This is a genomic window from Kitasatospora sp. NPDC048715, assembly GCF_043198905.1.
GTDB lineage: Bacteria > Actinomycetota > Actinomycetes > Streptomycetales > Streptomycetaceae > Kitasatospora > Kitasatospora lactacystinica.
The window spans coordinates 285011-337914 of record NZ_JBICVH010000005.1 but is presented as its reverse complement, the minus strand read 5'-3'; the positions used below and the strand labels follow the sequence as shown (position 1 = coordinate 337914).

The window sequence follows — 52904 nt, the reverse complement described above, 5'->3', positions numbered from 1 at the left end:
CGGCTGACCGGAACCCGGCCGCTCCCGGCGCGACCACCCGCCCGCCGCTTTCGGAGGCCCCCGACGCCCGTGGTCGGGCGGGCGACCCCGGGTCGGGCCTAGGACTCCAGCCCGTTACGCCGCCCCGGCGTCCCGCCTACGGTCCTTTCCCGTGGACACGACAGGGATTCTGGACGAAGCGCTCCAACGACTGCACACCTGCGGGCCCGAGCGGCTCGGACGGCTCACCAACCACGCGCCGATGGCCGTCGAGGCCCTCACCGCCCGCGGACAGGCTCGGTCGGTGCACCGCTGGCTCGACCTCTACGCGCGCAAGCTGGAGGACCTCCCGCCCCGCGTCGAGCCGGTGACGGTCGCCAACTGGCGCACGGCGCTGGGCGACCCGAGGCGTGCGGCCGACTGGATCGGCCACTTCGAGCGGGAGGTCGCCGAGCGTCCCTGGCGCGAGGTGCTGGCCCGGTGGTGGCCGCGGCTGCTGCCCGGCCTGTACGGCGGGTCGACGCACCCGGTGATCCGGGTGGGCCATGCGGTGCGCACGCTGCTGGCCGGCGAGGCCACCGGGCCGCGCCTGGCGGAACTCGCCCACGGCCTGGGCTACTGGGCGGCCCGCCACCGAACCGTCGCGGTGCCCGACCGCCTGCCGGGCGCCGCCTCCGCGGCCGCCGCCCTCGACGCGGTGCCGGCCGTCGACGTCCGGGACGGGGGCTTCCCGGCGAGGCTCGGCCGCGTCACGGCCCTGCCGGTGTGGGCCGCGGCCGAGGCACCGTACCCGGGGGAGGTGCCCGGCCGCCTCGCCGAACTGGTACGGGCGGCGACCCACCGCTACGCCACCCACGGCCACGGCGAGGAGACGATGCTCGTCCACGCGGCCACGGCCCCCAACGCCGTGCTGCGCACGCTGCCCGCGCTCCCGCGGGCACTGTGGCCGGCGAGCCTGCGGGCGGCCTGGACGGCCTCGGCGGCGGTGACGGCGATGTACGCGCCCGCCGCGCCGGCCGGGTACGTCCCGCCCGGCGCGTTCACCCCCGAGGAGGTCTTCGAGCGGGCGCTGGCGCACGGCGACGAGCACGTCATCAAGCTGACGGACACGGCCCTGGACGTCGGCGACGCACCGGCCCTGACGGCTGCCCTGCGCGCCATGGAGCTGAGCGCCCCGCTGGGATGAGGCGTACGGCGCGGGGCCGCCGGAACCGCCCGCCGGAATCGCCCGCCGGGACCGTCGTCGGAATCGACGGCGTGAACGTGTACATGAGGGGCGGCAACTCCCCGACGGCGCCTGCCGCATGCCTTCCGAACGCCGACCCCGACGCCCGCGCGACCGTCGCGCACAGACCGGCACCTCACCGCCTCCACCGCGAAGGAGTCCTGACCATGCGGAAGTTCATCCTCGATCTGGTCGAGCGCACCGTCGCCACGTACGCCGCGGCGTTCCTCGGCCTGCTGCTGGCCGACAGGTTCGACCTCACGTCGATCAGCTCACTCAAGGCGGCGGCGGTCGCGGCGCTGCCGGCCGCACTGACCGTGCTCAAGGGGGCGGTGGCGACCCGCGTCGGCGACTCGACCTCGGCCGCCCTGCTGGGCCGCCCCCGCGAGTAGCCGGACCGGCCGGCGAGGGGCGGGACGCGCCACCGGGCGCCCCGCCCCTCGCGCCGGGCCTGCCCGGTGCCGGTCGGCTGACAGCGCGGACGGTGAGCTGCCGGTGGGATGCGAGTGGCCCGAGGGAGCGTGGGAACCGGGCGGGACCGGCTGCGATGCGCGGGTCCGCCCGTACCGCCGGACCACCGCGCCGAGTTCCAGGAGCCCGCCATGCCCTCCCAACCCCAGCCCCAGCACCGGCCCCAGCCCCAGCGCAGGCCCAGGCCCGGCCCCGGCCCCAGGCCCGGCGCCAGGATTCGCCGTGGGACGTCCACCGGCTGCCCCGCGCCGAGGGGAGGAACGTCCTGGTCACCGGCGGCAACGCGGGCATCGGGTACTTCGTCGCCGAGCAGCTCGCCGCCGCCGGGGCCACGGTCGTCCTCGGCAGCCGCGACCGGGCGAGGGCCGAAGCGGCGATCGCCTCCATCGGCTCGCGCGTCCCCGGGGCCAGGGTGGAGCACCTGCCCCTGGACCTGGCCGACCTCGCCTCGCTCGGCCCGTCCGTGGACGCGCTCGGGCTGGACCGGCTCGACGCGGTCGTCCACAACGCCGGCGTGGCGCTCGACCACCCGCCGCGCCGCGAGACCGTCGGCGGCCACGAGCTGATGTTCGCCACCAACCACCTCGGGCACTTCGCGCTGACCCACCACCTGGCACCCCTGCTCGCGGCCGCCCCCGGGAGCCGGATCGTCACCACCGGCAGCTTCGCCGCCAAGTCCGAACGCCTGGACCTCGACGACCTCCAGAGCACGCGCGACTACCGGCCCAAGCGCTCCTACGCGCGCTCCAAGCTGGCCCAGATGCTCTTCGCCCTCGAACTCGACCGCCGCCTGCGCGCCGCCCGCAGCACGACGCTGAGCGTGCTCGTCCACCCCGGCGGCGCGCTCGACTCCCTCACCCCCTCGCGCCCGCCCGTCCACGTCCGCACCACCGGCGAGCGGCTGCGCCACCTGCCGCTCGGGCTCGTCGTCCAGGGCAAGGACGCCGCCGCGTGGCCCGCCGTCCGGGCCGTGCTCGACCCGGCCGTGCGCGGCGGTCAGCTGTGGAGCCCCCGGGCGTTCGGGCTGCGCGGCACGCCCAGGACCGAGCCGCTCTGGAACCACCTGGCCGACACCGCGACCGCCGCGCGGCTGTGGGCGGCCAGCTGCGAGCTGACCGGTCACGACCCGACGCCCGCCCCATGGAGTGCCGCCCACTGAGTGCCGCACGCGGCAAGCCGCCCCGGCCGCCGCCGGAACGCAGAGAGACCGCTCGGGCCACCAGGGCCGGGCGGTCTCTGCTGTTCGGGCGGACCCATGCGCCAACACGGCCCGCTGCCGATGTTCCCGAGTTGTTGGAGTGCACAGCGCCCCGGGTTCCGGACCCGCGGGTCCGGGTGACGCCGCTGCAAATCGTCACATCCAGCCAGGACGGCTCACAAGGGCATGCTGCACAAAGGCGCATCAAAATCCGGTTTCAGTTCGTTGAACTGTGCGTTTCTGATAGGGCGTTCACGAGATTGCGGCCAGGGGCCGGGACCGTGGCGCATCAATCTTCGCGATGTTCACCGAACCGATTGGGATTCACCCGTACGCCTGACAGAGTGTGTGCCCACCGGGCACACAGTGCGACGCCAACCGCACAAGTGCCCGCCAGTTGGAGTGGACAGTGATATGGAGGACTCCTCGATGGCGAGGAAGCGGAACAAGCGCGCCCACACCCCTACCCACTGCGCGGCGGCGGAACCGGTACCGCCGCGCCCGCGCCCGTACCGGCCGCTCGCGGCCGGTGAAGCGGCCGTGGTCGTCGTCGTGGTCGTCCTGACGGTCGCGCTGGCCGCCGCCCTGGTGGCGACGGGCATGTCGGCCGGGGTCGCGCTCGAACTGGCCACGGGCGGATGCCTGTTGGCCGCGAGGCTCCGACGGGAGCGGGCCTAGGAAGAGCGCCTGCCCGAGATGGGACGCCGAGAGAATCCGATCGGGGCGACCGAGCCGGCGCTGGGCCGGCTGGCCGTCTGGCTGCGGGAGCAGCGCGAGCAGGCCGGGTTGACGTACCGTCAGCTCGCCGCTCGGACCAACTACCACCCCACCACCCTGCAACGGGCCGCCGGCGGGCGCTCCGTACCGAGCTGGAAGGTCGTCGAGGCCGTCGTGCGCGAATGCGGCGGCGACCTCAAGACGGCCCGGCGCAAGTGGGTCCAGGCCAACTACTGGGCCCACGTGCCGCGCCCCTCGGGCAGCCGGCGGCTGCGCGCACCCCGGCGGGTCGACCCCCAACAGGTCGACTCCTTCGCGGACCTGCGCCGGGCGATGCACGAGATGCGCCGCAAGGCCGACTGGCCGTCCCTGCGGGAACTGGACCGCCGGGCCCGCGACCGGGGCGGACGCCTGCCCTCCAGCACGCTGGCCCTGGTCCTCAAGGGCGAGGCCCCGCTGCGCAAACCCGTCTTCCTCGCGTACATGGAGGTCTGCGGGGTCAAGGAGGCCCGCCGCGCCCTGTGGGCGGCGGCCTGGGACCGGACGAACAACGCCCGCACCCCGCTGCCGGTCAACTCGCGCACGTACCACAGCGAGTTCGTCCGGGCCATGCAGTCCTCCAGCGCCGGCACCCCGACGGACATCCTGTTCCGCCTGTGGGCGACCCTGCGCACCAGCCTCGCCGCCGAACGGGGCGAGGGCCCCGGCCACCCCGCGGCGGCGGGCCGCGAAGGCACCGACGACAACCCGTCGGTGCTCGTGTGACCCGGTCCGCGGCCGGGACGCGCCACCCGCGCCCCGGCCGCGGACCGGGCACCCGCCGCGGACCAGCACCCACCCGCGCCACCTCGGGACACCACCATGCCGACACCACGACGCCGTTCGGCAGCCCCCGGGCCCGCCCTGGGCCTGTGGGCGCTGCACGACCTGCACCTGCGCCACTACCTCGACTACGCCGAACTGCTCCTGCCGCCCGCCGACGCGCCCCTGGCCGTCCGCGCCGCCTTCGAGGAGCTCGGCGGCCACTGGCTCGACGCCCTGTCCACCGCCAGCCCGGCCGCCTGCGCCTGGCAGGCGGTGCGCCGCCGGGTCTGCACCCTGGCCGGCCCCCGGCCGCTGGGCCCGGTCGCCCACCTCACCGCCGCCCAGCAGGACGTCCTGCTGCTGCACCTGGTCCTCGACCTGTCCGCCGCCGAGATCGCCGCCCTCACCGGCACCGAACCCGCCGCCGTCCACGTCCAGCTCCGCTCCCTGGCCGCCGCCCGCCGCTGACCGGGCCGGTCCCGGCCGCCGCTTGCCGAGAGCCCGTCAGGGGCCGGGGCGCCGTGCGGGTCACGGGGCCGGCGGGTAGCCGCGGGCGTGCACGAGGTCGCGGGTGAGGCGGGTGAAGGCGCGGGCGGCGGCGCTGCGGTAGGCGCCCTCGCGGTGCAGGAGGGTGACGGTGCGGGTGGGCAGGGGAGGGTCGAGGGGGACGGGGGCGAGGTGGGGGTGGTCGTGGGCGAGGGCGTCGGGCAGGACGGTGGCCAGGTCGGTGCGCCGGACGATCTCGGTGAGGGCCTGGACGGAGTTGGCCTCGACCGTGATCCGCGGGGCGGCCCGGTGGCGGGCGAAGTAGCCGTCGATGTGCGCCCGGGTGGCGAAGTCGCCGCTGAGCAGGGCGAGTTGTTCGCCCTTGAGGGCGTGGACCGGTAGCGGGTCGGGCAGCGTCCGGGCGCGCGAGGTGCCGGTGACGAGGCTGAGGGTCTCGGTGAACAGCGCGGTGGCGGCGATGCCGGGCGGGTGGGTTCCGGCGAAGGCGATGCCGAGGTCCAGGTCGTCGGCGAGCAGCGCGGCCTCGATGCGGTCCTGGGTGGTCTCCGTCAGGGTGAGGCCGACGCCGGGGTGGCGGGCGTGGAGCTCGGCGGTGAGCGGGCCGACCAGGTAGGCGGTGAAGGTGGGGGTGACACCCAGGCGCAGGTGGCCGCGGGAGAGGTCCTGGACGTCGTGGACGGCGCGTTCGGCGGCGGCCAGGTCGCGCAGCGCGCGCCGGGCGTGGTCGGTGTAGACGGCGCCGGCGTCGGTGAGCCGCACGGTGCGGCCGGTGCGGTCCAGCAGCTGCACGCCCAGGGTCTTCTCCAGCTGCCTGATCTGCTGGGAGAGCGTGGGCTGGGAGATGTGCAGCTCCTCGGCGGCGCGGGTGAAGTTGCCGTGTTCGGCGACGGCGAGCAGATAGCGCAGGTGACGCAGTTCGGGAGCGGCCATGGAACAGACTATAGACGCGACCAATGGCTTCCATGCCCGACAGCTCTTGGACGCTATAGGCACAGGTCATGCATGGTGGATCTCACCGGCCCACCGGGGCCGGCCACCACCCGAAGGGAGTGACCAGTGCAGGACCTCACCGACGGCGTCGCCCGTTTCCAGCGGGACGTCTTCCCGGCCAAGGCGGAGCTCTTCGCCCACCTGGCCACGCACCACACCCCGGACACCCTGTTCATCGGCTGCTCCGACGCCCGCGTCGTCCCCGAGCTGATCACCGGCACCGAGCCGGGCGACCTGTTCGTCATCCGCACCGCCGGCAACCTGGTGCCCGCCCACACACCCGAGGCCGACGGCGTCGCGGCCAGCATCGAGTACGCCGTCGCCGCACTCGGCGTGCGGGACATCGTCGTCTGCGGCCACTCCGCCTGCGGCGCGATGACCGCCCTCGCCGAGGGCCACGACCTCAGCGGCGCCCCCGCGGTCGCCACCTGGCTGCGCCACGCCGACGCCTCCGTGGCCCGCACCTCCGCCGACGGCGACGTCCCCGCCCTGGTCCGCCAGAACGTGCTCGCCCAGCTGGCGAACCTGGCCACCCACCCCTCGGTCGCCCGCGCCCTCGCCGGGGGCGGGGTCGCCCTGCACGGCTGGGTCTACGACATCCCCACCGGCCGCGTCGAGGTCCTCACCGCCGGCGCCCCCGTGCTCGCCGCCTGATCCCCCCACCCCCCGTACCCCCTCGCGTCGCCCCCGTCCCGGGATGACGCGGACCCCTCGCAAGAGAAGGACAACCGCCATGGTGCACGCCCAGTTCAACCAGAGCGCCCGCGAGGCGCTGGCCGACGCCGCCGTCGAGGCCAAGATCCGCAAGGACCTCTCCTGGAAGCGGATCGCCGAGGCCTCCGGCCTGTCGGTGGCCTTCACCACCGCCGCCGTCCTCGGCCAGCACCCGCTGCCGGAGGAGTCCGCGAAGGCCGTGGCCGAACTGCTCGGCCTGGACGAGGACGCGGCGCTGCTGCTGCAGACCGTCCCGCTCCGCGGCTCGATGCCCAACCGCGTCCCCACCGACCCGACCATGTACCGCTTCTACGAGATGCTCCAGGTCTACGGCACGACCCTCAAGGCCCTGGTGCACGAGGAGTTCGGCGACGGCATCATCTCCGCGATCAACTTCAGGCTCGACGTGCGGAAGGTCGCCGACCCCGAGGGCGGCGAGCGCGCGATCATCACCCTGGACGGCAAGTACCTGCCGACCAAGCCCTTCTGACCGGCCCTTGCGGCCAAGCCCCCGCCGATCGGGGGGCGGGCCGGGACCCCCGGCCCGCCCCTTGCCCTCCGTCCCTTCCCCCGGCCCCTTCCCCCCGCTCCCGCCCCGGAGGCCCTGATGGACTTCGTCCAGCGCACCATCGACATCGCCCGCCAGAACGTCACCGAGGGCGGCCGCCCGTTCGCGACCGTCATCGTCAAGGACGGCGAGATCCTCGCGGAGAGCCCCAACAGGGTCGCCCAGACCGGCGACCCCACCGCCCACGCGGAGATCCTCGCCATCCGCGAGGCCTGCACCAGGCTCGGCACCGAGCACCTGACCGGCACCACCGTCTACGTGCTCGCCCACCCCTGCCCGATGTGCCTGGGCTCGCTCTACTACTGCTCGCCCGACGAGGTCGTCTTCCTCACCACCCGCGACGCCTACGAGCCCCACTACGTCGACGACCGCAAGTACTTCGAACTGGGCACCTTCTACGACGAGTTCGCCAAGCCGTGGCAGGAGCGCAGGCTGCCGATGCGCCACGAACCGCGCGAGGACGCCGTCGAGGTGTACCGCCTCTGGCAGGAGCGCAACGGCGGCGAGCGCCGCGTGGCGGGCGCCCCGCGCCCCCAGGGCCCCGAGCGGGACTAGCATCGAGCCGTGATCGTATGGCTCAACGGCACCCACGGCGCGGGCAAGACGACGACCGGCGCACTCCTGCCGCCACTGATTCCGGATGCGCGGGTGTTCGACGCCGAGAAGGTCGGCGAGACCCTCATGGACATCACGCCGGGGCTGCCCCGGACGGACAACTTCCAGCACTGGCCGCCGTGGCGGCAGCTCGTGGTCGAGACCGCCCACCGGGTACTCGACTACACCGGCGGCACCCTGGTGATGCCCATGACCGTCCTGGTCGAGCGGTACTGGCGGGAGATCAGTGCGGGCCTCGCCCGACACGCCATCCCGGTACGGCACTTCGTCCTCCACGCCGACCAGGAGACCCTCCGCGGACGGATCGAGGGGGACACCGTCCTCGGCCCCTCCTCCTTCCGCCTCAGGCACCTCGAACCCTACGCCGAGGCGGCCCGCACCTGGCTGCACGCCGAGGCCGAGGTCCTCGACACCACCCACCTCACGCCCGCCCAGGCCGCCCGACGGATCGCGGCGGCCGTCACGGGCCGGGGCCCCGCCCGCCCCGCCGTTGAGCCGGGGGCCGGGTCGGGGCCGTAGACGTGGAAGGGGCGCCCTCTGCCGGAGCGGGCGCCGCGGCGTCAGGAGGCAGGCGTGCTCAGGTTCCACGGAGCATGGCGGATCACCGTCGTCGGCAGGAGCGCCGACTTCGACCAGCGGGCCGTCGTGCGCGGCGCGTACGGGCTGCGGGTGCTGCCCGGGCGGGTCGGCGCCACCATCGAGGTGGACGAGGAGAGCTGGACGCTGTCCCTGGAACACCACCTGTGGGGCCGCAGCTGGCAGCCCAACCTGCGCACCACCCCCGGACCGGTCACCGAACACGGCGGCCTGCGCAGCCAGTTGCTCACCAGCAACGACTGCCACTGGCCGGGCAAGCCGCTCGACTACGTCAACTTCGTGCTGCGCCTGGACCAGGCCGTCACTCCGGCCGTCACCCAGGCCGTCACCCGGACCGCCGCGCCGGTGCGCGCCGCCCGTCCGCTGGAGGCGCCGATCGCCGCGCCCGTCCAGGCCGTCCGCACCTCCTCCTCGGGCTGGCCCGAGGTCGGGCCCGCGACCGGGCCCGAGCGCGAACGCGAATGCGAACGCACCGCCCCTGAGCGCGGCACCGCCCCCGCGGCGCCGTCGGTGTCGCCGCGGGAGAGCGGGCGGCCCGCCTGGTAGCCCGACGGCGCGAGCGGGGGATACCCCCAGGTCAAGGTGGCCCGCTGGCCGGGTGTTCCGGCGGGCCGGCGCCGGGTTGGCTGGAGCCGTCAGCACCAGCCGAACCGAAAGGCCGTCACCCGTGCCCTTCCGTACGACCGTCCGCACCACCGCCCGCATCACCGCCCGGGCCGCCGCCGTCACCGCCCTGGCCGCCGCGCTCGGCGCCACCGCCATGAGCACGAGCGCCTCGGCCATCGTCAACGGCCGCGACTCCACCGAGCGCTACCCCTTCATGGCCACCCTCCCGCTGAGCGCCGAGCAACTGGCCGACGGAGCCTGCGGCGCCACCCTGATCGACCGCCAGTGGGTGCTGACCGCCGCCCACTGCGTGGTCGGCACCGAGGACACCGGCGTCACCCTCAAGGGCACCGTGCGCATCGGCAGCGCCCACCGCGACAGCGGCGGCACCGTGCGCAAGGTCGACCGCGTCGTCGTCCACCCCGGCTTCGAGTTCGGCGACGGCGCCACCCGCCCCAACCGGAACGACCTGGCCCTGGTCCGCCTGGACCGCCCCGCCCCCCAGCAGCCCGTCCGCGTCGCCGAACACCCCGGCAGCCCCGGCACCCCCACCCGGCTGCTCGGCTTCGGCACCGTCGTCGACACCACCGACTACCAGCGGATGGTCTTCCCCGACCGCCTCCAGGAACTGCCCACCCGCATCGGCGCCACCACCGACTGCGCCCCCGGCTGGGCCGACCCCACCCGCCTGTGCACGCTCAGCCAGGTGCCCCGGGCCATGGCCTGCTTCGGAGACTCCGGCGGCCCCCAGATCCAGCGCGGCCGCGGCGGCCGCTGGGAACTCGTCGGCACCACCTCCGGCCCCGGCGCCCCCGGCGTGCCCTGCGCGGGCGGCCCCGGCCTGTACACCGACGTGCCCGCCTACGCCCCCTGGATCAGCGGCACCCTCGCCGCCGGCTGACGCCCCGACCCCACCGCGCGGCTAAAGTCCCAGGTGAGAACCGTCGCGCCCGAGGAGAGCCCGCCATGCCGACCGACCCCGCCGCCACCGCGATCCCCGCCCCCGCCGCCGCGCGCCCCGCGCGCCTCGGCCTGGGCACGGCGGCCGTCGGCCGGCCCGGCTACATCAACCTCGGGCGCGACGCCGACCTGCCCGCCGAACGCACCGTCGACGCCCTGCGCGAACGCACCCACACCCTGCTCGACGCCGCGTACGCCGCCGGCGTGCGCTACCTCGACACCGCCCGCTCCTACGGCCGCGCCGAGGAGTTCCTCGGCCAGTGGCTCGCCGAACACCCCGAGGCCGCGGCCGAGGTGACGGTCGGCAGCAAATGGGGCTACACCTACACCGCCGACTGGCAGACCGACGGAGTCGCCGCGCACGAGGTCAAGGAGCACTCCACCGCCGTCTACGACCGCCAGATCCACGAGACCCGCACCCTGCTCGGCGACCACCTCGACGTCTACCTCGTCCACTCCGTCACCCCCGACAGCCCCGCCCTCACCGACCCCGCCCTGCACCGGCGCCTCGCCGGCCTCGCCGCCGAAGGCGTCCGGGTGGGCCTGTCCACCAGCGGCCCCGCCCAGGCCGACACCATCCGCCGCGCCCTCGCCGTCACCACGGACGGCCGACCGCTGTTCACCGCCGTCCAGGCCACCTGGAACCTGCTGGAGACCTCCGCCGCCCCCGCCCTCGCCGAAGCCCACGCGGCCGGATGGCTCGTCGTCGTCAAGGAGGGCATGGCCAACGGCCGCCTCGCCGGCCGCAACGCCACCGGCCCCGACACCGCCCCGCTGCGCACCCTCGCCGACCGCACCGCCGCCACCCCCGACGCCCTCGCCCTCGCCGCGGCCACCGCCCAGCCCTGGGCCGACATCGTCCTCTCCGGCGCCGCCACCCCCGGCCAGCTCGCCTCCAACCTCGCCGCCACCGGCCTCCGCCCGACCCCCGAGGACCTCGCCGCCCTCGGCGCCATGGCCGAGCCGGCCGGGGCGTACTGGCGTACGCGGGCGGGGCTGCCCTGGTCCTGAGGTGTCGTGGACGGGGGGCGCCGGCCGGGGGCGCCGCGCGAGAAGTCGGCGGGGGCCGACTTCTCGCGCCCCGCCCGTTGTCGGTGCCCGCCCCTACGGTGAGCCGCATGACCGAGCACCTGGACCTCGTCGCCGCCCTCGCCGCCCTGCCCGTCGACCTGCCCGTCGACCTGCCGCCCGGCCGTACGGTCACCGCGGACGACGGGCCCCAGCCGCTGCTGTGGATCAGCGACGCCCCCGCCCCCGCCGGGCTCTGGCGCCAACTGCACCGCGCCCACCCGCAGACCGGGCTGTGGCCGCTGCTGCTCACCCCGCTGGACCCCGCCGGCCCCGACTACCGGCCCTGGCTGTCCGGCGAGCTGTACCCGGTCGACGCCGCCGTACCCGACCTCTACGACCCGGCCGCCCTGCTGGCCACCTGGTGGAAGCAGGTCGACGGGGACGAGGACGGGGAGGTGAGCGAGGACGCCGGGATCCTGGACGAAACCCTCGCCCCCTACGGCCGCACCTGGCCCGGCCCCGCCCCCGCCACCACCGTCCCCGACGGCGCCGCCGGCACCGAGGCCCGGGAACTGGCCGAGGTGCTGCGGTCCGTCAAGGACGCCCGCCTCGGCCTGGTGCGGGCCGACAGCGGCGCCCAGGCCCTCGCGGTGTGCGGCTGGAGCGGCCCCACCAACCACGACGACATCGCCAGGATCGCCACCGTGCTCGCCGACTGGGAACGCCGCTTCGGCGCCCAGGTCGTCGAAGTCGGCTTCGACACCCTGGAGCTGAGCGTCCCCGTGCCGCCCGCCACGCTCGCCGAGGCGCTCCCGCTGGCCGCCGAGCACACCGCCTTCTGCCCCGACCTGGTCTTCCAGGGCTCCGGCAGCCTCACCGCGTACGCCGAGGGACTGGTCGGCGCCCACCAGTGGTCCTTCTGGTGGGACTGACCTGACCTGACCTGATCCGGGGGCCGGGGGACGGGCGCAGGGGTCGCTTGGGCACGACGGACCCGGGCGGGCCGACCCGGGCGCGCCGACCCGCCCGGCGCCCGCAGGCCACCCGTGTGGCATGCTGCGCCGGGCCGCGAACCGGGCCCGAGCACCGCCCACCGCACGGACACCCGTCCCGGCCCCCGAGGAGCACCCCCTGAACACCGCCTGCGCCGAAGCCCTGTCCGCAGGCCTGCTGATACTCGTCCTGGTCTGCGCCGTCGCCCGCCCCTGGGGCTGGCCGGAGGCCGCCGCCGCGGTGCCGGCCGCCGCCCTGCTGGTGGCGACCGGCGCCGTCCCGCTGGAGCACGCCACGGCCGAGGCCGCCCGCCTCGGACCAGTGATCGGCTTCCTGGCCGCCGTCCTGGTCCTGGCCAAACTCTGCGACGACGAGGGGCTGTTCCGCGCCTGCGGGGCCTGGATGGCACGCAGCGCCGCCGGCCGCCCGCGCCGACTGCTGGTCCAGGTGTTCACCGTCGCCTCCCTGGTCACCGCGGTGCTCAGCCTGGACGCCACCGTCGTACTCCTCACCCCCGTCGTCCTCGCCACCACCGCCCGCCTGGGCACCCGGCCCGGGCCGCACCTGTACGCCTGCGCCCACCTGTCGAACACGGCCTCGCTGCTGCTGCCGGTCTCCAACCTGACCAACCTGCTCGCCTTCACCGCCAGCGGCCTGAGCTTCGGCCGCTTCGCCGCCCTGATGACACTGCCGTGGCTGGCGGCGGTCGGCGTCGAGTACCTGGTGCTGCGCCGCTTCTTCGCCGCCGACCTGGACGCCGCCCCCACCGCGGCGCCCGAGACCGGACCGGCCCCCGCCATGCCGCTGTTCGCCCTGGCCACCGTCGGCTGCACGCTCGCCGGGTTCGTCCTCGCCTCCGCACTCGACATCGACCCGGCCTGGGCGGCGGCCGCCGGCGCCACCGTCCTGGCCGCGCGCGCCCTGGCCCGCGGCCACGCCACCCCCGCGACGGTGGTGCGCTCGGCCGCCCTGCCGTTCCTGGCGTTCGTCCTCGCCCTGGGCATCGTGGTGCGCGCGGTCGTCGACAACGGCCTGGCCGCCGGCCTGGCCCACCTCGTCCCCGACGGCACCGCCCTGCCCGCCCTGCTCGCCACCGCCGCCCTGGCCGCCGGCCTCGCCAACGTCATCAACAACCTGCCCGCCACCCTCGCCCTGGTGCCGCTGGCCGCCCCGGCCGGGCCCGGCGCCGTCCTCGCGGTCCTGCTCGGGGTGAACATCGGCCCCAACCTCAGCTACGCCGGCTCGCTGGCCACCCTGCTGTGGCGCGGCATCGTCCGCGACCGCGGAGTACCGGTGGAACTGCGCGAGTTCACCCGCCTGGGCCTGCTCGCCGTCCCCGCCACCCTCACCGCCGCCGTCCTGGCCCTGTGGGCCTCGCTGCGCCTGATCGGGCCCTGAGCGGCGCGGGAATCCGGCAGGCCCGACTTCCCGCGCCGGCCGCCGGGGCGAATCTCCGGTGCGCCCGGGCCGTGCTCCCCGGTACCGTCCACGCGTGACCCGTAGAACCCCGCCGCGCCCCCTGAACGTCGAAGAGCTGTTTCCCGAGGTGGCCCCGTTCCGCCGGGAGGCCGTGAGGCTGCATCCACGTCGGGGCGAGCCGACGTGCCGCGACAGCTCGGTGGGCGGCCCGCTGCTCTGGCCGGCGTCGGAGCCGTGGCCGGAGTGCCCGGAGCACCCCGGGTCGCCGATGGTCGCGGTCGTCCAGATCCACCGCCGGGACGTGCTGGACCTCGTGCCCTTCCCGGAGGAACGGGACCTGCTCCAGGTGCTCTGGTGCCCGCTGCGCCACGACGGCCAGTGGGTCGTGCCGCAGGTCTGCTGGCGGTCCGTGCGGGAGGTCGGGGAGGTGCGGCCCGCGCCGCCGGTGCCGGCGGACGCCGCGTACGGGCAGGTGCCGCGGCCGTGCGTCGTCCATCCGGAGCGGGTGACGGAGTACCCGAGTTGGGACCTGCCGTACGAGATCTGGGACGCCCTGGAGGACCGCTTCGAGCAGGTGGAGAGAGGGACGGGCTGGGACTACCAGTTCCACCTGTCCACCGCGCCGGGCGTCAAGCTGGGTGGGTTCCCCGGCTGGAGCCAGTACCCGCAGTGGCCGGTGTGCCCGGCCTGCCGGACGACGATGGACCATCTGCTGACCGTGAGGAGCACCGAGGAGCACGACTGCAGGCAGGCGTGGACTCCGGTCGAGGACCGCGACGTCCGGTGGGAGGGAACGGACCTGAGTCTCGGAGACCTGGGCGGTGTGTACCTGTTCGAGTGTCGCGCGTGCCCCGGGCGCCCGTTCGCCCATCGCTTCGACGCCTGACCCCCGCGGCCGGTGGTGCCGGAGAGAGGCCGGGGGATTCCTGTGCGCGGGGGGCTTACCCGGCCGGTCAGTACTCGGAGCTGGGCGCGGCCGTGACCGGGCCGAGGTCCGGTCGGGCGCGCAACTCCAGTGCGGTGCCGTGGCGTTCGAGTTCCAGGACGACCAGTTCGTTGGCGCCGGGCCGCCACAGCGGGGCGGGGGCGTAGAGAGTGCGCTGGGGGCCGGCGGCGCAGTGGCGGCCGAGCAGGAAGCCGTTGAGCCACAGCAGTCCGCGGCCCCAGTCGGGCAGGGCGAGGAACGCGTCGGCGGGGGAGGGGAGTTCGGCGGTGAAGCGGTGGAAGGCCGGCTCGCCGTCGCCCGGCTCGCCGTCGCGGGCCTCGACGTCGTCCGTGAAGCGCAGTGCGGACAGATCGGTCAGCGGCAGCGGCCGGATCTGCCAGTCGAAGAGCCGCTGGTGGCCGTGCGAGACGCCGCGGGTGATGCCCTTGCGGTCGTCCATCTGCGGGCCGTAGTTCACCCGCCCCAGCGCCTCGACCAGGATGTCCAGCACCACCCCGTCGGGCCCGGTGGCCAGCGGCAGGGTCGCGCCGGGGGAGTTGCGCTCCAGCACCCCGAGCGGGCGCCCGTCCGCGAACACCTGCGCCCGGTCGGCCAACCCGTCGATGCGCAGCGGCAGTTCGGGGCGCGGGCCCGGTACGCGGGTGCGGTAGTGGATCAGGCCGCGGTCCTGTCCGAGCCGCTCCATCGGCAGCGGCGCCGCATGCCGACGCGGCCGCGACAGCGCGTCCAGGGCCTGCGCCAGGGGCGTGCGCCCGTCGGCCCGCTCCAGGCGCTGCGGCGCCACCCGCGGCGGGGGGTCGGGCAGTTCGCCGTCCGGCAGGGGCAGGTGGCGGCCGATGACCTCGCGCAGGGCGTGGAACTTCTCGGTCAGCTCGCCGGCCTCGCCGATCGGCGCGTCGTAGTCGTAGCTGGTGACGGTCGGCTCGTAGCCGGCGTCCAGCGGGTGGGTGCCGGAGTGGTTGGCGCCGGACCACAGGCCGAAGCTGGTGCCGCCGTGCGCCATGTAGAGGCTGACGGAGGCGCCGGTGGCCAGCAGTTCGTCCAGCGAGGCGGCGGTCTCCTTCGGGTCGCGGACGTGGTGCGGCAGGCCCCACTGGTCGAACCAGCCGATCCAGAACTCCATGGCGGTCAGCGGGCCTTCGCCCTGGTGGCGGCGGAGCACCGCGAGGCGCTCGGGGGCACGCGAACCGAAGGTGGCGGTGGCGAGGAGGCCCGGGACCGTGCCGCCCTGCTGCATGGTGTCGTGGGCGCCGTCGGTGGTGAACAGCAGGCAGTCCACCCCGCGCCGCACCAGGCCGTCGCGCAGGTGGGCGAGGTAGGCGGCGTCGTCGCCGTAGCTGCCGTACTCGTTCTCCACCTGCATCGCCACCACCGGCCCGCCCCGGCTCGCCAGCAGCGGCAGCAGCTCGGGCACCAGCGCGTCGAACCAGCCGTCCACCTCGGCCAGGTACGCCGGGTCCGCGCAGCGCAGCCGCAGCCCGTCCACCGCCAGCAGCCGGGCCGGCAGCCCGCCGAACTCCCACTCCGCACAGATGTACGGGCCCGGGCGCAGGATCACGTCCAGCCCCAGGCCGGCGGCCAGGCGCACGAAGCGCGCCACGTCCCGCCAGCCGGTGAAGTCCACCGTGCCGTCGGGCAGTTCGTGGAAGTTCCACGGGACGTAGGTGTCCACGGTGTTCACGCCCAGCGCCCGCACCCGCCGCAGCCGGTCCTCCCACAGCTCGGGGTGCACCCGGAAGTAGTGCACCGCCCCGGCCACCACCCGGTGCGGCACCCCGTCCCGCACGAACCCGTCCGCGTCGTACCCGAGCATGCGCGCACCCGCCTTCCCGCAGGAGACCCCGGGACCTCGCGGCCCCCGGCACCGCCGAGCCTAGCGAGGAACGGGCCGCGCGGGCCGCCGCCGCTCAGGTGTCGTAGCAGCCGTCCCACGGGGCGAAGAAGCCCAGGCCGTCCGGGTAGAGCTCCAGGTGCACGCGGTCCTCCTCGTCCTCCTCGTCCTCGTCCACCTCCAGGACCAGGCCGAACAGGGCGCCCTCGAAGCGGACCTCGAAGGGGGCGATGGCGATGTCCTGGTAGTGCCGCCCCGGCAGGGCGTCCAGCCACTGCTCCAGCAGCAGCGCGGCCGCGTCGACCGCCTGCCGCTCGCCGTCCGCCGTCGTGCCGGTGGACTCGATGCGCGAGCCCAGGTGGCGGCCGGCCTCGTCGAACCGGTGCAGCACGGCGTGCCAGCGCTTCACGGCCTGCCAGTCGTCGCCGCTCCAGCCCTCGGGGAACGCCGCGACGACGGTCGCGTAGAACTGGCCGCCCTCGCACCGCCCGATGGTGTCCGTGCGGTAGTCGGGCTCGTGGCGGATCGGTATGACCTCGGGAACGTTCATGCCCCGCACCTTAGGCCCCACCTGCGACAACGCCGCCCGGCGGGGGCGCCGGTTGGGCCCGGGATAGCCTGCGCCCGTGAAGGTCTATCCCCTCTGGCACATCAGCCACCGGAACGAAGCCGGGCCCAACGACGAGACGATTCACCTCGACGACGGGGACGTGTTCATCGACGAGCAGGACGGCGACGACGTCAAGCTGCTCGGCATCTACTCCTCCGAGGCCGTGGCCGAGGAGCGGATGCGCCGCGCGCGTCTTCTACCGGGCTTCGCCGACGAGCCGGACTGCTTCCAGATCGGAGAGTACGACATCGATGAGGACCACTGGACCGAGGGTTTCGTCCGCGTGCCGGTCTAGGTCTTCGGGGTGGCGGGCGTTCGCGTTGCGCCAGCGCAGGTAGGCGTGCAGAGCGCGGGTCCGGACCGTGCGGTTCGGATGGTTCGAGTCGGCGAGCGTGAACTGCCGCAGCTGCCCCGGCGCACGATCCGTTGCAACTGCTGGCCCGCCTGGTCGGTCAGCCTCCTGACCTTGACCGGCTCCGCCACCACGCCCCCAACCCGTTGGATGTCCGTCTCATCCAACCGGTTCCGGTCCCACCGCCGCCAACCCGGTGAACGTTCTCGGTCAGAGCACTGGCTACAACGGGAGCACCATGCCCTCCTCGGCCGCGATCACCTCGCCCGAGAACCGGCTCCGGGCCTCGGCGGTCGAATGCGTGCGGTCGCTGCCGGGCCAGAAGTGGGTGAGGAGCAGGCGCTCGGCCCCGGAACGGGTCGCCCACGTCCCGGCCTCCGCGGCGCTCATCAGGTGGGGGTCGCCGCCGTCGGCGGACGGGCCCTGCAGGGTGGCTCCGGCGATGAACAGATCCGCTCCCGCGGCCAGCCGGGCCAGGGCGGGGTCCGCTCCCGCGTCGCCGCTGTAGGCGAGGGTCAGACCCGGCGCGGTCAACCGCACCCCTGCGTGCGGGACGTGATGCGGCAGCAGCGCGGCATCGAGCCGGAACGGCCCCACCCGGTGGCTCGAAGGAAGCGCGTGCACGTCGAAGACGTCGAGCAGGTCCTCGGTCGGTTCCATCGCCTGCACCCGGCCGATCACCCCGGGGGTGCAGTACAGGGGCAGGCGGGCGCCCCGCTCCTGCGCGAAGTAGCGTGCGCGGCACAGGGGACTGAGGTCGGCGCAATGGTCGGGGTGCTCATGAGTGATCACCACGGCGTCGACGTGCCCGGCGGCACAGTGCTCCAACAACCGCGGGAACGTCGCGTAGCCGAGGTCCAGCACCAGCCGGAACCCGTCGTACTCCAGCAGGAACCCGCTGGCGCTCCGCCCGGCCTCGGGCCAGGCGCCGCACGTCCCCAGTACCGTCAGTCTGCGCACCGGCCGATGCTCTCACGGGTGGTTCCACCGGCCGAACTCGAACGGTCCCGGCCCCGGACCCGGCTCCGGCCCGGGCGCGCCCCGCCGCTGCGCCGCCGCGCCGCCCGCGCGGTGATCCGCGGAAGGGCCCTGCCAGACTGCGGACATGAACGGAAAGTCGCTCGACGACGGGCTCGCCGCGAACCGCGCCCTCTGGGACGCCCGGGCCGTGGCGCACGGGACGACCCCCGACGACGCGTTCTACGACGTCGATGCGTTCCTGGCCGGGCGGCAGACGCTCCACGGGATCGAACGGGAGCTGGCCGGTGAGGTGGCCGGTCGGGACGTGCTGCATCTGCAGTGCCACTTCGGCATGGACACCCTGAGCTGGGCCCGTCTGGGAGCCCGGGTGACCGGGGTCGACTTCTCGCCGGCGGCGATCGCCCGGGCGCGTGAACTGGCCGGGCGCGCAGCTCTGGTGGCCGATTTCATCGAGGCGGACACGCAGAACCTGCCGTCCCGCCTGGCGGACGGGTTCGACCTCGTGATCGCCACCTACGGGGTGCTGTGCTGGATCGGTGACCTCGACGCGTGGATGCGCGGTGCGGCGATGGCACTGCGGCCCGGTGGCAGGCTGGTGCTGGTCGACCTGCATCCGGCGTTCCAGACCCTGGCGAGCTACGAGCCGTTCGTGGCCGACTGGCCCTACGGCGGCGGGGAGCCCCGGTGCGAGGCCGTGACGGGTACGTACGCCGACCCGGACCTGCCGATGGCCGCGCAGGAAGTGGTGCAGTACCCGCATTCGGTGGGCGAGATCGTGACGGCGGCCGCCGGAGCGGGACTGATCGTGGACCGGCTCGCCGAACACACCGAGGCCGCGTTCGACGCACGCCGCATCCTGCCCCAGGGGCCCGACGGCATCTACCGGTTCCCGTTCGGCGACTCCTACCTCCCGGTTCTCTACTCGCTGCGGGCGGTGTCACCCCCGGACCCCCGTCGGACGGCCGGGTGACCGGGGTGCCCCGGGTGCCCCGGGTGGACCGAGCGGGCCGAGCGGGCCGGGGCGGGTTCGGCGACGACCCGGAGGTGTTCGCCGCAGGCGCGACGAACGGGCCGCCGCGGACGGCGAGTTCGCCTCCCCGTTCGCCCCGTACGCCCCGTTCGAGCCGTTCCCGAGGCCCGGCGGGCCGCTGATCCGGGGAGCCGCCGAGCGCGGTGACTCCCGCGCAGGCCGGTTGCCCGTGCGGTGCTACGGCTGCGCGCGCTCGCGCCACCAGGCGACCGTCGCCCGCAGTTGCTCCTCCAGCGGCGTGGCCCGCACCGCGAACGCGGCCTCGTACGCGGAGCTGTCCACCACGAACGGCCGGTCGAACTGGTAGCGCACCTCCCGCAGTTCGCGCAGCAGCGGGGAGAACAGCCCCGCCACGGCCAGTGCGGCCGCGGGCAGGCGGCGCACCGCGACCGGCCCGCCGCCGGCCTCGGCGGCCAGCCGGTCGACCATCGCGCGCACCGGCAGGGGAGGGGCGGTGGGCACGTGCCAGGCCCGGCCCCAGGCCCGCTCCTCGCTGGCGATCTCGGCCATCGCCCGGGCCACGTCCGGCAGGTAGGTCCAGCTGTGCGCGGTGTCCGGGTCGCCGAGGGCGGCGATCGGGCGGCCCTTCAGCAGACCGGGCATCACCCGCGCCGCCAGGTGGCCGCCGTCGGTGACCCCGGGGCCGAAGAAGTCCGAGGCCCGCACCTCCACCGCCCGGATCCGCCCGGCCTCGTGCAGCGCCCGCGCCTGCTCCCAGGCCGCCGCCCGTACCCGCCCCTTGGGGCCGGTCGCGGCGAGCGGCAGGTCCTCGGTCATCGGGCCGGCCACCGGCCCGTACCCGTACAGGTTGCCGAGCATGACCAGCACCGCGCCGCTGTCCTCGGCCGCCGCGCACAGCGAGGCGGTCAGCGCCGGCCACAGCCGCGCCCACTGCGGCAGCGGCGGCGCCGCGCAGCCGTGGACGGCGGCGGCACCGCGGGCGGCCGGTGCCAGCTGTGCGGGGTCGCTCGCGTCCAGGGCGAGGTGTTCGACGCCGGGGACGGCCGGCCCGGCGGGGCGCCCGGTGCGGGTGGCGACCCGGACCTCGTGGCCCTGTTCGGCCAGCAGGCGGGCGGTGGCGGCCCCGGCGGGCCCGTGTCCGACGACCAGGTGGAAGCTCATCCGCCAGAGCCTAGCGGCGGCCTCCGACCGGCAGGGGGCGCGGTGCGGGCCGGTGCGGCCCGGTGGCCGGAAGGGGAGGTCGGACAGATCGGGGCAGGTCAGGGCAGGTCGGGGCGGGTCGAGGGTCGGCACTTATCCGGTATGCCGATCGTAAAAGTGGATCTATGCTGTGGGTCGTTCATGATCCCTTCACACGAAGCAGGTTTGCTCTCGATGAAGCTGCCCCGGGTGTCCGCAGTCGTCGCCGCCGCGGTCCTGGCCCCCGCTGTCCTCTTCCCGTCCACGGCCTCCGCCTCCGACGCCCCGAAGCCGATCGGCCTCTCCGGTCCCGACACCGGCTCGGACTCCGCCAAGGACACCGCCCCCGAGGACGGCACCCCCGGGGCCGGCAGCGGACAGGAGCAGCGCGACCGCGCCGAGGTCCAGCGCATCCTCGCCGACCCGGCGAGCGGCTTCGGCGTGCGCGAGGCGGCCGAGAAGGCCCTCAAGGGCGGCGCCGCCGAGCTGCGGCACTTCCTGGAGGTCGAGCTCGCCGAGCAGCGACAGATCGACGACCAGGTCAAGGTCTCCCAGATCTACGCCGTTGGCGGCCCGGCCGTGCAGAAGGCCGCCAGGGCCGCCCTCCGCGGCACCTACCAGGACATCCTCGACTTCCTGAAGACCGGCCAGTACGTCGCCCGCGCCGAGGACGAGGACCGCGCCAAGGTCGAGGCCCTCCTCGCCGACCCCAAGACCGGCCGCGGCGTGCGCGAAGGCGCCGAGAAGGCCCTCAAGGGCGGCGCCGCCGAGCTGCGCGACTTCCTGACCACCAAGCTGGGCAGGCTGCGCGCCGACGACAACCGGGTCAAGCTCAGCCAGCTCATGAGCCAGGGCGGCAGGGCCGTGCGCGAGGCCGCCGGCAAGGCGCTGGACGCCGGCACCGACGAGGCCGTCGAGGCCTTCCTCAACGAGGGCTTCGCCAAGGCCCAGTTCGAGGACGACCGGGTCGAGGTGCTGCGCATCATCGCCGACAAGGAGACCGGCCCGGCCACCGCCGCGGCCGCCCAGAAGGCCATGGACGGCAACGCCGAGGCCGTGCGGCGCTTCCTGACCGTCGAGCTGCCCGTCCTGCGCGAGAGCGACAACCGGGTGAAGGTCTCCCAGATCATCGAGACCGGCGGCCCCGTGGTGAAGAAGGCCGCCCTGGCCGCCTCCGAGGGCAGCTACGCGGACATCCTGGCCTTCCTCAAGGAGGGCTGGGCCAAGGCCAGGGCCGAGGACGAGGCCGCGGCGGCCAAGCCCGGCACGGGCAACGGCACGGGTACGGGCACCGACGGGTCCGGGCAGCAGCCGCAGACCGTCCAGCCCGCCGGCCTCACCCAGACCACCACCACTGGCACCGGCACTGGCACCGGCACTGGCACCGGCACCGGCGCCGGTACGGGCACGGGCACCACGACCGGTACCCGTACGGGCACCGGCGCCACGACCGGCACCGGCGCGCTCGCCGCCACCGGCACCGACGGGCTCGGCTGGGAGGCCGGCGGCGCCGCCGCGGCCCTCGCCGCGGGCGCGGCGCTGGTCGTGGCCGCCCGCCGCCGCTCCACCGAGAGCTGACACCCCCTCGCGTCCCCGGCCGCCGCACACCCCCGGCGGCCGGGGACGCGCCACGTCCCGAGCGGCCCGCCGCGCCGCCCGCCCCGGCCGGCGGCTCAGCAGCCGTCCCCGCCGTCCCCGCCGTCCCCGCCGTCCGCGCCGCCGTTCCCCACCCGGCGGGGCCGCTGGCGCTGGTAGCTGCGCACCGCCTTCCCGGCGCCGAGGGTGAGGGCCGCGACCACCCGGGTCCAGCGCGGCCCGCCGCGGTCGGCCCACACCACGCAGCCGCACCCCGCGACGACCAGGACCAGCACTCCCACCAGAACCGCACCGACCATCACGACCACCCGCCTTTCGCCCGACGTCCTGTTACGTCTGACGTCCGGATCGTCCCACCCGGTTCGGCCGTGCGGGCGGAGGCTGTGCCAGGATGCGGTAGCCGAACGGCCCAGGTCACCGCACCGGGCCGCACGGGCCCCACCCGCCAGCCGTACCCGAGGAGTCACCCAGTGGCCACTGCCCGGTTCGCCACCCTGCACACCACGGCGGGCCCGATCCGCCTGGAGCTGTTCCCGTTCCACGCGCCGAAGACGGTCCGCAACTTCGCCGAACTGGCCGAGGGCACCCGGGAGTACACCGACCCGCGCACCGGCGGGCCGGGCCAGGGACCGTACTACGACGGCACGCTCTTCCACCGGGTGATCGCGGGCTTCATGATCCAGGGCGGCGACCCGACCGGCACCGGCGCCGGCGGCCCGGGCTACTCCTTCGCGGACGAGTTCCACCCGGAGCTGTTCTTCACCAAGCCGTACCTGCTGGCGATGGCCAACGCCGGCCCGGGCACCAACGGCTCGCAGTTCTTCATCACGGTGGGCACCCCCGCCCACCTCAACCGCAAGCACACCATCTTCGGCCAGGTCGCCGACGCCGCCTCCAAGGCCGTGGTCGACGCCATCGCCACCACCCCCACCGAGGCCGACCGCCCGGTCGAGGACGTGGTGATCACCTCCGTCGAGATCGAGCACTCCTGACCCGGTGACCGCCGAGCAGCAGGCCTTCCCGCCCCGCCCGGTCCGCGGCGTACGGGCCCGTTACGTCCACCAGACGAGCTGCCCGGGCGACGTCGCGATCGTCACCGTGGACTTCGAGCCCTGGGAGGAGGGCCTGCGCGTCGAGTCCGCCCCGGGCGCCACCGTCCGGGGCGACCCGGAGCCCGGGGACCTGGAGCGCTTCCACGCCGCCCTGGCCGAGGGCGTGCATGCGGAGCTGTCCGAGCAACTGCCCGGCACCCCGCTGGCGTTGGCGCTGGTGGTGCACCACACCGTGGTGCACCTGGTCGACTCGCGCGAGTACTCCTTCCGCACCGCCGGCCGCCTGGCGGCGCGCGAGGCGCTGGTCCGCCTGGCCGGCAAGGCGGCTGCGGTGGGCTGACGTCGCGTCAGAAATCGCTGAATGGTGGGGAGTTCACCGCGCATGGCCCTGCCCGACCGGTCGGGCAGGGCCATGCGCGGCGAACGGGCCGGCGGTCGGCCGGGGGATCAGGATCCCGGCGGGACCGTGCTCCACTGCTGGGAGCGCGCCCCGTCGTACATCCGCAGGGCGACGGCGCTGCCGAGCCTGGTGCCGCCGGTGAGGGCGAGGTCGGGGTGGGTGGCGGGGGAGATCCTGACCTTGCCCTGCCCCACGTTCCGCACGGTCCACTGCTGGTTCATGTCGTTCTGGTCGCAGGGCCGGAGCGTGACGGAGCCGCGGGAGCCGTTCGGCGCGGTCAGGCAGGTGCCTGTCGCCTTGTTCTTGATGAGCTGTTTCCCGGCGACGGTGCTCAGGCTCCACTGCTGGCGGTCGTTGTTGCGCTCGGGGGCGGCCACGACGACCCGGCCGCCGCGGCCGGCCTCCAGGTTCCTGGCCGTGGTGTCGCCCCGCGGCCAGACCCGGAGCTGGTTCCAGGTGTCGGTCTGCTTGGACGGCTGCGTCGCCTGCGGCGCGGCCTGGGAGCCGGCCGTTCCGGTGGCCGCCGTCGCCAGGCCGGGCGTGCCGCCCAGCAGCACGGCGGTGATGGCCGCGGTCGCGATGCGCTTGGCAGGAGACATGGTTGTCACTCTCATGTGTTTTCCCTTGTGGGGTGTCCGAGAGGTGTGCGGGTTCCTCGGCGGGTGACGTCGGAGGCCCTGCGGGTCACGGGGCCGTGGGGCGCGCCGGGAGTGGGGTGAGGGGTCGGACCACTCGCCGCCCGGCCGCCGGGGCCCGGTGGGCACGGAGGTGCTTCGTGTCCACCCGACCAGGCTAGCCAGAGGTCGGTCCGTCCGCAGCTCCGAGGGAACACGCAGGTCACGGGCGTGCCGCGGGCGTCGAAGGGCCTGCCGGGGGCGGGGGCCGCCCGGGACGGGGCCGCTACTTCACGGAGCGCATGGACCACTGCTGGTTGTCCTGCGCCGCGTAGGTCCGCAGGAGGGCTTTGTTGCTGCCGGCCTGGGTGCCCCCGGTGAGGGCGAGGCGGGGGTGGGCCTTCGGTGAGATCGCCACCTGGCCGGACGTCACGTAGTGCACGTCCCACCGCTGGTTCGGGTTGTTCTTGTCGCAGGTCTGGACGGTGACGGCGTCCAGGGTGTCGTCCGGCGCGGTCAGGCACGTGCCCGTCGCCCTGTTCTCGATGAGCGGCAGCCCGCCGATGTTGCTCAGGTTCCACTGCTGGCGTGCGCTCTCGGGGTCGACGACGGCCACGACGGCCCTGCCGGCGCTGTCGACGTCCAGGTTCCTGGCCGGGAGGTCGAGCGGGTAGATCTTGAACTGGTGCCATTCGCCGGTCGGCTGGGAGGGGAGCGCGGTCGGCGGAGCGGCGGCCGTGGCGAGGCCGGGGGTGGCGCCCAGCAGGACGGCGGTGACGGCCGCGGTCGCGATGCGCTTGGCAGGAGACATGGTTGTCACTCTCATGCGGGTTGTCCCTTGTGAGGTGGTCCGAGAGGTGCGCGGGCTCTTCCGCGGATGACGCCGGAAACCCTGTGGGTCCTTGTGGGTCCTTGTGGGTCTCTGTGGGTCGCACCGGCTGCTGGGCCTCCGGGGGCCGGTGGGTACGGCGATGCTTCGCACCCACCCGACGACCAGGCTAGCCAGAGGTCCGTCCGCCCGCAGCTTCGGGTGAATGCGCAGGTCACGGCCGTGCGGGCGGGGTGGGCCGGGGCACTGTACGGCGGGTTGCGCGGCGGCGCACGTCCGGACGGCCCTGCCGACCGGCCGGAAACGCGGGGCCGCCGCCCGGCGCGGTGCGCGGGCGGCGGCCGTGGAGCGGGCGCGGTGTCAGGAGCAGCTGCTGAACGTCGCGCTGGTGTTGGCGATGTAGAGGGTGGCGCCGGCGGTGGGGTCGGAGCTGAGCGGGACGGTGACGGTGTCCTCGGCGGTCCACGGGATGCCGTGGGCGTCGAAGGTCCAGGTGCCGGTGACCTTGCGGGCGATCTTGGCGAGCGTCACCCAGCCGTACTGCTGGGTCGGGACGGTGACGGTCACGCTGTTGTTGACGCTCCGCGACCCGTGCCATTCGTTGCTGTACTTCAGCGAGGAGCTGATCGTCCCGGTCAGGACGTTGCCGGGGGTGCCGGCGGACATCTGGGTGCCCATGTCGGCGCCGATGGTGTTGGACCAGCCGCTGTCGTCGGTGACCGCGAAGGACTGCTGGACGGCGCTGCTGGTGTTGTTGAACCAGACCGCGGAGGCGCAGGTGCGCGGCAGCGGCGCGGCCGGGGCCTCGCTCTTCGTGGCCCAGGAGCAGCTGGAGGGGTCCTTCTGGCACTGCTTGGCGCCGTGGTCGACGGCCAGGTTGCGGGCGGCCTGGGCGAAGCCGGTGGACCACTGCTGGTTGACGGTGCCGTTGCAGCTGTACTGGTCGGTCCAGGCGTCGTCGTAGTTGCCGCCGAGCAGCAGGTCCAGGCAGGTGTTGTCACCGGCGTGGCGGATCATGAACGAGTCCGCGCCGCCGGCCGCCGCGGGCTGGAAGTACCAGCGCTGGCTGGCCTGCCCGGCGCAGCTCTGCTGGCGCAGCGCCGGGGTGAAGAAGGCCAGGTCGATGCACTTGCCGGTGTCGTTGTTGACGATGGTGAAGGAGGAGTCGGACGGGTCGACGTTCAGCCGCCAGGACTGGTGGTAGCCGGGGGCGGAGTTGGTGACGATGTAGGCGCCGTCGCCCATGTTGCCGTTCTGGACGTCGAGTTGGCGCCCGTTGCTGAGCGACTTGATGGTCAGGCACTGCTGCGGCGAGGCGCAGGCGGCGAGCGGGGCCGGCGCGGCCTCCGGGGTGGCCGCGGCGGCGCGGGCGGGCGCGGCGGTCAGGCCCAGGGCGGCGCAACAGGTCACCAGGAGGGCCGCGAACAGGCGCAGCCAGTGCGCCGTACGGCCGGGGGTCGTGGTGGGCAAGGGGTTTCCTTTCGTCGGGGGAGAGGTGCGGGGCCAGGGCTCAGGGCGCGGCGGCGAAGGCCGCCTCCAGGCGCGGGACGTAGTCCGCGAGGTCCTGCGCCCAGCAGCCCGGGGTGTGGCCGCCGTGGCAGTCGGCGCCCCAGCCGGTGCCGTCGCCGTAGCCGACGTAGCGGTACGGCAGGCCGAGCGCGTCCAGGCGCTGCTTGAGGCGCTTGGCGGTGCCCTCGGCCCAGAACTCCATGTCGGCGGGGTTGTTGTTGCCGTTGCCGGTGTAGACGGTGATGCCGGTGTGCTCCAGCAGGCCCGCGCGCGCGACGGGGTCGGCGGCGTTCCAGCGCCAGTCGGCGTTGAACACCGGGTACGGGGTGCCGAAGACGGCGTCGCTGGAGACGGTGGGGCCGAAGTCCAGGCCGCAGGGGTGGCCGTCGCTGGGGCCGCAGAGCACGGTGCCGGCGTTGGTGAGGGTGGCGACCACGGCGCCGCGGATGATCATCTCGTCGGTGGAGAGGTCGTTGGCGCCGGACATGGTGAGGACCTGGCCGAACAGGTCGGGGCGGTCCTGGGCGTAGTGCAGGGCGCCGAAGCCGCCCATGGACAGCCCGCCGACGGCCCGGTGGGCGCGGTCGGTGCGGGTGCGCAGGTTGGCGTCGACGAACGGCAGGACCTGGGTGAGGTGGAAGGTCTCCCAGTTCTGGGCGCCGGCGGCGGTGTTCTGGTCGAGCCAGTCGGTGTACCAGCCGCGCAGGCCGCCGTCCGGGATGACGGTGATCATCGACTGGGCGGCGGTCAGCGCGGGGTAGGCCAGGGCCGGGTCGCTCGGGTTGTCCGAGGCGCCGTGCAGGAAGTACAGCACCGGGTAGCGCTTGTCCGGCCGCTGCGCGTAGTCGGCGGGCAGCAGGATGCGGATGGTGTGCGGCCCGGCGACCTTCGCCGTGGTGACGGTGACGACGAAGTTGGTGGCGGTGCCGGTGGCGGCGCCGACCTGGGTCAGCCCGAAGCCGTCGGTCAGCGGCGGCGGCGCGTCGGCGTCGGCCCGTACGGCGGCCTCGGCGCGTACGGCGGCCGCTGCGGGGGCTGCGGGCGCCGCGGGTGCGGAGGCGGCGGAGGCCGCGGGCGTCGCGGCGAGCGGGAGCAGGCAGGCGGCCAGGGCGGCGAGTGCCGCGCGGGCGCGCCGGAGCCGGGCAGGGGGCATGGGCGTCCTCGACCTTCAGCGACCTTTGGCGGTCTTCGGTGATCCTCGGCGATCTGACTGATCGCCGACAACTCTTGCCAGTGGCCCCACCCCGACGCCAGGGCCCCCGGCGGCGCACCTGGGCCACTGGCGCATGTGCGCCGCAGGGGTGGGTAGGCTCCCCCGAGCCTGCCCTGGACATGACATGGTGGCGGGACACGATGACTGGGGGGCGTCGTGCACGACGTGCTGGAACCGGACTCCGAACGCGGCCGCGTCTACCACGGCCTGGTCGGCCGGCCACGGGCCCGCGTGCCCGAACTCGCCCGCGAGAGCGGCCTGGACGAGGACGCCGTCCTCGCCGTCCTGCGCGACCTCGCAGACGAGGGCGTCGCGGTGGCCTTCGACACCACCGACAGCGCCGACGACCGCGACCACGCCTGGGAGGCGCTGCCACCCGCCCGGGTGGTGGAAGCCGTGCTGCAGCACGACGCGCTGCGCCAGGCCACCGCCCGCCGGGCCGGCGCCGAACTGGAACGGCTCTACCGCTTCGCGCGGCGCGACACCGGCAGCTACGGCGCCCTGGAGGTGGTCGAGGACCCCGCCGAGGTGCTGGCCGCCAGCCGCCGCCTCCAACTCGCGGCCCGCCACCAGCTACGGGTCATCGACGTGCCGCCGTACTCCGGCAGCCCCGCCCACTACCTCGACCAGGAGGTGCTGCAGCGGCGCCGGATGGCGGCGGGCGTCAACTACCGCGTGATCTATCAGGGTTGCGCGTTCCAGGATCCGGTGGTCGGGCCCAACATGGCGCGGATGATCGAGGCGGGTGAGCAGGCCCGCACCCTGGACGAGCCGCCGCTCAAACTCGCCATCGGTGACGACGACCTGGCCATCGTCACCCTGCCCGCCGACGACGGGCCGGGGGTGGTGTCGCTGCTGATCCGGCCCTCCGGACTGCTGAACGCGCTCACGGCGGTGTTCGAGACGCTGTGGCGCCTGGCGGTGCCCGCGTCGATGGCCGAGGTCGACCTGCGGGTCGACGAACGCGACCGGCGGATCCTCACGTTGATGGCGGGAGGGGCGACGGACGACGCCATCGCCCGCCGGCTGGGGCTGGGGCGGCGCACCGTGGTGCGCCGGGTGTCCACCCTGCTGGCGCATCTGGGCGCCACCACCCGGTTCCAGGCCGGGGTGCAGGCGGCCCGGCGGGGGTGGCTCTGACCGGGGCGGCGGCGAAGTGCTGCTCGGCGCGGTTCGGCGCGAGAAGTCGGACCGGCCGACTTCTCGCGCGGGGGTGGGTGGCGCACCTGCTCGTCGGCCTCACCGCCCTTGAACAGTCGACTTTTCGTGCGGGGGCGGTTGGTGCGGCGGGGGTGGTGGTGATCGGGGCGGCGGTTCCGAGCGGGGTGCCTTGGGTGTGGTTTGGCGTGGGAAGTCGGGCCGGCCGACGTTTCGCATGGGGGCGGGTGGTGAGGTGGGGAGTTGTTGTGACCCGGGGGCCGACTCGGGGCGCGGCGCCTTGGTGTGGTTCGGCGTGAGAAGTCGGGTCGGCCGACTTCTCACGCGGGGGAGTGGCTACGGCCGCCGTCGGGGCGCAGCGGCCCGGCGATGCGGTGGAGTCCGGGCCGGGACGGCTACCGGGCCGTGTCCGCCGCCCAGCTGATGCGGATCTCGCGGTCGCCGAGGGGGAGAGTGAGGACAGGGGCGTCGGCGAGGTCGCGGACGATGTCGCGCCGGGCGCAGGGGCCGGTGAGGCGGCGCTCCAGTACGTAGTGCTCGAAGCGGGACATGGGGAGGTGGCAAACCGAGGCCCAGATCCGTTCGAGGGCGTCGTCGCTGAGGGTGTGGACGGCGGGCGGGCGGTGGCCCGGGACCTCCACGCGGATGTCGTGATCGGCCCTCACGCGGCCACCTCGCACCAGACGATCTTGCCGATCGGTTGACGCGGGGAGCAACCCGTCTCCTTGGCCAGGGACTTGACGAGGTGCAGGCCGCGCCCGGCCTCGCCGTCGAGGGTGAGGGCACGCAGGACGGGCTCGCGGTCCTGCCGGGCGTCGTGCACCTCGATGCGCAGGAAGGTGGGGTCGGGGGTGAAGTCCGGGTCGAAGTCGAGGTCGAGGGAGAGGTAGATGCGGTGCCCCGGCGGCGTGCCGTGCAGGAGGGCGTTGGTCACGAGCTCCGAGACGATCAGAAGCCCCGAGTCGAGGAACTGGTTCCCGTTCGGGACGGAGGCGAGGAACGAGGCGAGAAGGGAACGCCCCTCGGAGGGGGCGCGGCGGCTGCGCGGCAGCCAGGTGGTGGAGGAGTGGGAGGACATGGCGAAGTTACCTTCCAGGAGCGAAGTTTGAAGCCATGCGGGGCCGGGCGGAGGCATGGGGATGCCCGGCAGTAGACCACTCGTGGTCACTCAGACGACCCGAAGGACTACTCCCTGTAGATTGCCCTAGCAGAGGCAATTGCATGCAACTGCTTCGCCCGTGCAATTGCATGATCATGGGGCGTGACTGAGCCCTCGGGAGGGGTGGCAAACTATGCAAGGAAGCGAACAGCCAGGGAGTGTGACGCATGGGCAGTCCGACCGTGCTGCGACGTAGGCTCGGCGGCGAGCTTGGCAACTTGCGCGCATCGCGCGAACTGAACGCCAAGGACGTGGCAGCCGCGCTGGGTTGGTCCGCTTCGAAGCTGAGCCGGATCGAGAGCGGCCTGGTTCCACTTCAGGAACGCGACGCTGCCAAGCTCCTGGCGCATTACGGCATCACTTCACCCGACGAGGTGAAGCACTTCCTCGGGTTGACGCGCCAGAGCCGTCAGCAGGGGTGGTGGCATGCGTACGGCGATGCTCTGCCGGACTGGTTCCGCGCCTACGTGGGCTTCGAGTCGGACGCGGCAAGGATCGCAACCTACGAGTGCGAGTTGGTCCCAGGTCTCCTGCAGACCGAGTCGTATGCGCGACACGTGATCCGGTCCATGAATCCAACCGAATCAGCCGAAGAAGTCGAGCGACGAGTCGCACTGCGGATGGAGCGCCAGCTGATTCTTGATCGCCATCAACCGCCACAGCTCTGGGCGATCATTGGAGAGGCGGTCATAAGGCGGCCGGTCGGCGGCAGTCAGACCATGGCCGAGCAGTTGCATCACCTCGCCGCGATGGCGGATGGGCGGCCCAACATAACAATCCAGGTCCTGCCGTTCTCTGCCGGCGCACACGCGGCCATGGGCGCCTCGTTCTCCGTCCTCTCCTTCGACGACATCCCTGGCAGCGTGACCTACTCCGAGACCACCACCAGCAGCATCTACTCGGAGCGACCGCAGGAAATCGCTCGTCACGAGGATGCATTCCACCGCCTCATGGCGTCGTCGGTCCAGCCGGAGAAGTCCATCGCATGGTTGAAGAAGGTCGCAGAGGAGTACTCCCCGTGAAGCGGGATTCTCGCGCCGTCAAGTGGCGCAAAAGCACGTACAGCAACGGCCAGGGCAACTGCATTGAGATAGCCGATGGCCTCGCCAGTATCGTCCCCGTCCGCGACAGCAAGGATCTCCACGGACCGGTCCTGAGCTTCACCCCTGAGGCATGGCGATCTTTCGTTGCCGGCATTCAGGCGGGCGACTTTTCGGGCACCAGCTGACCCAGTACCGTGGGCTGCCCCGCACCGCGCGGGGCAGCCCACTACCGGCTGAGGGCTTCGGGAGGTCACCCGCATGGCAGCTGACCTGACATGGCGCAAGAGCAGCTACAGCGGCGGCGAAGGCGGCGATTGCATCGAGGTTGCCCAGGTACTCAGCATTACCTGGCGCAAGTCGAGCGCCAGCAACCCGAACGACAACTGTGTCGAAGTGGCCGAGGGCATCACCGGCATCGTTCCGGTCCGGGACAGCAAGGATCCTCACGGCCCGGCTCTCCTTTTCACTTCCGAGGCTTGGCGGTCCTTCGTCGAGGGTGTCCAGGCCGGTGACTTCCCGGCCGGCTCCTGAGGCGCTTCCCGCCGGGCGGCCCCGCGTGCTTCGCGGGGCCGCCCGGCCTTTCCGGTGTGGAGCGGCTCGGCCTCGCGACGGGGGTGAGCAAAAGCCCGGGCCCCCACGTCTGCGCGCGACTACTGTGCTGCCGGGTAGATCATCCCGGCCGATGGGGGACCGATTCGTGCTGACCAATGCGCACCCGCCGTAGGTACCTCCGGAGAGTCCGGAGGGCCCCACGGAGGCTCTTGATGTCCCGAACCGTCCGCACGACTCCCAGGCAACTCCGCGTCGAGGAGGGCGCATTGGAGTCCATGTCCCTGTACGACCTCCGCTACGCCCACGCCGAACTGGGCCGGGCCGCCCGCGAAGGCCGTCGCCCTGTCCCGAAGAAGACGCGGCATCGGATCACCTTCCGGCTGTCGACGGCGCTCGACTGCAGGACGGGCTCGTTCTCCGTCGAGATCGCCACGGCCGAAAGCCGGGCCCGGCTCCGGGGCCGACTCGACGCCCAGCGGATCCGCGGGCTGCACCGCGCCGGGCACGACACCGACGGTGCGGACATCCCTCCGGTCCACCACCGCCACGATGCGCTCTGGCATGCCTGGTAGGGGTGAAGTGTTCAGGCATGACGCGCACTTGCGAACGCAGAGAGCTGCTTCCGCGGCGGGTCGGCAAGAAGGCTTGTGCTTCCCTGTCCTCATGCGTGTTCGCTATCGGGCCGTTCACGGAACTGTGGCCGGAACCGACATGAGCGATCGACCCCACGGGGCCGTCCGGCGCAGGAGCACCCACACAATGGCCACGGCCACTGCGTCGTGGCGGCCGATGGCGTCACGGGCATGGTTCGGGTCCGGGACAGCAGGGATCCTCACGGTCCGGCTCTCGCCTTCACTGCCGAGGCACGGCGGTCCTTCGTCATCGGCATCAGGGCGGGCGACTTTCCGGACCGTTCCCGAAGAGCTCTCGGGCGGCCCCGCGGAGTGCGCGGGGCCGCCCGGTGCTGTGCTGTGTGCTGCGGTTCGCAACCTCGGTGATGCCGTGGGCCTGTCCTCGCTCCCGCCGCCCTCACGGCCCCCCTTGTGCGCAGGAAGTCGGACCCGCCGACTTCCTGCGCGACGTCGAGACCGGCGAAGGAACAGGTGGGGCACGGTCCAGGACTCTCGAACGAGGCCCGTGCGAACTCGGGATCTTCCTGACGCCCGCCCCGGCGGCACCTGGGGCAAGAGCGGCTCCCGCGCACCCGCGGGCACCTCAGCGGGCGAGCGATTCGTTCAAGACTCCGCCCCAACCACCCGCCCACACTGGCCCCATGACACCGAGCGACACCTTCACCCCCGCCGCCGGACGCTTCGCCCTCGGCCTCTACGACCCCATCGTCTCGCTCACCCGCGAACGCCTGTGGCGCAGCCTGCTGGCCATGCACGCCGCCCCCCGCCCCGGTGACGTCATCGTCGACGTCGGCTGCGGCACCGGCTCCTTCGCCGTCCTCCTCCACCGCGCCGAGCCGCGGGCCACCGTCATCGGCGTCGACCCCGACCCCGCCGTGCTGCGCCTGGCCCGCCGCAAGGCCGCCGCGGCCGGCGCCGACCCCGACTTCCGCACCGGCATGGGCGACGCGGTGGCCGAGGTCGTCGGCGACGAAGCGGCCGACACCGTCGTCTCCAGCCTCGTGCTCCACCAGTGCCCCGTCCCGATGAAGCGGGCGATCCTCGCCGCCATGCACCGCACCCTGCGCCCCGGCGGCAAGTTGGTGATCGCCGACTACGGGCGGCAGCGCACAGCGGCCATGCGCCTGGCCTTCCGGATCGTCCAGTTCGCCGACGGGAAGCAGGACACCCAGCCCAACGCCGACGGCATCCTGCCCCGCCTCATCGCCGAGGCGGGCTTCGAGGGCGTGCGCGAGACGGACACCGTCGCGACGGTGACCGGCTCGATGTCCCTCTACACCGCGCGCCGCCCCGGCTGAGCGGCCGCACCCCCGGCCGTATCCCCGGCCCCGCCCTCCGCCCCGCGCAGCGCGGGCAGCACCTGCGAGGGCGTCAGCCCGGTCAACTCCCGCATCCACCGCGTGAAATGGGCCTGGTCGGCGAACCCGCCCGCGAACGCCGCCTGCGCCGGCGAGCACCCCTCGCCGAGTGCCAGCGCCGCCCGGGACAGCCGCTGCCAGCTGCGCCAGCGCGCCAGCGGCACCCCCAACTGCCGCCGCGCCAGGGCCCGCAGGCGCTGCGGGGACAGCCCGACGCGCGCGGCGAGGCTCTCCAACGGCTGCTGGCCGTCGGCCAGCGCCGCCATGGCCGCACGCAGCCGCGGATCCAGGCCGGTGGCGGGCAGCCCGCCGTCCGGCCGTACCTCCCGCTCGGTCAGGCCGTGCCACTGCGGGGCGACGGTGACCCCCTGCCCGCAGCCCGTGCGCAGCCGGTCGGCGAAGGCGCAGTGCGGGTCGACGTAGAAGGTCAGCACCTCCCGCGTCGGGGCCATCCGGTGGCGCACCATCGGCGGCACCACGAGCGCGGGACCGCGGTGGCGCCGCCCGGTGTCGTCCTCGATGGCCACCGTGCGGGCGGCGCCCGCGACGGCGACCTGGAAGGTGGTGTGCCGGTGGAAGGCGCTGTCGGCCAGCGGCCCCTGGTACAGCGCGTACCCGGGGCCGACGGCGAACCGCGGGCCGGTCCCGCTGCCGCTGCTCACCGGTCCGCCTCCCGGACCTGAGCGGCCAGGCGGACGGCGGCGTACGGTACGGCGGCCAGGCCGAGCAGGGCCAGCACGATCCAGAACGGGACCGCCGCCGGACTCGGGCGGCCGGTGACCATCCGCCCGCCGTCCTCCAGCCAGACCCGGACCTCATGGCCGTCCGGATAGGGCTCGTCGACCGGGCGCTCCTCGCTGAACTCCTGTCCGTCCACGCTCCAACGGTAGGTGCAGCCGTACGTCTTCGAGCCCAGACCGCCGCCCTCCACCGGCCGCTGGCCGGTCGCCCGGCAGTGCGTCACCGCCGCCGCGACGCTGCGCGGCTCGTGCGCCCGCACCTGGACGGTGTGGACGGCCTGGGCCGTCGCGAACGCCGCCCCCCAGACGGCCGCGAGCAGCACCACCGCCCACGCGCGGACCGCCGCGTCACCACCGCTTCCCGTGCGACGGCCCGCCCGCCGGTCCGCGCCTCGGCCCGGCCGGACCGAGGCGGCCGCGCCCACCGTCAGTGCGGCGGCGCACAGCCACAGCGGCCCCGCGCCCACCGGCCGGTCCAGCGACCACGCCCACACCACCGGTGCTCCGGCGGCGGCCGGCGCCGCGAGCGCCACCACGGCCGGCCACGCCCGCCGGCGGCCGGCTTCCCCCCTCGTCACGGCACGTCCCCCCTTTTCCCCGTCCTTGCCCGTTCTTGACGCCGCCCCGACCCCGCGGGCGTGCCTTCGTGCCGAGCGGTGACGGGGCCGGGACATCGTCACGGGCCGCCGGGACGGGAGGAGGCCGTGTTCGAATCGATGTGTCGACACAGTGTCATCACCGCAGGACAGCGCCCATTGCGGTTCGATCACGGTGTGTCCGATTCGTCGAACATTGGGGGAAAGTGTGACGGTTAACTGTTTTGGCAGCGGTGTCGGCGGCCTCTCATAATTCCTGCCGACACGCGTGACGGAATTCCCGGAGAACCCGCTGGGGCAGTGGCGCCCGCGAGGGGCCCGCGCGTGGGATTCCGCATTCTTCCTGGGGGGATTTCCTTGCCCGAGCCTGAGCCCGAGAACGAGGGCGCCGCCGCCGCACCTCCGGCACCGGCCGAGCCGGCCGTCGCCGATGCCGCCGCGCCCGCCGCCGAGGCCGGCGCCGCCGCGCCCGCGGCGCAGCCGGCCCCGCGCCGGCTGCCGCGCGCCGTCGGCGTCGCGCTGGCCACCGCCGGCCTGCTCGCCGTCACCGCGGCCAGCGCCGCGGTGACCGTCGCCGTCGGCAAACCCGCCGCCCGCTCGGCCGCCGCCGCCCCCGCCCCGTCGAGGGTGGCCGCGAGCGCGAGCGCGGGTGCCACCGCGAGTGCCACCGCGTCCGCGACGCCCTCGGCCGCGCCCGTCCCGGTGCCCAGCGCCGCCCCGGCCGAACCCGCCCCCGCCAGCACCGTCAAGGGCACGGTCAAGAACGGCCAGCACGAGGGCGACCTGCGCTACTTCCTGCTCCCCCTCCCGGCCGGCGGCGAGTCCTACGGCCCCGCGGACGGGATGACCATGACCAACGACGACGTCGCCGCGCTCTTCGGCAAGCAGGACGGCATCATGGACATCCTCGGCTCGTACGGCTACAGGAGCGGCGCGACCCGGACATACCGGACCGCCGACGGCAAGGCCGAAGTCACCGTCACCCTGCTGAAGTTCGGCTCCACCGCGGCGGCACGCGACTTCGTCAAGGGCTACGAGGTCAAGTCGCTGAGCCCGTTCGACATCGACGGCGACCCGGGCGGCCACGGCTACCTGCAGGCCCCCAAGCAGCAGGCCTACACCGGATCGATGAGCGGCATCTCCAGCCAGGGCGACGTGCAGTACACGGTCGACGTCGACGTGAAGGGGACGCCCGACAAGGCGCTGCTGAACGAGCTGATGAAGCGCCAGCGCGAGTGGCTCACCACCGGCGGCTGAGCCCGGCTCCGACCGCCCGCCCGCCCGACGCCACCCCTTCCTCTTCCCCCTTCTCTGGAGCCACTTCCGTGACCACCGAACCCGCGGAGCCGGCGCCCGCCGCGCCCGTCGCGTCCGCGGCCGCTGTCCCGCCGCCGCCCGCCGCCCTGCCGGCCGCGCCCGCTGCGCCGCCCGTCGCCCCGCCCGTCGCGCCCGTCGCGCCGGAGCACGGCGACCCCGCCGTCCCCGCCGTCCCCGCCGAGCCGTTCGCGGCCGAGCCCGCTCCCGCCCCGCGCGCCCCGCGCCGCCCCCGCCCCGTGCTGCTGGGCGCCTGCGCCCTGGTGCTGGGCACCCTGGCCGGCGGCGGCATCGGCTACGCCGTGCAGGCCCAGCGCCCGCCCACGCCGCTGCCGCCGCTCCAGGTCGCCCACCCGTCCTACCCGGCCGGCACGGTCGACCCGGCCGCCCTCGCCGCCGAACAGCCCAAGCCGCTGGCCATCGACGGCGACCTGACCAAGCTGCTGATCACCGCCCCCGAGGGCAGCGCCCCCTGGGCGGACTTCGCGGACAAGCCGAGCTGGGTGTCGATCGGCGAACTCGCCGAGGAGAACGGCGACGAGGTCGCCACCTTCAAGGACCTCGCCTCCAACGGCTTCCGCCGCGCGGCCGAGGTGGCCTGGAAGAAGGACGACGTCCGCTACCGCATCACGCTGACCCAGTACACCGCGGACCACGCGGACCAGGTGCGCTCCGTCACCTGGCCGGCGTTCGCCGACGGCGCTCCCGGCGGCTACAAGGTGGACGCCGCGCCGCACCACTGGGCCGACAGCAACGAGCAGTACTACTTCGGCGAGGCCGTCGCCAAGCGCGGCCCGCTGGAGATGAAGGTCGAGGTCTTCGGCCCCCAGCCGGTGAACCCCGACACCCTCAAGGACCTCGCCAAGCGGCAGTGGGAGCGGCTGGTATGAACGACGACACCGTGACCGCCGCCGCCCCGGGCGCGCCCGAGCCGGCGCCCGGCGCCCCGTCCGCGCTGACCGGCCCGCCCATCGGGTCCGTGCCGCCCGGCGGGTCCGTTCCGCCGCTCGGATCCGTCGATCCCGCCGCACCCGCCGCACCCGCCGCGCCCGTCGATCCCGCCGCACCCGGCGTTCCGGCCGGTCCGAGTCCCGCCTCCCGCCGCCTGCTGCGCGCGGGCGCCGCGACCGCCGCGGCCGCGCTGGTCGGCGTGGTCATCGGCGTCGGCATCATCAAGACCCGGTACGACGACCCCGCGCCGGTCACCGCCGCCGCCCCGTCCACCGGTCCCACGCCCACCGCGACCGCCACGCCGTACGGCGCCAAGTCCAACGGCAGCCACTTCGGCTCGCTGCGCGACCTGCTGCTGCCCGTCCCGGCCGGCTACCAGCCGGGCCCGGACGACGGCGGCTACGGCAACGACACCGAGCTGGGCGGCGAGCAGCTGGCCGCCGAGCTGGACGCCGACCTCCAGCAGCTCCCCAAGGAGAAGCGCGACAAGATGCGCTCCTACTGGGAGAGCATGCACGTCAAGGCCACCGGCGTGCGCACCTACCGCGCCGACGGGGACGACCTGGTGATCGGCCTGAAGCTGCGCCAGTTCAACCAGCAGGAAGTGCAGCGGATCAACGAGTACACCGCGGTCTTCACCGGCGACACCGGCCTGTTCCGGATCGGCCCGGCGATCCCCGGCCACCCCGAGGCGCACTGCTACCTGATGCCGGCGCCGCCGTCCGCGCCGATCGACTACCTGGAGTGCTCGGCCGCCGAGGGCGACCTCCTGGTGATCATGAGCGCCGAGGGCGTGGCACCGCTGCCCAAGGACAGGATCGTCGCCCTCTTCACCGCCCAGCTCGACCGCCTCGCCCGCCCGGGAGCGTCCGTATGACCGACCACGCCACCCCGCCGCCCGCGCCCGGGAACGTCCCGGCGCCCGCGCCCGCGCCCGGGAACGTCCCGGCGCCCGCGCCCGCGCCCGGGAACGTCCCGGCGCCCGCGCCCGCGCCCGGGAACGTCCCGGCGCCCGCGAACGCACCGCAGAACGCGCCCGCGAACGCGCCCGATCCGCTCCTGGCGGCGCTCGCCGCGCCCGTCGCCGTCCCCGAGGACCCGGCCGTCCTCGCGGAGCGGGAGGCCCGCCGGGCCCTGCGCCGCAAGGCCGCGGTGCGCTGGGGCGGCGCCGCCCTGGTGTTCGTCCTCGCCGGCACCGGCACCGCCCTGGCCGTCACCGCGCCCGAGCGCACCGACCTGCCGGGCCTGGCCACCGCGAGCGACGGCCGCTACACCTTCGCGCCGCTGACCCTGCCGCCGCTGCCCGCCGGCAAGGGGGCCCCGGACGACAAGGGCAAGTCCCTGCACCACGCGGACCTGCGCCACCTGCTGCTGCCCGCGCCCAAGGAGGCCGGCGGTTCGCTGACCCCGCCCGTCTTCCCGGCCCCCGGTGCCGGTGCCGCCCCCTCGGGGTCGCCCACCGCCTCGGGGTCGCCGACCGCCTCCCCGGCGCCCTCGGCCTCCGCCGGCGCGCCCGCGCCCGGCTCCGGGTTCGGCCAGTGGGTGCCCTGCGACGCGCTCGCCGAGGACCAGCAGGACCCGGTCAAGGTGCGCGTCCTGCTGCTGGAGGACGCCTGCCGCGCGGCCACCGTCCGGGAGTGGACGGCCTCCGACGGCACCCGCACCCAGATCCGGCTGCTGCGCTTCGGCTCCGTGCGGGAGTCCTGGGAGGCCTTCGCCGACCTGCGCTCCAAGGGCCGCCCCAAGGCCGCCGCCGACACCAGGAGCACCCCCCACGACGACTGGGACACCCTCGACGGCATGAGCCTGACCACCGTGGAGTCCACCGCGGCCGGCTCCAAGGGCGCCCCCACCGCCCGCGTCGCCTACCTCTCCGCCGCCGACGTCCTCGCCGTCGTCACCATGACCAACCCCGCCGGCGTGCCCACCGCACCGTTCCGGCAGGTCGTCACCCTCCAGGCGGACCTGCTGTCCTGACCCCGCCTCAGCGGCCGGGCCGGCTCCCCCCGGGGAGCCGGCCCGGCCGTCCTCCCCGCGCGCCTTCTGGGACAGGATCGGGATATTTCCCGCACCGGCCCGTGAACGACCCCCGCGTACGGTGATCACGCATCGGAGAACGCACCGCCGAAAATCGACAGCAGGAGAACCCATGCGCACGCGCCGCCTCGTCCTCACCGCCGCCGCCGTCGCGGCGATCGCCGCCACCGCCACGGCCTGCGGACCGGACAACAGCGACACGAGCGCCGCTCCCGCCGCCACCGGCCCCGCGGCCACCGGCTCCGCGGCACCCGCCGCCGCGCCCACCACGGCCGCCCCGGCCGGGGCCGCGCCGACGAAGACCGCCCCGCCCAAGTCCTCCCCGGCCCCCTCCGCCCCCGCCGCCGACAAGAGCGGGTACGGCCAGGCCTGCGGCGCCAACGACCTGGACTTCACCGCGAAGACCGAGAGCCAGGCCGGCGGCTACATCCTGATCAGCGCCAAGGCCAAGCAGGGCATCACCTGCACGCTCCCCGGCACCCACCCCGTCATCGCGTTCGGCTCCGGCGGCATCGAGGCCGGGCCCTTCGAGCACGGCACCGGGGAGTCGATCACCCTGAGCGGCGCCAAGACCGCCTACGCGGGCATCATGGCCAAGACCACCAAGGGCAACCAGGCCGTCCAGTACACCGACGTCATCATCGGCATCGGCACCCCCGACCCGAACCCGGTGAGCGTCCCCGTCGGCACCACCCCGGTCGACAAGCCGGTCGTCACCAACTGGCACACCCTGCCCAAGGACGCCGTCCCCGCGAGCTGACGCGAGGTCACATGCGCGATGGTGAAAGCCGGATGACGGCGGAATGCCGACGGCCGTCGGTGTGCCGACGGTGCGGCCCGGCACCTTGGAAGAGGACCTGCCCCACCTCTTCCGAGGAGCGCACATGACGATCACCATCCGGCCGGGAAGCACCGTGATGTTCACCGGCGACTCGATCACCGACGGCCGGCGCCGGGAGAGCGAGGACGGCCTCGGAACCGGCTACCCGCTGCTCGTCGCCGGCGAGTGGGGCCACCGCCACCCGGACCGGCCGGTGACCTGGCTGAACACCGCGAACGCCGGCGACAAGGCGATGGACCTGGAGGCCCGCTGGCGCACGGACGTGCTCGACGCGCGCCCGGACGTGCTGTCGATCCTCGTCGGGGTCAACGACACGGGCTGGCACACCCTCGACCCGGAGGGGTACCCGATCCCCGCGGAGTGCTTCGAGGCGACCTACGACCGCCTGCTCGCGCCCCTCGCCGAGGCGGGCACCCGACTGCTCCTCGTCGAGCCGTTCCTCGTGCCGATCCGCGGCGTCGTCGAGGCCGGCGACGCGGTGCTCATCGGCGAGAAGGAACGCGAGCAGTGGCGCGCCGACCTGGACCCGAAGATCCAGGCCGTGCGCAGGCTCGCCCGCCGGTACGGCGCCCAACTGCTCGCCGCCGACGGCAGGTTCGCCGAACTCGGCGCGACGGCCCGACCGGAGCACTGGTCCGCGGACGGCGTCCACCCGACCCCGGCCGGTCACGCCGCGCTCGCGGCCGCCTGGCTGCGCCTGGTCGCCTGACCGGGCCGGGGGGCACGGTCCCGGCCCGGCCGCCGGGCCCCTGCCGTCACCCCCGCAGCCTCGCCGCCACCGGGCGGTGGTCGCTGGGGGTGGCGGGGAGGGTCCAGGTGTCGGTGGCGGCAAGGCCGCGGGTGAGCACGTGGTCGATGCGGACCAGGGGGAACGCGGCCGGCCAGCTGAAACCGAAGCCGCCGCGGGCCGGGGTGAGACGGCGGGCCAGCGGGGCCAGGGCGCGGTCGTCGGCGGCGGTGTTGAGGTCGCCCAGCAGCACGACCCGGCGCAGCGGTTCGGCGTCCAGGGCCCCGGCGAGGGCGGCGATGTCGCGGTCGCGGTGGGCGGTGGCGAAGCCGGAGAAGGTCGTGCGCACCGAGGCGAGGTGGGCGACGTACACCGCCAACGGCCCGCCCGGGGCGCTGACTTCGGCCCGCAGGGAGCGGTTCCAGCCGGGGTCGATGATCAGCCGCCGGGACTCCGTCACCGGGTAGCGGCTCCACAGGGCGACGGTGCCGGTGCGGGCGTGGTGGGGCAGCGCCCGGTCCAGCACGCTCCGGTAGGCGGGCAGGGCCGCGTCGGTGACCTCCTCCAGCGCGACGAGGTCCGGGTCGGCGGCGAGCAGCGCGCGGGCGGTGCCGGCCGGGTCCCGGTTGGCGGCGTTCACGTTGTGGGTGACCACCGTCAGGCCCGGCCCGCCGGCCCCGCCCGCCGGGGCCCCGCCGGACAGCAGCAGCGGCCCGAACACCACCGCCCACACCGCCACCAGCACCCCGCCCGCGCAGGCCGCCGCCGGTGCCCGGCGCAGCGCCGCGCACAGCAGCGCCGCCACCGCCACCAGGCCGCTCCACGGCAGGGCGCTCTCCCACAGGCTGCCCAGGCCCACGCCGAGCTCCGGCACCAGCCGGTGGCCGCCCAGGGCGAGCGCGGTGAGCAGCCCGAGCGCGGCGGGCACGCGCCCGCGCCGCCACCGGGGCACGGCCCGCCACGCGGGTGCGGCTCCCCGCCCCGATGCGCCCGGCCCCCTCGACGCGAGGAGCCGCTTCAGTGCGGCCGGCCACCTCGGCCCGGCCGGCCACGTCGGCGCGGCCCGTCGCCGCCGCCGGGGCGGCGGTCCGGGCTCCGCGGGCGTTTCGGACGGCACGGGCGGCACGGAGGACGGCACGGACGGCACGGAGGACGTCACGGCGCGCCCCCTCACCCTGCGGCGTCCGGCAGCGGAGCCGGGCAGGTCCCGCCCGGCCGGGTGAGCAGTTCGAAGTGCCAGATCTCGTTGGCGTACACCTGGCACAGCCCGTACCGGGCGCCGTTCTGGATCAGCCAGTAGTCGGCGCTGGTCGGCCCGACGTCCACCGCCTTGCCGGAGACGTGCGCGGACTTCTCCGGCGTGTTGACGAACTTGCGGGCCTGCTCCAGGCTCCCGTACTTGACCACCCCCCGGTCCAGCAGCCGCTGCTGGTAGGCCTTGCTGCGCCAGCCGGAGGTGACGGTCATCTCGATGCCCTGGGCCCGGGCGTCGCCGGCCGCCCGCTGCAGGGCCTCGCGCAGCGGCCCGTCCAGGTTGCCCACGGCGGGGGAGCCGGTGTCGGAGGGGCTCAGCGTCCTGCCGTCCGGGATCTCCCCGTCCGCCTCGGCCTCCGTCGTGACGGGCGAGGCGGTGACGGGCGAGGCGGTGACGGTGGCCGCCAGGGTGCGCAGCACCGCCCCGGCGCCCGGCGGGTCGGCGGCGGCGCACGCCCCGGCCAGGGTCAGCACCGCCGTCGCGGCGGCGCCCGCGGCCAGCCGCCGCCGTCCGCCGCGCGCCGCCGTGCCCGTGGCCGTGCCGGCACCCGTCCCCGTCCCCGTCTCCGTCGGGGTGTCCGTCGTGTCCATTCCTGCCTCCCGGTGTTGCTCGTCCGTTGCCGGACCATTGGAGGAGAGACGGTGTTGCGAGGACGTCTGCGCAGGCCGATACGTTTTCGATAGGTCCCATCGGGTCCAATGGGTACGAACAGCGGAGAGCAGGGAGAACGGCACGTGCGGGTCCTGGTGGTGGAGGACGAGATCTACCTCGCGGAGGCGGTCCAGGCGGGCCTGCGGCTGGAGGCGATCGCCTGCGACATCGTCACCGACGGCGACGCGGCGCTGGAGCGCCTGGCCGTCCACAGCTACGACGTCGTCGTCCTCGACCGCGACATCCCCGGCACCCACGGCGACGACGTCTGCCGCAGCATCGTCCGCAGCGGCCTCGGCTGCCGGGTGCTGATGCTCACCGCCGCCGCCCGCCTGAACGAGAAGGTCGCCGGCTTCGAACTCGGAGCCGACGACTACCTCACCAAGCCCTTCGACCTCGCCGAACTCGTCGTACGGCTGCGCTCGCTGGCCCGCCGCCCCGCCCAGGCCGCCCCGCCCGTCCTGGAGTACGCCGGGCTGCGCCTGGACCCCTTCCGCCGGGAGGTCTACCGGGACGGCCGCTACGTGGGCCTGTCCCGCAAGCAGTTCGCCGTCCTGGAGGTCCTGATGGCGGCGCGCGGCGGCGTCATCAGCGCCGAGGACCTGCTGGAACGCGCCTGGGACGAGAACGCCGACCCCTTCACCAACGCCGTCCGCATCACCATCTCCGGCCTGCGCAAACGCCTCGGCGACCCGTGGGTGATCCAGACCGTGCCGGGCGTGGGCTACCGCCTCACCGACCCCTCCACCGACCCCGGCCAGGAAGGCACCCCGCGGTGAACCCCGACCCCGGCTCCGACCCCTCCGACCCCTCCGACCCCGGCTCCGACCCCGGCCGCCGTACGGGCGGACGCCGCACCGGAAACCGCCCGCGCCGCCTGACCGCCCGGATGCGCCTGACCCTCAGCTACACCCTCTTCGCCGTCACCGCCGGCCTCCTCTCCCTCGCCGTGGTCTACGTCGGCATGCGCTACGTCCCCAACTACCCCCTCACCTCCTCCAACCCGCGCTACCGCTCCGACGCCCCCTCCCGCCAGGAGATCCTGGACTCGCTGCTCAGGGCCAGCGGCTACGCCTTGGCCCTGCTGACCGCCGTCGGCCTGATCGGCGGCTGGCTGATCGCCGGCCGGGTGCTGCGCCCGCTGCAGGACATCACCCGCGCCGCCCACCGCGCCGCGAGCGGGGCCCTGGAACACCGCATCGCCCTCACCGGGCCGCGCGACGAGTTCACCGACCTCTCCGACGCCTTCGACGAGATGCTGGCGCGCCTCCAGCGCTCCTTCGAGGCCCAGCAGCGCTTCGCCGCCAACGCCTCCCACGAACTGCGCACCCCGCTGGCGATCACCCGCACCATGCTCCAGGTCGCCGCCGCCGACCCGGCCGGCCAGGACTGGGGCCGCCTCGTCACCCGCCTCCAGGACACCAACCAGCGCGGCATCGAGATCAGCGAGGCCCTGCTCCAGCTCGCCGACCTCGGCCACGCCCCGCCCGACCTCGCCCCCACCGACCTCGCCGCCGCCACCGGCGAGGCGCTGGCCGCCGTCCGCGACGAGGCCGAGGCCTTCGGCGTCACCCTCACCGCCGACCTGCGCCCCGCCCCGACCACCGGCAACCCCGTCCTGCTGCGCCAGGCGGCCGTCAACCTGCTGCACAACGCGCTGCGGCACAACCTGCCGCCCGGCGCCGGCGGGCGGGTCACCGTCGCCACCGGGGCCGACCCCGAACGGCCCGGCCGGGTGCACCTGACCGTCACCAACACCGGCCCGCGGCTGACGGAGGAGGCCGTGGCCACCTTCACCGAACCGTTCCTGCGCGGACGCGGGCGCACCGCCGGGACCGACCCGGCCCGCCGCGGCCACGGCCTGGGCCTGGCGATCGTCGCCGCCGTCACCGAGGCCCACCACGGCGAACTCCACCTCGCCCCCGACCCGGCCGGCGGCCTGCGGGCGACCCTCGCCCTGCCCGGCCCGGCCGCCGACCGGGAACGGCCCGACCCGCGCGCAGCCGGATGACCGGAAAAAAATCCCTCCGCCCGTCCGTCACATCCCCGGGCCGGGATCCGTCGGTGAGGTGACAGCGACCGACAGCCGGAAGGACCCCACCGTGCTCACCGACCTCATGTACGTGACGCTCTACGTCACCGACCAGGACCGCGCCCTGACGTTCTACACGGAGCAACTCGGCCTGGAGAAGCGCATCGACTTCCCCAACCCCGGCGGACGCTTCCTCACCGTCGGCGTCCCCGGCACCCCGGTCGAACTCCTCCTGTGGGCGCACCCCGCCGCCGCGGGCCGGCCGGACGGGCCGGACGGGACGCCCGGCCCGGTCATCCTCGAATCGGACGACCTGCGGGCCGACTTCCGGGTGTTCCGCGACCGCGGGGTGGTCTTCGACCTGCCGGAGCCGGAGGACTACGGATTCGGGGTCCGCATCGAGACGGCGGACCCGGACGGCAACCGCATCTCGCTGCGCCAGCGCCGCCGTCCGGACCGGGCCGACGGCTGACCCTCCGCGGCCGGCGGAGCGCTCGGCGAGGAGGTGGACGTTGGCCTCGGCACCGGCCGTGATCCGGGACGGCAACCATGCGTGCGGTCCGACCGTACGAAAGGGCGGTTCCTGCCCCTCGGCGGGTGGTTCAGGGATACGGCCGGTGGTCGTCGCGGTGGGCGGTGCCGCCGCCTTCCGGGCGCCAGGAGCGGCTGTGCCGGGACAGGGTCCAGGTCTGCGGTGCGTGCCGGGCGGCGGTGATCCAGGCCGCGAGTTCGGGGAGCGCGCTCTGCCGCAGGACGTGTCGGGCCGCGGCCCGTTCGACGGCCGGGAGCGGGGCGACCCGGATCCGTACCGTGGACCACCACCGGGGGTGGATGCCGCCGCCGTAGTTGGCGGGCAGGCGCGGCACCCACTCGACGTGCAGCGCGGTTCCGTCCTCCCACGGGCGGTCGCCGAAGTCCAGGTCGGCGGCATCCGTCTCCTGCGCGCCGAGGACGGCGCGGATGTCGGTCGGGGTGAGCGGCCACGACAGATCGCGCGGCAGTCGGCGGTTGCGGGCTGGCATGCGCCCGAGGATGGCAGACGCCCCGACGGAAGCGCATGCGCGTTTCGCCCCGGGGCCTTTCGGGCGGGCCGGGCTCAGGCGGGGCCGGTGAAGGTCTGCCAAGCTGCTCCGGTGCTCGAATTTCGTCTCTGGCTCGCCGCACTCCCGGGACCCGTACCGGAGGCCGAGGCCCGCAGCTACTGGAACCTGAAGGACCTCCCCACCCCGAACCTCGACGGGGCGCTGAGGCGCGCGCACTACGTCTAGGTCGGCGCCTGGCACGAGGGCCACCTGTCGGACGAGCCGCAGTCCGGCCGCTGCCCCGCGGTCAGGATCTCCGACTGGTTGTTCTACCGCGGGACCCTCGACCGCTACCAGGCGCCGCTCCTCGACGCCCGGTTGAGGGACGAACTCATCAGGATCCACCGGCCCCGCCCGGGTGACCTGCCGGCGGAGTCCGCCGATGCGGAGACGATCGCCGCGTTCCTCACGGCGCACCTCGGCCGGCACCTGCTGCCCGAGGAAGCGCCACCGGCCACGGCCTGACACGCCGACGGGCCCGACTGCCGCTCAGCCGACCGACCGGTCCTCCTGCCCGTCCGTCACGACCGGCAGGAGGCCGCGCTCGCCGAACACCTTCTTGGCGACGAAGGTCGCGTTCAGCGCCTTCGGGAACCCGCAGTAGACGGCGGAGTGCAGCAGGGCCTCGACGATCTCCTGCGGCGTGAGCCCGACGTTCAGCGAGGCGTTGACGTGGACCTCCAGCTGCGGCTCGCACCCGCCGAGCGCGGTGAGCATGCCCAGGGTGACCAACTGCCGCTCGCGCGGCGCCAGCCCGGGACGGCTGTAGATCTCCCCGAACCCCCACGCGACCACCTGGTGCCCGAGCTCGGGGCTCACCTCGCCCAGCGACTCCACCACCCGCCGCCCGGCCTCGCCGTCGATCCGGTCGAGCACCTCGGACCCGTGCGCGAAACGCTCCCGGCGGACCTCGGCCTCACTCGCGGACATGCTCATCTGCGCTGCTCCTCTCCCGTTTCCCGGCCGCCGACCACCGACGGCGGCGACCACGGAAGGAACCGTAGAACTTGGAGCGCACTCCAACTCAAGTCCGCCACGCAACTCCACCTCCACAGGAAGATTTGCGGCCCCGACCCCCTGAAATGGCATCACCCCGCCCTACCCGGGCCGAAAGATTTCCTGCGGACACGCGGTCCGGCGGGACGGCGCCGTGTACCGGGGTAGCGTTGCCCGTCCGTTCCCGGCGGCCGCGGCCCCGGGCTTTCGCGAGATGGAGCAGCCGTGTCCTCGAACGTCTTCCGCAGCGGCATCGGACAGCTGCTCCCCGATCAGGGGCCCGACGGGCTGAGGGTCTGGAGCGTGGCCCGGGCGCCGAGGAGCGCGCTGTACGGCGCCCCCGTCGAGGCCACCGTCCTGCTCGAAGGCACCGACGACCTCGACCGGGCCGACCTTCCCCTGGTCGGCGAGGTGCTCGGCAGGGTCGACCACTACATCGGGACGGGGATCCGCTTCGTGCGCGAGCAGGTGGAGGCCGACCCGGCCTTCTTCGGCCTCACCGAAGCGCAGGCGCAGCCCTACCGCGGCCTGCCCGTCGCGGAGTTCCCACTGGACTGCCCGCAGCTCAACTTCTACCTCGACGAGTGGCACCTGCGTTTCGCCGAGGGACGCCTGCCGATCTGCGACCCCTACGGCCTCGCGGTCGTGTTCGACGGCCAACGGCCGGTGAGGGTGGAGGACTTGAGCGACGCCACGGCCGTGGGCGACGAGGGCACCGAGGATGCCGACGACTCGCGGCGACAGGGGGCATGAGTCACCTCCGGGTGCCCGCGTGGGGCGGGGAGCCGACCGGATCGGCTCCCCGCCCCACGCGCGCATGCGGGCGTCAGGCGCGGTGGTACGGGGCGGGGGTGGCGACCTCGCCGCCGAGGGTGGCGGCGGCGTGGCGGGCCCAGTAGGGGTCGCGCAGCAGTTCGCGGCCGATCAGGACGGCGTCGGCACGGCCGTCGGTGAGGATGTCCTGGGCCTGGGCGGGGTCGGTGATCAGGCCGGCGGCGGCCACCGGCAGGTCGGTCTCGCGGCGCACGGCCTCGGCGAAGGGCACCTGGAAGCCGGGCCCGGCCTCGATCCGGGCGTCGGGGACGATGCCGCCGGTGGAGACGTCGAGCAGGTCGACGCCGTGGGCCCGGAGCTCCTTGGCGAGGCGGACGGTGTCCTGCGAGGTCCAGCCCTCGCGGCCGTCCTGCGGGTTCTCGGTGATCCAGTCGGTCGCGGAGACGCGGAAGAAGACCGGCAGGTCCTCGGGCCACACCGAGCGGACGGCGTCGACGACCTCCAGCGCGAAGCGGATGCGGCCCTCGTAGGAGCCGCCGTAGCCGTCGGTGCGGTGGTTGGACGCGGGGGAGAGGAACTGGTGGACCAGGTAGCCGTGGGCGCCGTGGACCTCGGCGACCTGGAAGCCGGCGTCGAGGGCGCGCCGGGCGGCGTCGGCGAACTGCCGCACGATCTCGCCGATCTGCTCCTCGGTCAGCTCGTCCGGGGTGGTGTGGGCGGGGGAGAAGGCGTCGGCGCTGGGGCCGACCGGGGTCCAGCCGTGCTCCTCGTCCGGGGTGACGGGGCGTCCGCGGTCGATCCAGGTGCGCTCGGTGGAGGCCTTGCGCCCGGCGTGGGCGAGCTGGATGGCGGGGACGGTGCCCTGGCTCTTCAGGAAGTCGGTGATCCGGCGGAAGGCGGTGACCTGCGCGTCGTTCCAGATGCCGAGGTCGTACGGGCTGATGCGTCCTTCGGGGCTGACCGCGGTGGCCTCCGTGATGATCAGCCCGGTGCCGCCGGCGGCGCGGGCCGCGAGGTGGGTGAAGTGCCAGTCGGTGGGCACGCCGGCCGCGTCCCCGTTCGGGGCGGCGCTGTACTGGCACATCGCCGGCATCCAGATGCGGTTGGGGACGGTCAGCGACCGCAGGGTGAGCGGGGCGAAGAGAGAGGTGCTCATGTCGGACTCCCGGTGGGTCGGGCCGGCGCCAGGACGCGGAGGCGAATCAAGGGCTGGTGTGCAACTTTTGCAGCTGCATTTACATTCGCAAACAATAGTTGCGCACGCAGGGACTTGCAAGGGTTCTCCGTCGGGCCGGCCCCGCCCCGGGGTCGGCCCCGGGGTTGGGTCCGGGATCGGGCCCGGGTCCGGCGGAAAACCCGTTGGCTTCGGCCGCCGGGCCCGCGATACTCACCCACCGGCGCCGCGCACGACCGCTCCCGGCGCCGGAACAGGGGAGTGCATGGAGTTCTTCGCGTGCGGGCGGTGCGGACACGCACTGACCGTGCCGCTGTCACGGGTCCCGTACCCCGCCTACGCGGGCTTCGGCTACGGCAACGGCCACCCCATGCCCGTCCTCATGGAATCGGGCACCTACGCCGTCGACGACCACCCTCGCAGCGCCTCCCGCTCGATCGTGATCGCCCCCGGCGACGCCCACGGCACCACCCTCGTCCAGCGGCGCGAACCCGGCGCCTGCTGCGGCATCGACGGCCGCAACGGCCCGAACGTCACCTGCGCCGGCTGCGGCCGGAAGGTCGCGACCAGGATCGACGACTGCTCGCTGTGGCAGGCCACCTGGCTGGAGCCGGACGCGGTGCGCCCCGTCCCCGCGGGCCCCGCCCGACCGGTCGCGGACTGGGCGGCGCTCACCCAATGGTGGTGCGCCGCCGAGCCGTTCGACGAGACGGGGCGGTGGGACCCGCGCTGGGAGGCGGAGTCGGCCGTGGTGCTCGCCCACCTGGTCGCCGCCGCGGACGGCTCGCCCGTCGTCCTGCCCGGCGGCCCCCTCGCCGAGGCCTTCCACGCGCTGCTCGACCAACTGCTCCCCCCGGGACGGGCGGTCGGGCGCCCTCCCCGGCGCGTGGCTCTGGCCGGTCCCGGCCTGCCGCTGCCCGGCCCGCTCCCGGACATCGCCGTGGTGCCGCGGCACCCGCAGACCGGCGAGACCTGGCCGGTCCCCGCGGGCGTGGCCGCCGCACCGCTCGCCGTCGGCTTCTGGACCTACCTCGCCCACCACCGCGGACGTGTGGTCACCCCCGTCACCGGCCGGTTGCCCGCCGGCGTGGAGCGCGACGACCTCCTGCCGCCCCACTCCTGGTGCGGCCCGCGCCCCCTGTGGCGGGCCTACCACGCCACCCTGGAACGCCTTCGGGGCGCGGGGGTCGGCAGCTCGTGACGGTGCCGCCGGTGCGGTCGGTGCGGTCGGTGCCGCCGGAGCCGCCGGTGCGAGTCGGGCGGGCGCCGTCGGTGGTGCGGGAAAAGGGAGTCGGCATCCCGTAACGCCGGACGGCGCCGCCCGGGGGAACCGGGCGGCGCCGTCGGAAGCGGGGCGCGGGGGCCGCGTGCAGCGGCGGCCGTCAGCGCGCCGTCTGCGGGAGCCGCTGGGCCGGGACGGCGGCCCGGGCCGCACGCGGCGCGGAGCCGGAGGCGCCGGCGGCGGCCGCGGGGGAGGCGCCGAGGGCGGTGCCGCGGGTCTCCTCGGCCCACAGGACGCAGACCAGCAGGCCGACGGCGGTGGTCCCGGCGGCGATCAGCATGGTCGGGCCGGTGCCGAGCCCGGTCAGCGACAGCGGCAGCAGGTAGGTGCCGACGGCCGCGCCGATCCGGCTGACCGAGGTGGCGACGCCCACGGCGGTGGCGCGGATCTCGGTGGGGAACAGCTCGTTGGGGTACGTCCAGTCGAGCACGTTCGGCCCGCCGCACAGGAAGGCGTACGCGCACAGCGCCAGCAGCGCGACGGCGGCCGGGGCGGTGGGCCACACGCCCAGCAGCGCCAGCGGGACGGTCATCAGCGCGAAGGACCAGATGATGACGGGCCGTCGGCCGCGGGTGTCGATCAGGCGCAGCGCCGGGTAGCAGCCGAGCAGGAAGACCAGGCTGATCAGGCCGGTGCCGAGGGTCTCCATCACGGTGCCGCCCGGCATGCCGAAGGAGGAGAGGATCTGCGGGCCGAAGGTGAGCATCGCGAACAGCGGGCCGACCTGGCACATGAAGAACAGGCCGCAGAACAGGGTGCGGCGCCGGTAGGGCTGGGTCATCAGCAGGCGCAGCCCGGCGGGGCGGCCGCGTTCGGCCGGATCGGGCATCAGCTCGCGGCCGTCGACCCGGACCCCGAGGTGCTTCTCGACCACGCGCACCGCGTCACCGACCCGCCCGTTGGCGGCGAGCCAGCGCGGGGACTCCGGCGAGCCGCGCCGGATCACCAGGAACACCACGCACAGCACCGTGGAGCTCGCCAGCATCCACCGCCAGCTGCCCGGCCCGGCCAGCTCCAGGAACAGGTAGCCCACCACGTAGGCGAGCACCGAGCCGGCGTACCAGGCGACGATCTGCTGCCCGAGCAGGCGGCCGCGCTTCCTGGCGGGCAGCCACTCGGCGAGCAGCGAGGTGGCGATGGGGTAGTCGGCGGCCACGGCCATGCCGAGCACGAAGCGCAGCACGGCGATCGCCCACACCGCGTCCACCCAGAAGGAGAGCACCGAGCAGGCGACCATCACGAGCAGGTCGGCGGTGTACATCACCTCCCGGCCGATCTTGTCGGTCAGCACGCCGAAGAGCGCGCCGCCGACGAACATCCCCACCAGCGCGGCGGCGCCGATCAGGCTGACCTCGGCGGTGGACAGCCCGAGGTCCGGGCGCATCCCGATCAGGGCGACGCCGACGATGCTCAGGATGTAGCCGTCGAGCAGGGGTCCGCCCGAACAGGCCAGGGCCAGCCTGCGGTGGAACGCGGTATACGGGGCGTTGTCGATGGTCTGGGACATGTGCTGGGGGTCCTCCGGAGCGTACGGCACGCACTGCGCACCGTGCGCCGGGTAGACGGCAGGGGAAGACGCCGCCCACCTCGGACGGCGCCATCGCCCGGTCACAACGGGCGACCGTCCACGGTTGCCCCGGCCCCGCGGGGCCGCCACCGGGCCGAAGGTCGAGGGGATTCACGACCAAGGTCCCGAAGCGGACGGGCCCTTCGCCCGTGCCGGAACGGCGCCCGCCCAGTCCTGCCGGGGGCGGCCGCCGCCGCGGGCCGCGGGAGCGCTCCGGGCGTGACCCTTCTCACCCGCGGCCCCCAACAGCCCTGGAACTGTGACCCGTTCCACACCCGGGCGATGCCCGTCCGTACGGGGGCGACCCCGCTGCGTCACCCTGGACGGGCCGCGGCGGGCCGCCGGCCGGCTCCCCGTGAGCGCTCCGTCAGGCCGGCATCAGGCCGGTATCAGGCCGGTATCAACCCGGCTCGGCTCGGCTCACCTCGGCGTCAGCCCCAGCCGGGCGAGGCCCGAGTCCAGCGCCGCCTCCAGGTGGTCGGTGGAGCCGGTGGTCAGAAGGATCAGCACCCCGCCCTGGACCCCGGCCAGCAGCGCCGCGGCCTCCCGCTCGGCGTCCAGGCCGGCGGCGAGCGCCCCGCCGTCCCGCAGGTGGCGGATGCCCGCGGCGAGCCGGCGCTGCCACTGCCCCAGCAGCTCGGCGGCCACCGTGCGGCCCGCGTCGGTGGCCGTGCCCAGCTGGGACAGGGCCACGTGCAGCGGGCAGTCGACGCCCTGCGCGCGGTAGCGGGCGAGGACCTTGTCGCGCCACTGCCACCAGGCCTCCCGGGAGGTGAGGGAGTCCAGCTCCGGCTGCTGGGCGTCGAGCACCCGGGCCGCCTCCAGGCGGGCCACGGCCAGCAGCAGTTCGTCCTTCCCGCCGGGGAAGTAGTGGAACAGCTGACTCTTGCTGGTCGCGGTGCGGGCCATCACGTCCTCCAGGCGCAGCGCGAACACGCCCGTCCCGCGGATCTCCAGGGCGGCGCCCTCGATGATGCGCTGCCTGGTCGCGGCGCCCTTGCGGGTCGGCGGCACCTGCCCCTTCGGTACGGTCACGGCAGCAGCACCAGCTTGCCGGTGGTGCGCCGGGACTCCAGGTCCGCGTGCGCCCGGGCCGCCTCGGCCAGCGGGTAGCGGCCGGTGATCCGCGGGGTGAGCCGGCCCGACAGGACGAGGTCGAACAGCTCGCCGGCGCGCCGCACCAGCGCCTCGCGGGTGGGGACGTGGTGGTGCACCACCGGGTATGTCAGCAGGATGCTGTTCGGCAGGTCGGTGGGCCGCAGCTCGGGCACGCCCATGAAGGGGCCGTAGTAGGCGTGCACCCCGTGCGGGCGCAGGGCCAGCTGGGAGGAGCGGAAGGTGTCGGCTCCGCCGCCGTCGTAGACGACGTCGGCCCCGCGCCCGCCGGTCAGCTCCCTGATCCGGTCCTCGAAGCCACCACCGGAGTGGACCAGCACGTGGTCGGCGCCCGCCTCCTTCGCGACGGCGGCCTTCTCCTCGCGGGAGACCAGACCGATCACGGTGCCG

64 protein-coding genes and 1 pseudogene (2 of these 65 running past the window's edge) are annotated in these 52904 nt (G+C 74.6%); 42 read left to right on the top strand and 23 right to left on the bottom strand.

The features are described 5' to 3' along the window. The 7 genes from ACGFSC_RS12520 to ACGFSC_RS12490 all read left to right on the top strand — a co-directional run. Positions 1-7, top strand: partial view of a MarR family transcriptional regulator gene (locus ACGFSC_RS12520; protein ID WP_359906554.1) — the 3' end only. Its footprint begins 476 nt before the window's first position; 7 of the gene's 483 nt are visible here — the last part of the coding sequence; its start codon lies off the left edge, out of view; its stop codon occupies positions 5-7. A 144-nt stretch (positions 8-151) separates the two neighbouring features. Continuing rightward, complete coding sequence (locus tag ACGFSC_RS12515) at positions 152-1165, top strand: questin oxidase family protein (protein WP_359906551.1); 1014 nt, start codon at positions 152-154, stop codon at positions 1163-1165. Between the two features lie 206 nt (positions 1166-1371). Further along, the gene (locus ACGFSC_RS12510) at positions 1372-1596 is read left to right on the top strand and encodes a holin (protein ID WP_359906548.1); all 225 of its coding nucleotides are present in this window, start codon (positions 1372-1374) and stop codon (positions 1594-1596) included. Positions 1597-1751: 155 nt separating this feature from the next. Then, complete coding sequence (locus ACGFSC_RS12505) at positions 1752-2834, top strand: SDR family NAD(P)-dependent oxidoreductase (protein WP_359906545.1); 1083 nt, start codon at positions 1752-1754, stop codon at positions 2832-2834. Positions 2835-3302: 468 nt separating this feature from the next. Then, positions 3303-3551, top strand: coding sequence for a hypothetical protein (locus tag ACGFSC_RS12500; RefSeq protein ID WP_359906542.1), 249 nt, complete (start codon positions 3303-3305; stop codon positions 3549-3551). Positions 3552-3569: 18 nt separating this feature from the next. After that, entirely contained in the window at positions 3570-4355 is a 786-nt protein-coding gene (locus ACGFSC_RS12495; protein WP_359906539.1) for a helix-turn-helix transcriptional regulator, read from the top strand. A 96-nt stretch (positions 4356-4451) separates the two neighbouring features. Continuing rightward, positions 4452-4862: a sigma factor-like helix-turn-helix DNA-binding protein gene (locus ACGFSC_RS12490; protein ID WP_359906537.1), complete on the top strand. Its 411-nt coding sequence runs from the start codon at positions 4452-4454 to the stop codon at positions 4860-4862. A gap of 60 nt (positions 4863-4922) precedes the next feature. Here the strand turns inward: ACGFSC_RS12490 and cynR are convergent, their stop codons facing one another. Further along, the gene (gene cynR / locus ACGFSC_RS12485) at positions 4923-5831 is read right to left on the bottom strand and encodes a transcriptional regulator CynR (RefSeq protein WP_359906534.1); all 909 of its coding nucleotides are present in this window, start codon (positions 5829-5831) and stop codon (positions 4923-4925) included. Positions 5832-5957: 126 nt separating this feature from the next. On the opposite strand from cynR, the gene ACGFSC_RS12480 reads away from it, so the two are divergent. The 10 genes from ACGFSC_RS12480 (at position 5958) to ACGFSC_RS12435 (ending at position 14260) form a co-directional block, all read left to right on the top strand. Further along, positions 5958-6545, top strand: coding sequence for a carbonic anhydrase (locus tag ACGFSC_RS12480; protein WP_359906531.1), 588 nt, complete (start codon positions 5958-5960; stop codon positions 6543-6545). A gap of 79 nt (positions 6546-6624) precedes the next feature. Next, complete coding sequence (gene cynS / locus ACGFSC_RS12475; RefSeq protein ID WP_359906528.1) at positions 6625-7095, top strand: cyanase; 471 nt, start codon at positions 6625-6627, stop codon at positions 7093-7095. 117 nt (positions 7096-7212) lie between these two features. Then, positions 7213-7728, top strand: a complete 516-nt coding sequence (locus ACGFSC_RS12470) for a nucleoside deaminase (protein WP_359906525.1) — start codon at positions 7213-7215, stop codon at positions 7726-7728. Positions 7729-7737: 9 nt separating this feature from the next. Continuing rightward, a complete protein-coding gene (locus ACGFSC_RS12465; protein WP_359906523.1) occupies positions 7738-8307 on the top strand; it encodes an ATP-binding protein in 570 nt (189 codons plus the stop codon). Positions 8308-8361: 54 nt separating this feature from the next. Next, positions 8362-8931, top strand: a complete 570-nt coding sequence (locus ACGFSC_RS12460; RefSeq protein ID WP_359906520.1) for a hypothetical protein — start codon at positions 8362-8364, stop codon at positions 8929-8931. Positions 8932-9052: 121 nt separating this feature from the next. Then, positions 9053-9892 carry a serine protease gene (locus ACGFSC_RS12455; protein WP_359906517.1) on the top strand — a complete coding sequence of 280 codons (840 nt, stop codon included), beginning with the start codon at positions 9053-9055 and terminating at the stop codon, positions 9890-9892. A 65-nt stretch (positions 9893-9957) separates the two neighbouring features. Continuing rightward, entirely contained in the window at positions 9958-10962 is a 1005-nt protein-coding gene (locus ACGFSC_RS12450; protein ID WP_359906515.1) for an aldo/keto reductase, read from the top strand. 107 nt (positions 10963-11069) lie between these two features. Further along, entirely contained in the window at positions 11070-11894 is an 825-nt protein-coding gene (locus ACGFSC_RS12445; RefSeq protein ID WP_359906512.1) for a DUF4253 domain-containing protein, read from the top strand. A 199-nt stretch (positions 11895-12093) separates the two neighbouring features. Next, positions 12094-13353, top strand: coding sequence for an SLC13 family permease (locus ACGFSC_RS12440; RefSeq protein ID WP_359906646.1), 1260 nt, complete (start codon positions 12094-12096; stop codon positions 13351-13353). Positions 13354-13447: 94 nt separating this feature from the next. Then, entirely contained in the window at positions 13448-14260 is an 813-nt protein-coding gene (locus tag ACGFSC_RS12435) for a DUF1963 domain-containing protein (protein WP_359906509.1), read from the top strand. Between the two features lie 67 nt (positions 14261-14327). Here the strand turns inward: ACGFSC_RS12435 and ACGFSC_RS12430 are convergent, their stop codons facing one another. Both ACGFSC_RS12430 and ACGFSC_RS12425 read right to left on the bottom strand, forming a co-directional pair. Beyond that, a complete protein-coding gene (locus tag ACGFSC_RS12430) occupies positions 14328-16133 on the bottom strand; it encodes a beta-galactosidase family protein (RefSeq protein ID WP_359906506.1) in 1806 nt (601 codons plus the stop codon). A 94-nt stretch (positions 16134-16227) separates the two neighbouring features. Beyond that, positions 16228-16701, bottom strand: coding sequence for a hypothetical protein (locus ACGFSC_RS12425; RefSeq protein ID WP_359906503.1), 474 nt, complete (start codon positions 16699-16701; stop codon positions 16228-16230). Positions 16702-16777: 76 nt separating this feature from the next. Here ACGFSC_RS12425 and ACGFSC_RS12420 point away from each other — a divergent pair, with 76 nt between their 5' ends. After that, positions 16778-17056, top strand: coding sequence for a hypothetical protein (locus ACGFSC_RS12420; protein WP_359906500.1), 279 nt, complete (start codon positions 16778-16780; stop codon positions 17054-17056). On the opposite strand, the pseudogene ACGFSC_RS12415 reads toward ACGFSC_RS12420, so the two are convergent. After that, a pseudogene (locus ACGFSC_RS12415) lies at positions 17054-17173 on the bottom strand (IS630 family transposase); the annotation flags it as partial. The gene ACGFSC_RS12420 and the pseudogene ACGFSC_RS12415 overlap by 3 nt on opposite strands. Positions 17174-17335: 162 nt before the next feature. Beyond that, positions 17336-18073 carry an MBL fold metallo-hydrolase gene (locus ACGFSC_RS12410; RefSeq protein ID WP_359906497.1) on the bottom strand — a complete coding sequence of 246 codons (738 nt, stop codon included), beginning with the start codon at positions 18071-18073 and terminating at the stop codon, positions 17336-17338. A 145-nt stretch (positions 18074-18218) separates the two neighbouring features. Between ACGFSC_RS12410 and ACGFSC_RS12405 the strand changes: the two genes are divergently transcribed. Then, complete coding sequence (locus tag ACGFSC_RS12405; RefSeq protein ID WP_359906494.1) at positions 18219-19064, top strand: methyltransferase; 846 nt, start codon at positions 18219-18221, stop codon at positions 19062-19064. Between the two features lie 237 nt (positions 19065-19301). Here the strand turns inward: ACGFSC_RS12405 and ACGFSC_RS12400 are convergent, their stop codons facing one another. Then, positions 19302-20246: an NAD-dependent epimerase/dehydratase family protein gene (locus ACGFSC_RS12400; RefSeq protein WP_359906491.1), complete on the bottom strand. Its 945-nt coding sequence runs from the start codon at positions 20244-20246 to the stop codon at positions 19302-19304. Positions 20247-20474: 228 nt separating this feature from the next. On the opposite strand from ACGFSC_RS12400, the gene ACGFSC_RS12395 reads away from it, so the two are divergent. After that, a complete protein-coding gene (locus ACGFSC_RS12395) occupies positions 20475-21842 on the top strand; it encodes an ALF repeat-containing protein (protein WP_359906488.1) in 1368 nt (455 codons plus the stop codon). Between the two features lie 95 nt (positions 21843-21937). On the opposite strand, the gene ACGFSC_RS12390 is transcribed toward ACGFSC_RS12395, so the two are convergent. Continuing rightward, a complete protein-coding gene (locus tag ACGFSC_RS12390; RefSeq protein ID WP_359914951.1) occupies positions 21938-22159 on the bottom strand; it encodes a hypothetical protein in 222 nt (73 codons plus the stop codon). A 171-nt stretch (positions 22160-22330) separates the two neighbouring features. On the opposite strand from ACGFSC_RS12390, the gene ACGFSC_RS12385 reads away from it, so the two are divergent. Continuing rightward, entirely contained in the window at positions 22331-22852 is a 522-nt protein-coding gene (locus ACGFSC_RS12385) for a peptidylprolyl isomerase (protein ID WP_359914954.1), read from the top strand. Positions 22853-22856: 4 nt separating this feature from the next. After that, complete coding sequence (locus ACGFSC_RS12380) at positions 22857-23252, top strand: hypothetical protein (protein WP_359914957.1); 396 nt, start codon at positions 22857-22859, stop codon at positions 23250-23252. Between the two features lie 107 nt (positions 23253-23359). Here the strand turns inward: ACGFSC_RS12380 and ACGFSC_RS12375 are convergent, their stop codons facing one another. From ACGFSC_RS12375 to ACGFSC_RS12360, 4 genes are all read right to left on the bottom strand, one after another. Beyond that, a complete protein-coding gene (locus tag ACGFSC_RS12375) occupies positions 23360-23911 on the bottom strand; it encodes an RICIN domain-containing protein (protein ID WP_359914959.1) in 552 nt (183 codons plus the stop codon). A gap of 301 nt (positions 23912-24212) precedes the next feature. Continuing rightward, positions 24213-24737, bottom strand: coding sequence for an RICIN domain-containing protein (locus ACGFSC_RS12370; RefSeq protein ID WP_359914962.1), 525 nt, complete (start codon positions 24735-24737; stop codon positions 24213-24215). A 378-nt stretch (positions 24738-25115) separates the two neighbouring features. After that, a complete protein-coding gene (locus ACGFSC_RS12365; RefSeq protein ID WP_359914965.1) occupies positions 25116-26225 on the bottom strand; it encodes an RICIN domain-containing protein in 1110 nt (369 codons plus the stop codon). A 40-nt stretch (positions 26226-26265) separates the two neighbouring features. After that, positions 26266-27417 (bottom strand): alpha/beta hydrolase-fold protein, encoded by a 1152-nt coding sequence (locus tag ACGFSC_RS12360; RefSeq protein ID WP_359914968.1) that lies wholly within the window; start codon positions 27415-27417, stop codon positions 26266-26268. A gap of 216 nt (positions 27418-27633) precedes the next feature. Between ACGFSC_RS12360 and ACGFSC_RS12355 the strand changes: the two genes are divergently transcribed. Beyond that, the gene (locus tag ACGFSC_RS12355; protein ID WP_359914971.1) at positions 27634-28617 is read left to right on the top strand and encodes a helix-turn-helix transcriptional regulator; all 984 of its coding nucleotides are present in this window, start codon (positions 27634-27636) and stop codon (positions 28615-28617) included. A gap of 413 nt (positions 28618-29030) precedes the next feature. Here the strand turns inward: ACGFSC_RS12355 and ACGFSC_RS12350 are convergent, their stop codons facing one another. Both ACGFSC_RS12350 and ACGFSC_RS12345 read right to left on the bottom strand, forming a co-directional pair. Beyond that, positions 29031-29300, bottom strand: coding sequence for a hypothetical protein (locus ACGFSC_RS12350; protein ID WP_359914973.1), 270 nt, complete (start codon positions 29298-29300; stop codon positions 29031-29033). Further along, positions 29297-29713, bottom strand: coding sequence for an ATP-binding protein (locus ACGFSC_RS12345; RefSeq protein WP_359914976.1), 417 nt, complete (start codon positions 29711-29713; stop codon positions 29297-29299). Before ACGFSC_RS12345 ends, ACGFSC_RS12350 begins: the two co-directional genes overlap by 4 nt. Positions 29714-29961: 248 nt before the next feature. On the opposite strand from ACGFSC_RS12345, the gene ACGFSC_RS12340 reads away from it, so the two are divergent. From ACGFSC_RS12340 to ACGFSC_RS12315, 6 genes are all read left to right on the top strand, one after another. Then, positions 29962-30816 carry a helix-turn-helix transcriptional regulator gene (locus ACGFSC_RS12340; RefSeq protein WP_359914979.1) on the top strand — a complete coding sequence of 285 codons (855 nt, stop codon included), beginning with the start codon at positions 29962-29964 and terminating at the stop codon, positions 30814-30816. Next, on the top strand, positions 30813-31022 hold the full coding sequence (locus ACGFSC_RS12335; protein ID WP_359914982.1) for a DUF397 domain-containing protein: 210 nt from the start codon (positions 30813-30815) through the stop codon (positions 31020-31022). The genes ACGFSC_RS12340 and ACGFSC_RS12335 overlap by 4 nt, the downstream gene beginning before the upstream one ends. Before the next feature lie 73 nt (positions 31023-31095). After that, positions 31096-31368 carry a DUF397 domain-containing protein gene (locus ACGFSC_RS12330; RefSeq protein WP_359914985.1) on the top strand — a complete coding sequence of 91 codons (273 nt, stop codon included), beginning with the start codon at positions 31096-31098 and terminating at the stop codon, positions 31366-31368. Between the two features lie 233 nt (positions 31369-31601). After that, a complete protein-coding gene (locus ACGFSC_RS12325; protein ID WP_359914988.1) occupies positions 31602-31961 on the top strand; it encodes a hypothetical protein in 360 nt (119 codons plus the stop codon). 75 nt (positions 31962-32036) lie between these two features. Beyond that, positions 32037-32387: a DUF397 domain-containing protein gene (locus ACGFSC_RS12320; RefSeq protein WP_359914991.1), complete on the top strand. Its 351-nt coding sequence runs from the start codon at positions 32037-32039 to the stop codon at positions 32385-32387. Positions 32388-32662: 275 nt separating this feature from the next. Continuing rightward, positions 32663-33319, top strand: coding sequence for a methyltransferase domain-containing protein (locus tag ACGFSC_RS12315; protein ID WP_359914994.1), 657 nt, complete (start codon positions 32663-32665; stop codon positions 33317-33319). On the opposite strand, the gene ACGFSC_RS12310 is transcribed toward ACGFSC_RS12315, so the two are convergent. Both ACGFSC_RS12310 and ACGFSC_RS12305 read right to left on the bottom strand, forming a co-directional pair. After that, complete coding sequence (locus ACGFSC_RS12310; protein ID WP_359914997.1) at positions 33295-34041, bottom strand: helix-turn-helix domain-containing protein; 747 nt, start codon at positions 34039-34041, stop codon at positions 33295-33297. The two genes, ACGFSC_RS12315 and ACGFSC_RS12310, sit on opposite strands and share 25 nt — an antisense overlap. Next, on the bottom strand, positions 34038-34697 hold the full coding sequence (locus ACGFSC_RS12305; RefSeq protein WP_359915000.1) for a hypothetical protein: 660 nt from the start codon (positions 34695-34697) through the stop codon (positions 34038-34040). The genes ACGFSC_RS12310 and ACGFSC_RS12305 overlap by 4 nt, the downstream gene beginning before the upstream one ends. 375 nt (positions 34698-35072) lie before the next feature. Between ACGFSC_RS12305 and ACGFSC_RS12300 the strand changes: the two genes are divergently transcribed. The 6 genes from ACGFSC_RS12300 to ACGFSC_RS12275 all read left to right on the top strand — a co-directional run bounded on the left by ACGFSC_RS12300 (position 35073) and on the right by ACGFSC_RS12275 (position 40567). Continuing rightward, positions 35073-35972, top strand: coding sequence for a hypothetical protein (locus ACGFSC_RS12300; RefSeq protein WP_392863119.1), 900 nt, complete (start codon positions 35073-35075; stop codon positions 35970-35972). Positions 35973-36040: 68 nt separating this feature from the next. Continuing rightward, positions 36041-36919 carry a hypothetical protein gene (locus ACGFSC_RS12295; RefSeq protein WP_359910618.1) on the top strand — a complete coding sequence of 293 codons (879 nt, stop codon included), beginning with the start codon at positions 36041-36043 and terminating at the stop codon, positions 36917-36919. Continuing rightward, positions 36916-37857: a hypothetical protein gene (locus tag ACGFSC_RS12290; protein ID WP_359910620.1), complete on the top strand. Its 942-nt coding sequence runs from the start codon at positions 36916-36918 to the stop codon at positions 37855-37857. Before ACGFSC_RS12295 ends, ACGFSC_RS12290 begins: the two co-directional genes overlap by 4 nt. Then, entirely contained in the window at positions 37854-38957 is a 1104-nt protein-coding gene (locus tag ACGFSC_RS12285) for a hypothetical protein (RefSeq protein WP_359910622.1), read from the top strand. Before ACGFSC_RS12290 ends, ACGFSC_RS12285 begins: the two co-directional genes overlap by 4 nt. 172 nt (positions 38958-39129) lie before the next feature. Continuing rightward, entirely contained in the window at positions 39130-39777 is a 648-nt protein-coding gene (locus ACGFSC_RS12280; protein WP_359910625.1) for a hypothetical protein, read from the top strand. A gap of 124 nt (positions 39778-39901) precedes the next feature. Next, complete coding sequence (locus tag ACGFSC_RS12275) at positions 39902-40567, top strand: GDSL-type esterase/lipase family protein (protein WP_359910628.1); 666 nt, start codon at positions 39902-39904, stop codon at positions 40565-40567. Between the two features lie 46 nt (positions 40568-40613). On the opposite strand, the gene ACGFSC_RS12270 is transcribed toward ACGFSC_RS12275, so the two are convergent. Both ACGFSC_RS12270 and ACGFSC_RS12265 read right to left on the bottom strand, forming a co-directional pair. Further along, complete coding sequence (locus ACGFSC_RS12270; protein ID WP_359910631.1) at positions 40614-41513, bottom strand: endonuclease/exonuclease/phosphatase family protein; 900 nt, start codon at positions 41511-41513, stop codon at positions 40614-40616. Positions 41514-41755: 242 nt separating this feature from the next. Beyond that, positions 41756-42430, bottom strand: a complete 675-nt coding sequence (locus ACGFSC_RS12265) for a M15 family metallopeptidase (RefSeq protein WP_359910634.1) — start codon at positions 42428-42430, stop codon at positions 41756-41758. A 144-nt stretch (positions 42431-42574) separates the two neighbouring features. Between ACGFSC_RS12265 and ACGFSC_RS12260 the strand changes: the two genes are divergently transcribed. Genes ACGFSC_RS12260 through ACGFSC_RS12250 form a run of 3 tightly spaced genes read left to right on the top strand, consistent with a single transcriptional unit; the run spans position 42575 to position 44995 of the window. Next, entirely contained in the window at positions 42575-43270 is a 696-nt protein-coding gene (locus tag ACGFSC_RS12260; protein ID WP_359910714.1) for a response regulator transcription factor, read from the top strand. Next, the gene (locus ACGFSC_RS12255) at positions 43267-44502 is read left to right on the top strand and encodes a HAMP domain-containing sensor histidine kinase (protein ID WP_359910637.1); all 1236 of its coding nucleotides are present in this window, start codon (positions 43267-43269) and stop codon (positions 44500-44502) included. Before ACGFSC_RS12260 ends, ACGFSC_RS12255 begins: the two co-directional genes overlap by 4 nt. 58 nt (positions 44503-44560) lie before the next feature. Then, positions 44561-44995: a VOC family protein gene (locus ACGFSC_RS12250; protein WP_359910640.1), complete on the top strand. Its 435-nt coding sequence runs from the start codon at positions 44561-44563 to the stop codon at positions 44993-44995. 130 nt (positions 44996-45125) lie between these two features. Here ACGFSC_RS12250 and ACGFSC_RS12245 read toward each other — a convergent pair whose 3' ends face one another. Further along, entirely contained in the window at positions 45126-45545 is a 420-nt protein-coding gene (locus tag ACGFSC_RS12245; protein ID WP_359910643.1) for a hypothetical protein, read from the bottom strand. Positions 45546-45656: 111 nt separating this feature from the next. Here ACGFSC_RS12245 and ACGFSC_RS12240 point away from each other — a divergent pair, with 111 nt between their 5' ends. Together ACGFSC_RS12240 and ACGFSC_RS12235 are read left to right on the top strand one after the other, a co-directional pair. Next, a complete protein-coding gene (locus ACGFSC_RS12240; protein WP_359910644.1) occupies positions 45657-45791 on the top strand; it encodes a hypothetical protein in 135 nt (44 codons plus the stop codon). A gap of 78 nt (positions 45792-45869) precedes the next feature. Beyond that, complete coding sequence (locus ACGFSC_RS12235; RefSeq protein ID WP_359910646.1) at positions 45870-46070, top strand: hypothetical protein; 201 nt, start codon at positions 45870-45872, stop codon at positions 46068-46070. Positions 46071-46094: 24 nt separating this feature from the next. On the opposite strand, the gene ACGFSC_RS12230 is transcribed toward ACGFSC_RS12235, so the two are convergent. After that, positions 46095-46535 (bottom strand): carboxymuconolactone decarboxylase family protein, encoded by a 441-nt coding sequence (locus ACGFSC_RS12230; protein WP_359910717.1) that lies wholly within the window; start codon positions 46533-46535, stop codon positions 46095-46097. Between the two features lie 291 nt (positions 46536-46826). On the opposite strand from ACGFSC_RS12230, the gene ACGFSC_RS12225 reads away from it, so the two are divergent. Further along, positions 46827-47354 (top strand): hypothetical protein, encoded by a 528-nt coding sequence (locus ACGFSC_RS12225; protein WP_359910648.1) that lies wholly within the window; start codon positions 46827-46829, stop codon positions 47352-47354. A 73-nt stretch (positions 47355-47427) separates the two neighbouring features. Here ACGFSC_RS12225 and ACGFSC_RS12220 read toward each other — a convergent pair whose 3' ends face one another. Then, entirely contained in the window at positions 47428-48531 is a 1104-nt protein-coding gene (locus ACGFSC_RS12220; RefSeq protein ID WP_359910651.1) for an NADH:flavin oxidoreductase/NADH oxidase, read from the bottom strand. Positions 48532-48814: 283 nt separating this feature from the next. Here ACGFSC_RS12220 and ACGFSC_RS12215 point away from each other — a divergent pair, with 283 nt between their 5' ends. Next, positions 48815-49750, top strand: coding sequence for a hypothetical protein (locus tag ACGFSC_RS12215; RefSeq protein ID WP_359910654.1), 936 nt, complete (start codon positions 48815-48817; stop codon positions 49748-49750). Between the two features lie 181 nt (positions 49751-49931). Here ACGFSC_RS12215 and ACGFSC_RS12210 read toward each other — a convergent pair whose 3' ends face one another. The 3 genes from ACGFSC_RS12210 to ACGFSC_RS12200 form a co-directional block, all read right to left on the bottom strand. Next, positions 49932-51338 (bottom strand): MFS transporter, encoded by a 1407-nt coding sequence (locus ACGFSC_RS12210; RefSeq protein ID WP_359910657.1) that lies wholly within the window; start codon positions 51336-51338, stop codon positions 49932-49934. 480 nt (positions 51339-51818) lie between these two features. Continuing rightward, positions 51819-52412, bottom strand: a complete 594-nt coding sequence (locus ACGFSC_RS12205; protein WP_359910720.1) for a TetR/AcrR family transcriptional regulator — start codon at positions 52410-52412, stop codon at positions 51819-51821. Positions 52413-52429: 17 nt separating this feature from the next. Beyond that, a protein-coding gene (locus ACGFSC_RS12200; protein ID WP_359910660.1) for a quinone oxidoreductase crosses the window boundary here: on the bottom strand, positions 52430-52904 show its final stretch. It continues 488 nt past the right edge of the window; 475 of the gene's 963 nt are visible here — the last part of the coding sequence; its start codon lies beyond the right edge, outside the window; it ends in the stop codon at positions 52430-52432.

Excerpts from the sequence above, each read along its gene's own strand:
- ACGFSC_RS12490 (WP_359906537.1), top strand. The coding sequence starts at position 4,452 with ATGCCGACACCACGACGCCGTTCGGCAGCCCCCGGGCCCGCCCTGGGC.
- ACGFSC_RS12265 (WP_359910634.1), bottom strand. The coding sequence starts at position 42,430 with ATGGACACGACGGACACCCCGACGGAGACGGGGACGGGGACGGGTGCC.
- ACGFSC_RS12330 (WP_359914985.1), top strand. The coding sequence starts at position 31,096 with ATGGCAGCTGACCTGACATGGCGCAAGAGCAGCTACAGCGGCGGCGAA.
- cynR (WP_359906534.1), bottom strand. The coding sequence starts at position 5,831 with ATGGCCGCTCCCGAACTGCGTCACCTGCGCTATCTGCTCGCCGTCGCC.
- ACGFSC_RS12315 (WP_359914994.1), top strand. The coding sequence starts at position 32,663 with ATGACACCGAGCGACACCTTCACCCCCGCCGCCGGACGCTTCGCCCTC.
- ACGFSC_RS12430 (WP_359906506.1), bottom strand. The coding sequence starts at position 16,133 with ATGCTCGGGTACGACGCGGACGGGTTCGTGCGGGACGGGGTGCCGCAC.
- ACGFSC_RS12210 (WP_359910657.1), bottom strand. The coding sequence starts at position 51,338 with ATGTCCCAGACCATCGACAACGCCCCGTATACCGCGTTCCACCGCAGG.
- ACGFSC_RS12215 (WP_359910654.1), top strand. The coding sequence starts at position 48,815 with ATGGAGTTCTTCGCGTGCGGGCGGTGCGGACACGCACTGACCGTGCCG.
- ACGFSC_RS12290 (WP_359910620.1), top strand. The coding sequence starts at position 36,916 with ATGAACGACGACACCGTGACCGCCGCCGCCCCGGGCGCGCCCGAGCCG.
- cynS (WP_359906528.1), top strand. The coding sequence starts at position 6,625 with ATGGTGCACGCCCAGTTCAACCAGAGCGCCCGCGAGGCGCTGGCCGAC.
- ACGFSC_RS12245 (WP_359910643.1), bottom strand. The coding sequence starts at position 45,545 with ATGCCAGCCCGCAACCGCCGACTGCCGCGCGATCTGTCGTGGCCGCTC.
- ACGFSC_RS12400 (WP_359906491.1), bottom strand. The coding sequence starts at position 20,246 with ATGAGCTTCCACCTGGTCGTCGGACACGGGCCCGCCGGGGCCGCCACC.
- ACGFSC_RS12425 (WP_359906503.1), bottom strand. The coding sequence starts at position 16,701 with ATGAACGTTCCCGAGGTCATACCGATCCGCCACGAGCCCGACTACCGC.
- ACGFSC_RS12280 (WP_359910625.1), top strand. The coding sequence starts at position 39,130 with ATGCGCACGCGCCGCCTCGTCCTCACCGCCGCCGCCGTCGCGGCGATC.
- ACGFSC_RS12450 (WP_359906515.1), top strand. The coding sequence starts at position 9,958 with ATGCCGACCGACCCCGCCGCCACCGCGATCCCCGCCCCCGCCGCCGCG.
- ACGFSC_RS12495 (WP_359906539.1), top strand. The coding sequence starts at position 3,570 with ATGGGACGCCGAGAGAATCCGATCGGGGCGACCGAGCCGGCGCTGGGC.
- ACGFSC_RS12275 (WP_359910628.1), top strand. The coding sequence starts at position 39,902 with ATGACGATCACCATCCGGCCGGGAAGCACCGTGATGTTCACCGGCGAC.
- ACGFSC_RS12345 (WP_359914976.1), bottom strand. The coding sequence starts at position 29,713 with ATGTCCTCCCACTCCTCCACCACCTGGCTGCCGCGCAGCCGCCGCGCC.
- ACGFSC_RS12470 (WP_359906525.1), top strand. The coding sequence starts at position 7,213 with ATGGACTTCGTCCAGCGCACCATCGACATCGCCCGCCAGAACGTCACC.
- ACGFSC_RS12220 (WP_359910651.1), bottom strand. The coding sequence starts at position 48,531 with ATGAGCACCTCTCTCTTCGCCCCGCTCACCCTGCGGTCGCTGACCGTC.
- ACGFSC_RS12390 (WP_359914951.1), bottom strand. The coding sequence starts at position 22,159 with ATGGTCGGTGCGGTTCTGGTGGGAGTGCTGGTCCTGGTCGTCGCGGGG.
- ACGFSC_RS12285 (WP_359910622.1), top strand. The coding sequence starts at position 37,854 with ATGACCGACCACGCCACCCCGCCGCCCGCGCCCGGGAACGTCCCGGCG.
- ACGFSC_RS12510 (WP_359906548.1), top strand. The coding sequence starts at position 1,372 with ATGCGGAAGTTCATCCTCGATCTGGTCGAGCGCACCGTCGCCACGTAC.
- ACGFSC_RS12505 (WP_359906545.1), top strand. The coding sequence starts at position 1,752 with ATGCGCGGGTCCGCCCGTACCGCCGGACCACCGCGCCGAGTTCCAGGA.
- ACGFSC_RS12230 (WP_359910717.1), bottom strand. The coding sequence starts at position 46,535 with ATGTCCGCGAGTGAGGCCGAGGTCCGCCGGGAGCGTTTCGCGCACGGG.
- ACGFSC_RS12370 (WP_359914962.1), bottom strand. The coding sequence starts at position 24,737 with ATGTCTCCTGCCAAGCGCATCGCGACCGCGGCCGTCACCGCCGTCCTG.
- ACGFSC_RS12500 (WP_359906542.1), top strand. The coding sequence starts at position 3,303 with ATGGCGAGGAAGCGGAACAAGCGCGCCCACACCCCTACCCACTGCGCG.
- ACGFSC_RS12325 (WP_359914988.1), top strand. The coding sequence starts at position 31,602 with ATGTCCCGAACCGTCCGCACGACTCCCAGGCAACTCCGCGTCGAGGAG.
- ACGFSC_RS12445 (WP_359906512.1), top strand. The coding sequence starts at position 11,070 with ATGACCGAGCACCTGGACCTCGTCGCCGCCCTCGCCGCCCTGCCCGTC.
- ACGFSC_RS12405 (WP_359906494.1), top strand. The coding sequence starts at position 18,219 with ATGAACGGAAAGTCGCTCGACGACGGGCTCGCCGCGAACCGCGCCCTC.
- ACGFSC_RS12360 (WP_359914968.1), bottom strand. The coding sequence starts at position 27,417 with ATGCCCCCTGCCCGGCTCCGGCGCGCCCGCGCGGCACTCGCCGCCCTG.
- ACGFSC_RS12375 (WP_359914959.1), bottom strand. The coding sequence starts at position 23,911 with ATGTCTCCTGCCAAGCGCATCGCGACCGCGGCCATCACCGCCGTGCTG.
- ACGFSC_RS12340 (WP_359914979.1), top strand. The coding sequence starts at position 29,962 with ATGGGCAGTCCGACCGTGCTGCGACGTAGGCTCGGCGGCGAGCTTGGC.